The 54,799-nt window shown below is 68.3% G+C and carries 57 protein-coding genes and 1 tRNA gene (1 of these 58 running past the window's edge); 29 read left to right on the forward strand and 29 right to left on the reverse strand.

Going from position 1 to position 54,799, the window contains the following annotated elements; genetic code table 11:
- A partial coding sequence (gene pncB / locus SI859A1_RS16865) for a nicotinate phosphoribosyltransferase (RefSeq protein ID WP_009210902.1) occupies positions 1-1,294 on the reverse strand: 1,294 nt, incomplete at its 3' end.
- A gap of 256 nt (positions 1,295-1,550) precedes the next feature.
- Between pncB and SI859A1_RS16870 the strand changes: the two genes are divergently transcribed.
- The 3 genes from SI859A1_RS16870 to SI859A1_RS16880 all read left to right on the forward strand — a co-directional run bounded on the left by SI859A1_RS16870 (position 1,551) and on the right by SI859A1_RS16880 (position 3,854).
- Complete coding sequence (locus SI859A1_RS16870) at positions 1,551-2,228, forward strand: glutathione S-transferase family protein (RefSeq protein WP_009210903.1); 678 nt, start codon at positions 1,551-1,553, stop codon at positions 2,226-2,228.
- Between the two features lie 111 nt (positions 2,229-2,339).
- Positions 2,340-3,065, forward strand: coding sequence for a class I SAM-dependent methyltransferase (locus SI859A1_RS16875; protein ID WP_009210904.1), 726 nt, complete (start codon positions 2,340-2,342; stop codon positions 3,063-3,065).
- Positions 3,066-3,413: 348 nt separating this feature from the next.
- Complete coding sequence (locus SI859A1_RS16880) at positions 3,414-3,854, forward strand: MarR family winged helix-turn-helix transcriptional regulator (protein ID WP_050767568.1); 441 nt, start codon at positions 3,414-3,416, stop codon at positions 3,852-3,854.
- A gap of 10 nt (positions 3,855-3,864) precedes the next feature.
- Here SI859A1_RS16880 and SI859A1_RS16885 read toward each other — a convergent pair whose 3' ends face one another.
- The 3 genes from SI859A1_RS16885 to SI859A1_RS16895 form a co-directional block, all read right to left on the reverse strand.
- On the reverse strand, positions 3,865-4,611 hold the full coding sequence (locus SI859A1_RS16885) for an endonuclease/exonuclease/phosphatase family protein (RefSeq protein ID WP_009210905.1): 747 nt from the start codon (positions 4,609-4,611) through the stop codon (positions 3,865-3,867).
- Positions 4,592-5,908: an NAD(P)H-dependent oxidoreductase gene (locus SI859A1_RS16890; protein WP_009210906.1), complete on the reverse strand. Its 1,317-nt coding sequence runs from the start codon at positions 5,906-5,908 to the stop codon at positions 4,592-4,594. The genes SI859A1_RS16885 and SI859A1_RS16890 overlap by 20 nt, the downstream gene beginning before the upstream one ends.
- 114 nt (positions 5,909-6,022) lie before the next feature.
- Positions 6,023-6,577 (reverse strand): sugar transferase, encoded by a 555-nt coding sequence (locus SI859A1_RS16895; protein ID WP_009210907.1) that lies wholly within the window; start codon positions 6,575-6,577, stop codon positions 6,023-6,025.
- A gap of 118 nt (positions 6,578-6,695) precedes the next feature.
- On the opposite strand from SI859A1_RS16895, the gene SI859A1_RS16900 reads away from it, so the two are divergent.
- From SI859A1_RS16900 to SI859A1_RS16910, 4 genes are all read left to right on the forward strand, one after another.
- Positions 6,696-7,622 carry an NAD-dependent epimerase/dehydratase family protein gene (locus SI859A1_RS16900; protein ID WP_009210908.1) on the forward strand — a complete coding sequence of 309 codons (927 nt, stop codon included), beginning with the start codon at positions 6,696-6,698 and terminating at the stop codon, positions 7,620-7,622.
- Between the two features lie 86 nt (positions 7,623-7,708).
- Complete coding sequence (locus SI859A1_RS21890) at positions 7,709-7,885, forward strand: hypothetical protein (RefSeq protein ID WP_192847172.1); 177 nt, start codon at positions 7,709-7,711, stop codon at positions 7,883-7,885.
- Positions 7,886-8,155: 270 nt separating this feature from the next.
- The gene (gene hemA / locus SI859A1_RS16905) at positions 8,156-9,433 is read left to right on the forward strand and encodes a 5-aminolevulinate synthase (protein ID WP_040326694.1); all 1,278 of its coding nucleotides are present in this window, start codon (positions 8,156-8,158) and stop codon (positions 9,431-9,433) included.
- Positions 9,434-9,496: 63 nt separating this feature from the next.
- On the forward strand, positions 9,497-9,874 hold the full coding sequence (locus SI859A1_RS16910) for a cupin domain-containing protein (RefSeq protein WP_050767570.1): 378 nt from the start codon (positions 9,497-9,499) through the stop codon (positions 9,872-9,874).
- Here the strand turns inward: SI859A1_RS16910 and SI859A1_RS16915 are convergent.
- The 3 genes from SI859A1_RS16915 to mscL form a co-directional block, all read right to left on the reverse strand.
- On the reverse strand, positions 9,842-10,942 hold the full coding sequence (locus SI859A1_RS16915; RefSeq protein WP_009210910.1) for an AbrB family protein: 1,101 nt from the start codon (positions 10,940-10,942) through the stop codon (positions 9,842-9,844). The two genes, SI859A1_RS16910 and SI859A1_RS16915, sit on opposite strands and share 33 nt — an antisense overlap.
- On the reverse strand, positions 10,939-12,108 hold the full coding sequence (locus tag SI859A1_RS16920) for a pyridoxal phosphate-dependent aminotransferase (protein ID WP_040325943.1): 1,170 nt from the start codon (positions 12,106-12,108) through the stop codon (positions 10,939-10,941). Before SI859A1_RS16920 ends, SI859A1_RS16915 begins: the two co-directional genes overlap by 4 nt.
- 131 nt (positions 12,109-12,239) lie before the next feature.
- Positions 12,240-12,677 carry a large conductance mechanosensitive channel protein MscL gene (mscL, locus tag SI859A1_RS16925; RefSeq protein WP_009210912.1) on the reverse strand — a complete coding sequence of 146 codons (438 nt, stop codon included), beginning with the start codon at positions 12,675-12,677 and terminating at the stop codon, positions 12,240-12,242.
- 228 nt (positions 12,678-12,905) lie between these two features.
- Here mscL and SI859A1_RS16930 point away from each other — a divergent pair, with 228 nt between their 5' ends.
- The gene (locus SI859A1_RS16930) at positions 12,906-16,379 is read left to right on the forward strand and encodes a hybrid sensor histidine kinase/response regulator (RefSeq protein WP_009210913.1); all 3,474 of its coding nucleotides are present in this window, start codon (positions 12,906-12,908) and stop codon (positions 16,377-16,379) included.
- Positions 16,380-16,443: 64 nt separating this feature from the next.
- Here the strand turns inward: SI859A1_RS16930 and SI859A1_RS16935 are convergent, their stop codons facing one another.
- Both SI859A1_RS16935 and SI859A1_RS16940 read right to left on the reverse strand, forming a co-directional pair.
- Positions 16,444-17,100 (reverse strand): response regulator, encoded by a 657-nt coding sequence (locus SI859A1_RS16935; protein ID WP_040325944.1) that lies wholly within the window; start codon positions 17,098-17,100, stop codon positions 16,444-16,446.
- Between the two features lie 115 nt (positions 17,101-17,215).
- Complete coding sequence (locus SI859A1_RS16940; RefSeq protein WP_009210915.1) at positions 17,216-17,638, reverse strand: secondary thiamine-phosphate synthase enzyme YjbQ; 423 nt, start codon at positions 17,636-17,638, stop codon at positions 17,216-17,218.
- 109 nt (positions 17,639-17,747) lie between these two features.
- Here SI859A1_RS16940 and SI859A1_RS16945 point away from each other — a divergent pair, with 109 nt between their 5' ends.
- Positions 17,748-18,728 (forward strand): alpha/beta hydrolase, encoded by a 981-nt coding sequence (locus SI859A1_RS16945; RefSeq protein WP_009210916.1) that lies wholly within the window; start codon positions 17,748-17,750, stop codon positions 18,726-18,728.
- A 28-nt stretch (positions 18,729-18,756) separates the two neighbouring features.
- On the opposite strand, the gene SI859A1_RS16950 is transcribed toward SI859A1_RS16945, so the two are convergent.
- Positions 18,757-19,212 (reverse strand): hypothetical protein, encoded by a 456-nt coding sequence (locus SI859A1_RS16950; protein ID WP_040325945.1) that lies wholly within the window; start codon positions 19,210-19,212, stop codon positions 18,757-18,759.
- Between the two features lie 142 nt (positions 19,213-19,354).
- Here SI859A1_RS16950 and SI859A1_RS16955 point away from each other — a divergent pair, with 142 nt between their 5' ends.
- Both SI859A1_RS16955 and SI859A1_RS16960 read left to right on the forward strand, forming a co-directional pair.
- Positions 19,355-19,702 (forward strand): DUF952 domain-containing protein, encoded by a 348-nt coding sequence (locus SI859A1_RS16955; RefSeq protein ID WP_009210918.1) that lies wholly within the window; start codon positions 19,355-19,357, stop codon positions 19,700-19,702.
- Positions 19,699-20,796 carry a quinone-dependent dihydroorotate dehydrogenase gene (locus SI859A1_RS16960; protein WP_009210919.1) on the forward strand — a complete coding sequence of 366 codons (1,098 nt, stop codon included), beginning with the start codon at positions 19,699-19,701 and terminating at the stop codon, positions 20,794-20,796. Before SI859A1_RS16955 ends, SI859A1_RS16960 begins: the two co-directional genes overlap by 4 nt.
- Before the next feature lie 41 nt (positions 20,797-20,837).
- On the opposite strand, the gene SI859A1_RS16965 is transcribed toward SI859A1_RS16960, so the two are convergent.
- The 3 genes from SI859A1_RS16965 to SI859A1_RS16975 all read right to left on the reverse strand — a co-directional run bounded on the left by SI859A1_RS16965 (position 20,838) and on the right by SI859A1_RS16975 (position 23,945).
- Entirely contained in the window at positions 20,838-21,281 is a 444-nt protein-coding gene (locus tag SI859A1_RS16965; RefSeq protein WP_040325946.1) for a response regulator, read from the reverse strand.
- Positions 21,278-22,399 (reverse strand): PAS domain-containing protein, encoded by a 1,122-nt coding sequence (locus SI859A1_RS16970; RefSeq protein WP_040325947.1) that lies wholly within the window; start codon positions 22,397-22,399, stop codon positions 21,278-21,280. Before SI859A1_RS16970 ends, SI859A1_RS16965 begins: the two co-directional genes overlap by 4 nt.
- Before the next feature lie 130 nt (positions 22,400-22,529).
- Positions 22,530-23,945, reverse strand: a complete 1,416-nt coding sequence (locus SI859A1_RS16975; protein WP_050767732.1) for an MATE family efflux transporter — start codon at positions 23,943-23,945, stop codon at positions 22,530-22,532.
- Positions 23,946-24,041: 96 nt separating this feature from the next.
- Between SI859A1_RS16975 and SI859A1_RS16980 the strand changes: the two genes are divergently transcribed.
- Entirely contained in the window at positions 24,042-24,944 is a 903-nt protein-coding gene (locus tag SI859A1_RS16980; RefSeq protein ID WP_009210922.1) for a histone deacetylase family protein, read from the forward strand.
- 20 nt (positions 24,945-24,964) lie between these two features.
- Here SI859A1_RS16980 and SI859A1_RS16985 read toward each other — a convergent pair whose 3' ends face one another.
- The 3 genes from SI859A1_RS16985 to SI859A1_RS16995 form a co-directional block, all read right to left on the reverse strand.
- Positions 24,965-25,234 (reverse strand): DUF6460 domain-containing protein, encoded by a 270-nt coding sequence (locus SI859A1_RS16985; RefSeq protein ID WP_040325948.1) that lies wholly within the window; start codon positions 25,232-25,234, stop codon positions 24,965-24,967.
- Between the two features lie 114 nt (positions 25,235-25,348).
- A complete protein-coding gene (locus SI859A1_RS16990) occupies positions 25,349-27,025 on the reverse strand; it encodes a cisplatin damage response ATP-dependent DNA ligase (protein WP_009210923.1) in 1,677 nt (558 codons plus the stop codon).
- 100 nt (positions 27,026-27,125) lie between these two features.
- Entirely contained in the window at positions 27,126-27,929 is an 804-nt protein-coding gene (locus SI859A1_RS16995; protein ID WP_040325949.1) for an exonuclease domain-containing protein, read from the reverse strand.
- A gap of 195 nt (positions 27,930-28,124) precedes the next feature.
- Here SI859A1_RS16995 and SI859A1_RS17000 point away from each other — a divergent pair, with 195 nt between their 5' ends.
- From SI859A1_RS17000 to SI859A1_RS20475, 3 genes are all read left to right on the forward strand, one after another.
- The gene (locus tag SI859A1_RS17000) at positions 28,125-29,081 is read left to right on the forward strand and encodes an NAD(P)H-dependent flavin oxidoreductase (protein ID WP_040326697.1); all 957 of its coding nucleotides are present in this window, start codon (positions 28,125-28,127) and stop codon (positions 29,079-29,081) included.
- 141 nt (positions 29,082-29,222) lie between these two features.
- A tRNA-Thr gene (locus SI859A1_RS17005) sits at positions 29,223-29,298 on the forward strand.
- Entirely contained in the window at positions 29,273-30,697 is a 1,425-nt protein-coding gene (locus SI859A1_RS20475) for a GGDEF domain-containing protein (RefSeq protein WP_148233882.1), read from the forward strand. The genes SI859A1_RS17005 and SI859A1_RS20475 overlap by 26 nt, the downstream gene beginning before the upstream one ends.
- A gap of 139 nt (positions 30,698-30,836) precedes the next feature.
- Here SI859A1_RS20475 and SI859A1_RS17015 read toward each other — a convergent pair whose 3' ends face one another.
- The 8 genes from SI859A1_RS17015 to SI859A1_RS17050 form a co-directional block, all read right to left on the reverse strand.
- Positions 30,837-31,196 (reverse strand): DUF2934 domain-containing protein, encoded by a 360-nt coding sequence (locus SI859A1_RS17015; RefSeq protein WP_040325950.1) that lies wholly within the window; start codon positions 31,194-31,196, stop codon positions 30,837-30,839.
- Positions 31,197-31,476: 280 nt separating this feature from the next.
- Positions 31,477-32,163, reverse strand: coding sequence for a phosphoglycolate phosphatase (gph, locus tag SI859A1_RS17020; RefSeq protein WP_009210928.1), 687 nt, complete (start codon positions 32,161-32,163; stop codon positions 31,477-31,479).
- Entirely contained in the window at positions 32,163-32,720 is a 558-nt protein-coding gene (locus SI859A1_RS17025; RefSeq protein WP_009210929.1) for a thioredoxin family protein, read from the reverse strand. Before SI859A1_RS17025 ends, gph begins: the two co-directional genes overlap by 1 nt.
- Before the next feature lie 83 nt (positions 32,721-32,803).
- A complete protein-coding gene (locus tag SI859A1_RS17030; RefSeq protein WP_009210930.1) occupies positions 32,804-33,589 on the reverse strand; it encodes an SDR family NAD(P)-dependent oxidoreductase in 786 nt (261 codons plus the stop codon).
- Positions 33,589-34,635, reverse strand: coding sequence for a phosphotransferase (locus tag SI859A1_RS17035; RefSeq protein WP_009210931.1), 1,047 nt, complete (start codon positions 34,633-34,635; stop codon positions 33,589-33,591). The genes SI859A1_RS17030 and SI859A1_RS17035 overlap by 1 nt, the downstream gene beginning before the upstream one ends.
- Before the next feature lie 10 nt (positions 34,636-34,645).
- A complete protein-coding gene (locus SI859A1_RS17040; protein ID WP_009210932.1) occupies positions 34,646-35,848 on the reverse strand; it encodes an acetyl-CoA C-acyltransferase in 1,203 nt (400 codons plus the stop codon).
- Positions 35,849-35,898: 50 nt separating this feature from the next.
- On the reverse strand, positions 35,899-36,354 hold the full coding sequence (locus SI859A1_RS17045; RefSeq protein ID WP_040326699.1) for a MaoC family dehydratase: 456 nt from the start codon (positions 36,352-36,354) through the stop codon (positions 35,899-35,901).
- Positions 36,355-36,410: 56 nt separating this feature from the next.
- The gene (locus SI859A1_RS17050) at positions 36,411-37,229 is read right to left on the reverse strand and encodes an SDR family oxidoreductase (protein WP_009210934.1); all 819 of its coding nucleotides are present in this window, start codon (positions 37,227-37,229) and stop codon (positions 36,411-36,413) included.
- Between the two features lie 117 nt (positions 37,230-37,346).
- Between SI859A1_RS17050 and SI859A1_RS17055 the strand changes: the two genes are divergently transcribed.
- The 10 genes from SI859A1_RS17055 (at position 37,347) to SI859A1_RS17100 (ending at position 47,525) form a co-directional block, all read left to right on the forward strand.
- Positions 37,347-38,102, forward strand: coding sequence for a TetR/AcrR family transcriptional regulator (locus tag SI859A1_RS17055; RefSeq protein WP_050767572.1), 756 nt, complete (start codon positions 37,347-37,349; stop codon positions 38,100-38,102).
- 17 nt (positions 38,103-38,119) lie between these two features.
- Positions 38,120-39,349 carry an acyl-CoA dehydrogenase family protein gene (locus SI859A1_RS17060; protein WP_009210935.1) on the forward strand — a complete coding sequence of 410 codons (1,230 nt, stop codon included), beginning with the start codon at positions 38,120-38,122 and terminating at the stop codon, positions 39,347-39,349.
- Between the two features lie 92 nt (positions 39,350-39,441).
- Positions 39,442-39,705: a BrnT family toxin gene (locus SI859A1_RS17065; protein WP_040325952.1), complete on the forward strand. Its 264-nt coding sequence runs from the start codon at positions 39,442-39,444 to the stop codon at positions 39,703-39,705.
- Positions 39,692-39,907, forward strand: coding sequence for a type II toxin-antitoxin system BrnA family antitoxin (brnA, locus tag SI859A1_RS17070; RefSeq protein WP_024349613.1), 216 nt, complete (start codon positions 39,692-39,694; stop codon positions 39,905-39,907). The genes SI859A1_RS17065 and brnA overlap by 14 nt, the downstream gene beginning before the upstream one ends.
- A gap of 82 nt (positions 39,908-39,989) precedes the next feature.
- Complete coding sequence (locus SI859A1_RS17075; protein ID WP_009210936.1) at positions 39,990-40,958, forward strand: NADPH:quinone oxidoreductase family protein; 969 nt, start codon at positions 39,990-39,992, stop codon at positions 40,956-40,958.
- Positions 40,959-41,037: 79 nt separating this feature from the next.
- The gene (locus tag SI859A1_RS17080; RefSeq protein ID WP_009210937.1) at positions 41,038-42,084 is read left to right on the forward strand and encodes an alcohol dehydrogenase catalytic domain-containing protein; all 1,047 of its coding nucleotides are present in this window, start codon (positions 41,038-41,040) and stop codon (positions 42,082-42,084) included.
- 155 nt (positions 42,085-42,239) lie between these two features.
- Positions 42,240-44,015, forward strand: a complete 1,776-nt coding sequence (locus SI859A1_RS17085; RefSeq protein ID WP_009210938.1) for an N-acetylglutaminylglutamine amidotransferase — start codon at positions 42,240-42,242, stop codon at positions 44,013-44,015.
- Between the two features lie 7 nt (positions 44,016-44,022).
- The gene (gene ngg / locus SI859A1_RS17090) at positions 44,023-45,834 is read left to right on the forward strand and encodes an N-acetylglutaminylglutamine synthetase (protein WP_009210939.1); all 1,812 of its coding nucleotides are present in this window, start codon (positions 44,023-44,025) and stop codon (positions 45,832-45,834) included.
- A complete protein-coding gene (locus SI859A1_RS17095) occupies positions 45,834-46,988 on the forward strand; it encodes an osmoprotectant NAGGN system M42 family peptidase (protein WP_009210940.1) in 1,155 nt (384 codons plus the stop codon). Before ngg ends, SI859A1_RS17095 begins: the two co-directional genes overlap by 1 nt.
- A gap of 102 nt (positions 46,989-47,090) precedes the next feature.
- A complete protein-coding gene (locus SI859A1_RS17100; RefSeq protein ID WP_009210941.1) occupies positions 47,091-47,525 on the forward strand; it encodes a hypothetical protein in 435 nt (144 codons plus the stop codon).
- Positions 47,526-47,546: 21 nt separating this feature from the next.
- Here the strand turns inward: SI859A1_RS17100 and SI859A1_RS17105 are convergent, their stop codons facing one another.
- The 3 genes from SI859A1_RS17105 to SI859A1_RS17115 all read right to left on the reverse strand — a co-directional run bounded on the left by SI859A1_RS17105 (position 47,547) and on the right by SI859A1_RS17115 (position 50,354).
- On the reverse strand, positions 47,547-48,407 hold the full coding sequence (locus SI859A1_RS17105; RefSeq protein ID WP_040325954.1) for a polysaccharide deacetylase family protein: 861 nt from the start codon (positions 48,405-48,407) through the stop codon (positions 47,547-47,549).
- A 95-nt stretch (positions 48,408-48,502) separates the two neighbouring features.
- Complete coding sequence (fdhD, locus tag SI859A1_RS17110; RefSeq protein ID WP_040325955.1) at positions 48,503-49,363, reverse strand: formate dehydrogenase accessory sulfurtransferase FdhD; 861 nt, start codon at positions 49,361-49,363, stop codon at positions 48,503-48,505.
- Positions 49,364-49,469: 106 nt separating this feature from the next.
- Complete coding sequence (locus tag SI859A1_RS17115; RefSeq protein WP_009210944.1) at positions 49,470-50,354, reverse strand: LysR family transcriptional regulator; 885 nt, start codon at positions 50,352-50,354, stop codon at positions 49,470-49,472.
- A gap of 108 nt (positions 50,355-50,462) precedes the next feature.
- Between SI859A1_RS17115 and queF the strand changes: the two genes are divergently transcribed.
- The 4 genes from queF to SI859A1_RS17135 all read left to right on the forward strand — a co-directional run bounded on the left by queF (position 50,463) and on the right by SI859A1_RS17135 (position 53,314).
- A complete protein-coding gene (gene queF, locus SI859A1_RS17120; protein ID WP_009210945.1) occupies positions 50,463-50,924 on the forward strand; it encodes a preQ(1) synthase in 462 nt (153 codons plus the stop codon).
- Between the two features lie 165 nt (positions 50,925-51,089).
- Complete coding sequence (gene ribB / locus SI859A1_RS17125) at positions 51,090-52,217, forward strand: 3,4-dihydroxy-2-butanone-4-phosphate synthase (protein WP_009210946.1); 1,128 nt, start codon at positions 51,090-51,092, stop codon at positions 52,215-52,217.
- Between the two features lie 299 nt (positions 52,218-52,516).
- Positions 52,517-52,822 (forward strand): hypothetical protein, encoded by a 306-nt coding sequence (locus tag SI859A1_RS17130; protein ID WP_040325956.1) that lies wholly within the window; start codon positions 52,517-52,519, stop codon positions 52,820-52,822.
- A gap of 72 nt (positions 52,823-52,894) precedes the next feature.
- Entirely contained in the window at positions 52,895-53,314 is a 420-nt protein-coding gene (locus SI859A1_RS17135) for a hypothetical protein (RefSeq protein ID WP_040325957.1), read from the forward strand.
- Here the strand turns inward: SI859A1_RS17135 and SI859A1_RS17140 are convergent.
- Complete coding sequence (locus SI859A1_RS17140) at positions 53,295-53,885, reverse strand: hypothetical protein (protein ID WP_040325958.1); 591 nt, start codon at positions 53,883-53,885, stop codon at positions 53,295-53,297. The genes SI859A1_RS17135 and SI859A1_RS17140 overlap by 20 nt on opposite strands.
- 115 nt (positions 53,886-54,000) lie before the next feature.
- Positions 54,001-54,799, reverse strand: partial view of a pca operon transcription factor PcaQ gene (pcaQ, locus tag SI859A1_RS17145; protein WP_009210948.1) — the 3' portion only. It continues 125 nt past the right edge of the window; the window shows 799 of its 924 coding nt (coding positions 126-924); its start codon lies off the right edge, out of view; its stop codon occupies positions 54,001-54,003.

Below are 54,799 nucleotides of genomic sequence, written 5' to 3' on the forward strand. Positions count from 1 at the left end.
GCGCGCGCTCGGCATAGGCGGCTTCGCCGAAGACCCGGTGGTAGCGCGCCACCGCCTCGGGATCGCCGCTGGTCTTGGCCGGATTGTCGGAGAGCTTCACCGCCGGCCGGCCATTGGCCGAGGTCACCTTGCAGACCAGCGAGATCGGGTCGAGGCCGGTGCTCGGCTCGGGCGAGGCGCCGCGGAAATCGTTGGTCAGGTTGGTGCCCCAGCCGAAGCTCATGCGCACCCGACCCTCGAAATGCCGGTAGGTCCGCTCGATCGTGTCGGAATCCATGCCGTCCGAGAACACCAGCAGCTTGTCCTTGGGGTCCTGCCCCATGCGCTTCCACCAGGCGATGATCTCCTCGCCGCCCTCGATGGGGGGCGCGGAATCCGGCCTGAAGCCGGTCCAGGACGCCAGCCATTCCGGCGCATTCTTCAGGAAGGCGGAGGTGCCGAAGGTATCGGGCAGGACGATCAGCAGGTTGCCGCCATAGTAGCTCTGCCACTCGCGCAGCACCTCGTAGGGCGCCTGGCGCAGTTCGGCGTCGCTGCCGGCGAGCGCCCCCATCACCATGGGCAGTTCGTGGGCGTTGGTGCCGATGGCCTCCAGATCGGTTTCCATGGCCAGAAGCACGTTGGAGGAGCCGAGGAAACGGTGGCCGAGCCCTTCCTTCAGGGCCTCAACGCACCAGCGCTGCCACAGGAAGGAGTGCCGCCGGCGCGTGCCGAAATCGGAGATGCGCAGATTCGGCAGGGCCTGCAGCCGCTCGACCTTGCCCCACATCTTGGCCTTGGCGCGGGCATAAAGCACGTCGAGCTCGAAGCGCCCGAGATCCTTCATCGCGGCGCGCGAGCGCAGCTCGTTGATGATTGCCAGCGCCGGGATCTCCCACATCATGGTGTGGGTCCAGGGACCGTGGAAATCCAGCTCGAACTGGCCGTCGACCCGGCGCAACTCGTATTCGGGCAGGCGGAAATCCTCCAGCCATTCGAGGAAGTCCGGCCGGAAGATCTGCCGCGTGCCGTAGAAGGTGTTGCCGGCGAGCCAGATCATCTCCCGCTTGGTGAAGGAGAGCGTGCGGACATAGTCGAGATTCTCGCGCAGTTCCTGCTCGTCGACGATCTCGGCGAGTCTCACATGCTTCGACCGGTTGTTCAGCGAGAAGGTCGCCTGCACGTCCGGGTGCTGCCCGCGGATCATCTGCAGCATCAGCAGCTTGTAGAAATCCGTGTCGAGCAGGCTGCGCACGATCGGGTCGAGCTTGAACGTGTGGCTCCAGACCCGGGTCGCGATATCCGTGGCCACCATTCCGGCCTCCTCAAAGTTCCCGGATGCCGCCGCCCATGCCTGCGGCACCCCCTCCGTGCGGGTCCATCGCCAAGCCGTTACATGACTTGCCCATCGGGATAAAGCGTGCGGATAAAGCGCGTGCCGTCCGGCCGATCGCCGGCAACAGGCTGGCATCGCGTCGGCAGCTATCGATGAACGCAGCGTCCTCCTTGCCTTCGGCCCCCTCTGTCACAGCATATGCGGTCGACAATCTGCCAATGGGGATCTCGCACAGATGCTGAAATTCTACTTCCACCCGACGCCGAACCCGATGAAGGTCGCGCTCTTCCTCAAGGAAGCCGGCCTCGATTTCGAGCTTGCGCCGGTCGACACGCTGAAGGGCGAGCAGCACGAGGCCGCGTTCCGGAAGATCAATCCCAACGGCAAGCTGCCGGCGATCGAGGACGACGGCAAGCGCGTCTTCGATTCCAACGCCATCCTGCTCTATCTCGCCGACAAGCACGGCAAGTTCGCCGGCAAGGTCGAGGATCGCGGCGAACTCCTGTCCTGGCTGATGTTCATCGCCACCGGTGTCGGCCCCTACTCCGGCCAGTCGGTGCATTTCCGCACGGTCGGCAAGGACAAGTCCGACTACGCCGCCAACCGCTATCTGCGCGAGGCCCAGCGGCACTACCAGGTGCTGGACGACCATCTGGCCGGCCGCGAATTCTTCGTCGGCGACGACTACAGCATCGTCGACATGGCGGCCTGGGGATGGATCGACCGCGCGAAGATGGTGCTGGGCGAAGGCGAACTCGCCAACTACCCGAACCTGTCGCGATGGTTCGCGGCCATCGACGCCCGCCCAGCCGTGGCCGAAGCCCGCAAGGTCGGCAGCGATGTCGGCTTCAAGTCGGAGCGCGACGAAGCCGCCCTGCGGGCGCTGTTCCCGCAGAACTACCCGGCCGGCTGATCCGGTCCGCCGGAGCGCCCCGGCGCTCCGGCCCTTGCTCACAGGCTTCCGGCCGCTATCGTCGCGGCGGGGTGGGAATCGTCCTGTCCCCGCACGCTGCAGGAACCGGCCATGAGCGATCCGAAGACCATCCAGAGCGCCCTGAACACCGCCTTTGCGGCCGGCGACACCGCCGCCGTCATCGGCGAGGTACTGGCCGGGGAAGCCGCCGGCTCGGTGCTCGACATCGGCTGCGGACGCGGCGCCCTCGCCCGCAGCCTCGTCAAGCGCGGCTTCGCCGTCACCGGGATCGACCCCAGCGAGGCGGCCATCGCCGCAGCCCGCGACAGCGTCCCGGAGGCCCGTTTCGAAGTAGCAGCGGCCGAAGCGCTTCCCTTCGACGATGCCGACTTCGATGCTGCCGTGATCCTCAACGCCCTGCACCACGTGCCGGTCGCCGCCATGGCGACGGCGCTTGCGGAGGCTGCGCGCGTGACGAAGCCGGCCGGCACGGTGCTGATCGTCGAGCCCCTGGCCGAAGGCCCGTATTTCGAGGCGATGCGCCCGGTCGAGGACGAGAGCGAGATCCGCGAGGCGGCCGGCGTCGCTGTGGCGGATGCCGTGCGCAACGGCAGCTTCGTCCTGCGCGGCAACGTCGTCTATCAGCGCAGCGAACATTTCCGCGATGTCGCCCAGTTCATCGAGCGGCTGGAAGCCGTCGATCCGCTGCGCGCAGCTGCCGTTGCGGACAATCGCAGCGCAGTGGAAGCCCGCTTCGAAGCTGAAGCCGAGAGCGAGGACGGCATGCGCGTCCTCGCTCAGCCGCTCCGCGTCTATTGGCTGCGCACGCCCGACTGACCACAGTTCGCCGATCCCGTCAGGCGCTCCGGCAGCCCCGTGTCGTCCTCAATCTCGCCGGATTGAGCAGGCACATCTGTGAGCAGTCGGGCCGCAGCCGTCATCGATGCAGGCAGCCCATCGGGCCATCAAGTTCAGGACGAAACGCACGGCGCGTGTCCAGCGACAAGCCCTGCCAAGATCGAACGCATGATATACTTATAGTTTTAAACACTGTCTGCACCTCTCTTTAGGAATGCAGGCAGCCTTGATTGGATATCCTTCGTTGATCCTCATATATGCACGCCCAGCAAGGTTCGATGCAGGCGCGCATGCGGACGGGGTTCTCAGGAAGACAGCGGAATTTCGATGATACCCACGACGGATCTGGCCAGCCAGCTGGAGCAGATTGCCCGGCGTCTTCACTCGCAGGGATACGCGTCCAAGCTGTTCCCGGCGCAATGGGCGGCCCTGCGCTACATCCATTCCGCGCCCGTGCCCCTGCGGACTGCCATCGATCTCGCCCGCTTCCAGGGTCTTGCCTCGGGCGCCGTGGCCCGCACCGTGCGCACGCTGATCACCAAGGGCTACGTCACCAAGCTGGGCAGCGTCGGACGCGGCCGCGCCGAGGAACTCGGCCTGACCGACCGCGGTCGCGCGCTGCTGAAGAAGGACCCGCTTCAGCGCATCTGCGAGGCCCTCGAGCCGCTCGACGAAGACAGCCGCAAGTGCCTTGCCGAAGGTCTCGACATCGTCATCCGCTCGACGCGCCCCGATCAGGCGGCGGACAAGACCGAGCCGTCCAGCTAGCTACGCGCCTTTAGACAATCTCCGGCCAGGCCAGATCGGCCATGACGGCCAGATGATCGGAGGCGGGCCGCGAGGCATGGCCCGGTCCATGCGTGACCAGCGAAAACCCTTCCGAGGCGTAGATCCGGTCCAGCCGGAGCATCGGCCAGCGCGCCGGAAACGAGCGCGGCGCGGTGTGCACCGGCAGCCGCGGCGCCAGCGCGCCATGCAGCGCGCCCCCCAGCCTCAGATCGTTGCCGTCCCCCATCGCCAGCGTCGGCACGTCCCGCGCGTCGACACGCTCGGCGAGGAACTGCGCCTGCGCCCGACGCTGGCGCCGCAGCAGACCGAGATGGAAAGCCAGCACCCGCAGATGCCCCGACGGCGCGGCGACCACGGCCTCGATGGCCGCGCGCGGCTCGACCCCGGGTTCCGGCAGGGTATGGATTGTCGCACTGACGATCGGCCAGCGCGACCACAGCAGATGGCCGTAGTCGCGATCCTCGCGCGGCACGGTGCGCGCCTCGACGATCTGCGATCCCGCCGTTTTCAGAAGCTCCTGCCCCAGCGTCTCGAAAGCGCGCTGCCGGCGGCCGAGATGCGAGCGGCCGTCGACCTCCTGCAGCGCCAGAATATCCGGGCCGAGCCGCGCGATGGTCGCAAGGGTGCGGTCCGGGTCGCAGCGGCGATCAGCGCCGATCGAGCCGTGGCAGTTCCAGGTGACCGCCCGGATGACGCCGCGTTCGGCGGTTCCCGGCTCAGGCTGCGAAGCGGCCATCGGCGGCGTCAAGTTCGGCCCGCATCCGGGTGACGAGCAGGGTCTCGTCGGGAGCGCAATTGTCGTGGGTCAGAAGCGCGCCGGCCCTGATCGGCTGCACCACCTTCGCCTTTTCCACGAGTCCGATCGGCAGCGCCCGGCGCTGGCGCCCGTCCTGCCAGGTCATCGCGTAGCCGCGATAGTCGGCCTCGCCGATCCGGCCGAGCGTCTCGCCGGGCGTCAGGTCGCGCTTGGCCAGCGCGCCGCACTCGCCAACGGGCCGGTCGATCGGCACCATGTCGGGCCGCTGGTGGATCACCGCGCGCACCGCCGAGAGCGGGGTCTCCAGGCTGGTCAGGTGGAACGGCCGGATCAGGCCGAAACAGGGACCGGGGCCGACCTTCAGATCGGCCATCCGCTCGATGGCGCGGGGATGGCGCGGCTTGACCACGCAGAAGACGCCGGGCGCAACGCCCTTGCCGATCGTGTAGTCGACGCAGCCCGACCGCGACAGGATTCCGCCATCCTCGGTGGTGCAGAGCACCTGCCCGAGATTGTCGCTGGTGGCTTCGGGGCCGTGCATGCCCGCGACATCCGGCGTCAGGCCGGTACAATTGGCGATGGCGGTCATCTCGACCATGGTCTTGGAGCCGTCGATGAACTCGACCAGCATGCGGGCATTCATGTTTCGCGCGCGGGCCTCCTCCTCGTATTCCTCGGGAATGGCGGAATGGCGCAGCGGGTTGTTCTTGCCCTTGCCCGCCGCGACGATCTCCATGCCGAGGCTCTGGGCGAAGGCGATGAGCTCCAGCGTGGAGGCCGGCTCGTCGCCGGCCGAGCCCGTATAGACGAGGCCGGCTTCCTTCGCCTTGCGGGCCAGCAGGCGGCCGACGGTGATGTCCGCCTCGACATTCAGCATGACGATATGCTTGCCGTTGCGGATCGCCTCCAGCGCCAGGAAGGTGCCCACTTCGGGGCTCCCTGTCGCGTCGACGACGACGTCGATGCGCCCGGCGGCACAGAGCGCGCCGAGATCGTCGGTAACGGCGATGCGGCCCGCTTCGATGGTCCGGTCGATGTCGGAGGCGCTCGCGGCAATGCTGCCATGGTCGGCGGAATGGCCCGCCATGGCGATGGCCTCCGTCGGCCGGCGCGGGCTGTTGGCGGCGATCGCCCCGATCCGCACGCCGGTCATCAGCGCCACCTGCACGACGATGTCCGTGCCCATCTGGCCGGCACCGGCGAGACCGATGGTCACCGGGCCATGCCGGTCGGTATAGGCGGCGAGTTCGGCGGCGAAGCCGACGCGTTCGATCATGGAGCTGGCATCCTCGGATTGCTGGTGACGCGCATGCGGCGGGACAGATTGGAGCCCTCCCCGCTCCGCGCCGGACACCTAGCGGATTTCAGCGTCGTTGTAAGCCGCCCGGCCTCAGCCGCGCACCCGGTCGCCGCGGCCGCCGCCGGCCACCGTCTGCAGGATCAGCGTCAGATCGCCGAGGAAGCTGCGGTTCTTCACATAATGCGCGTCGATCTCGGCGAGGCGGACCGGGTCGGACATATCGACACCCTGCACCTGCGCCTCGCCGGTGATGCCGGGGCGCACCGCGAGGACGCCGCGCCGGCCGCGTTCCTCGATCAGCACGGTCTGCGACGGCAGGCAGGGCCGCGGGCCGACAAAGCTCATCTCGCCCTTCAGGACGTTCCACAGCTGCGGCAACTCGTCGAGCTTCAGGGCGCGCAGCCGGCGGCCCAGCGCGGTCACCGCCGAGGCCGGCGTCTCGTGCGAGGCGGCCGACACGGTGGTCCGGTGCATGGTGCGCAGCTTGTAGCAAGTGAAGACCGCGCCATCGCGGCCGACCCGCGGCTGGGCATAGATGCCGGGGCCGTCGCTGTCCCGCTTCACCAGGATCGCGAGAAGACCGATCAGCCAGCCCAGACAGACGAGGCCGACGAGGCTGGCTGTGAAATCGAAGAGGCGCTTCATGGCCCTTCCGCTACAGCATCGCCCGCGATTGGCAAATCGCTTTTCGCCCCGCCGGCGTTGCGCATGGGCCGCGGCTTCGCCAGAACCGGTTCGAACGGTTCCACGGAGTGCCCTCGCCTTGCGCATCCTTCTGACAGGCAGCAGCGGTTTCGTCGGGCGCCACCTCAAGGCGGCGCTCGCGGCGGACGGCCACGACATCGTCGTCCTGCGCCGCGGCGGGCCGGGCGGCGATGGCGTCTTCGCCGCCCCGGCCAACCTTGCCGACATCGAGACGACGCCGGACTGGCCCCGGGGCATCGACGCCGTCGCGCATCTGGCCGCCGCCAATCCCGGACGCGGCACCGCCGACGCCGCCGATCTCGCGGCCCTTGCGGCGGTCAATCGCGACGGCACCGCCGCGCTGGCGCGCCGGGCGGCGCAAGAGGGCGTCCGGCGGATGGTCTTCGTCAGCACGGCGAATGTCCACGCCGCCTTCCCCGACCCGGTCGACGAGGCATCCCCGATCGCGCCGCAGAGCGCCTATGCGCGCTCAAAGCACGAGGGCGAACGCGCCTTCTGGCAGGGGCTGTCCGGCAGTGCGACGACGGGCTGCGTTCTGCGACCGGTGCCGGTGTTCGGCCCCGGTGGGCGCGGCGGCATCGCCGCGCTGGCAAAACTGGCCCGCATGCCGGCGCCGTTGCCGCTGGGCGGGCTTGCGGCGCCCCGCAGCCTCGTGGCCGTCGACGATCTCGTGCAGGCGATCGTGCTGGCCCTCACCGCGGAACAGGCCGCCGGCGAGATCTTCCTCGTCGCCGGCGATCCGCCGCTGTCGACCGCCGCGATCGTGACGGCCCTGCGCCACGGGCTCGGCCGCCCCCCTCGCCTGATCCAGGTGCCGCCCGCCTTGCTGCGTAAGCTCGCCGGCCTGGCCGGGCGCGAGGCGATGGTAGCGACCCTCGACACACCCTTCGTCGTGGATGCCGGGCATCTGCGACACACGCTCGGCTGGGCGCCGGCCCGGCCGACGCCGGACGCGCTTGCCGCCATGACGGCCGAGGCGCGCTGAGGCCGCCGACGGAACCGTCACGCCGCGGATCGATTGACCAAGCCAGCCTGCCGATCGCCGCACGATCGCGAACAAGGTGCAGACAGATGAGCCAGGACGACACCGGAAGCACTCCGCCCAAACTCAGCCGGCAGGAACGGCTGGAGGCGCAATTGCGGGAGAATTTGCGCAAGCGCAAGGAACAGGCCCGCGCCCGCCGGCAGAGTGCGCAGGCATCGCAGACGGACGACAACGCGGACCCGGCAGGAGCGGGCGACGACTGACCGGGCCCGCCGATCCGGTCACCATACAAGCGCGACGGCACGGCCGGCAGACGCGGCGCTATCGGCGCGCCTGCGACATTTCCGCTGGGCCACAAGACCGCCGGGCATCGCGCCGCTGCGATCCCCATCTGCGCAGCGGCGGCGAAGTCCCTGTTCGCGCTTCGCTTCCTGGCAAAACGACAATTGAACGCATGGTGCCCGAATGCCCGGCCGAAGATGGACTTTGACTGGAACGGCTCTTAGAAAGGTTCTGACAAGGAGTATGGGATGATCGATTATCAGGGCCAGTTCGAGTCTGCGATCGAGGCTTTGCATGCCGAGAAACGCTACCGGGTCTTTGCCGATCTCGAGCGCATTGCCGGCCGGTTTCCGACGGCCATCTGGCGCCATGACGGCGAAGCCACCGAGATCACCGTGTGGTGCTCCAACGACTATCTCGGCATGGGCCAGCACGCGGACGTCATCTCGGCGATGACCTCGACCGCCTCGGCCATGGGCTCGGGTGCCGGCGGCACCCGCAACATTTCCGGCACCAACCATCCGCTGGTGGAACTGGAGAAGGAACTGGCGGATCTGCACGGCAAGGAAGCCGCGCTGGTCTTCACCTCCGGCTTCGTCTCCAACGAGGCGTCGATCTCGACCATCGCCAAGCTGCTGCCCGACTGCCTGATCCTCTCCGACGAGTTGAACCATGCCTCGATGATCGAGGGCGTGCGCAAGTCCGGCGTCAAGAAGCAGGTGTTCCGCCACAACGACCTCGCCCATCTGGAAGAGCTGCTGAAGGCGGCCGAGCCGAACCGGCCGAAGCTGATCGTCTTCGAGAGCGTCTATTCCATGGATGGCGACATCGCGCCGATCGCCGAGATCGCCGATCTGGCCGAGCGCTACAATGCGATGACCTATATCGACGAGGTCCATGCGGTCGGCATGTACGGCGCGCGCGGAGGTGGCATCTGCGAGCGCGACGACGTCGCGCACCGGATCGACGTGATCGAGGGCACGCTGGCCAAGGCCTTCGGCGTGCTCGGCGGCTACATCACCGGCACCCGGGCGCTGATCGACGCGGTCCGCTCTTATGCGCCGGGCTTCATCTTCACCACCGCCCTGCCGCCGGCGCTCGCGGCCGCGGCCGTCGCCTCCATCCGCCACCTGAAGACCAGCCAGGCCGAGCGCGACGCCCAGCAGCGCCAGGCGGCCCAGGCGAAGCTGGTGTTCGGCGAGGCCGACCTGCCGGTGATGCCGTCCGAGACCCACATCGTGCCGGTGCTCGTCGGCGATCCGGACCTGTGCAAGAAGGCCAGCGACCACCTCCTTCATGCCCACGGCATCTACATCCAGCCGATCAACTACCCGACCGTGCCGCGTGGCACCGAGCGCCTGCGCATCACGCCGACGCCGCTGCACGACGACGCGTTGATCGACACGCTGAAGGACGCCCTGGTCGAGACCTGGAACGCCATCGGCATTCCCTTCGCCAGCCAGCAGCCGGCCCAGGCCGAGCGGTCCACCAAGGTGACCCCGCTGGTCGTGTCGCAGGCCGGCGGCTGACACGTCCCACACTGGCCGCGCTTGCCGCGGCCGGGTGACGACCCGCGTCGAAAGGAGCGCTCCATGAAGATTTCGCTGGCGCAGCTTCTGGACAGATTGCCCCTGCCCGCGACCGGGCAATGGCCGGACGGCGTCTTCGCCGCCGAGGCCATCTCCCACGGCACCATGTCGCTGGAAGTGTTCGCGCCGCGCGGCACCGACCACCAGCGCCCGCATCTGCAGGACGAGCTCTACATCGTCGTCTCGGGGCGGGCGGCGTTCTGGCGCGAGGGTCAGACCGACGACGTGGCGGCGGGCGACGCGCTGTTCGTGCGCGCCGGACAGGACCACCGCTTCACCGACATGTCGGACGATTTCGTCACCTGGGTGATCTTCTGGGGACCGGAGGGCGGCGAGGCGCCCGCCCCGTCACCGTCCGTCTTCGCCGCCATCGACGCCTGATTCCTCCGGCGGCACCGCCACGGTGTCGCCCGGCCGAGCAATGTGCTTGGCCAGAAGCGGCACCATCAAAGCGATGCAGATGAAGCGCACGACGTGGTGGGCCGCGACATAGGCCGGATCGACGTCGAACTGGAACGCCAGAACCGTCAACGCTTCCAGCGCGCCCGGCGCATAGGCCAGCGCCACCTTGCCGACCGAAATCTCCAGCACCAGCACCGCCACGGCGACCGAGATCGCCGAGATCACGATGCCGATGGCAAACGAGCCGATCGCCGCCGGCAGCAGCGCGAAGACCCCCTTGCGGTCCAGCCCCTGCAGCCGCGACCCGATCAGCGCGCCCAGAAGGATCAGGCTCGGCACGGCGAGAGCCGGCGGAATGGCGACGGTGGCGAATTCGCCGACATGCATGAAGGCGCTGCCGATCAAGGCGCCCAGCATCATGCCGCCCGGCAGCCGCACCAGATGGCCGAGCGCGGCCGCCGCGACGCAGACGAACAGCAGCAGCAGATATTCCGTCAGCGGCCCGTCGGTGCCACGCGACGCGGCGACAACATCCTCGCCGCCCTCGAACCAGCCGAGCACCGGCGTCAGTGCGCCGATCAGGATCAGCAGCCGCACGCTCTGGACGATGGTCACCCGCGGCAGGTCGGCCCGGGTTTCCGAGGCCGCCGCCAATACGAAGGACAGCGCCCCCGGCAGCGAGGCGAACAAAGCGGTGTCTCGATCCCAGCCGAGGCCGTAACGCAGGAATGCGCGAGTCACGATGATGACGACCAGGATGCCGAGCATCTGGACGGTGAAGGACAGCGGCCAGATCGCCATCTGGTCGAGGACGGCGGGAGTCACGCCGGAACCTGCCTGCACGCCGAGGATGAAGAAGGCCAGCGTCCGCAACCCTTGCGGCAGCCGCGTATCGAGACCGGCAATGCTGGCGGCCGAGACGACGAGGACCGGGCCGAGCAGCCAGGCCACCGGCAGGCCGAGCGCCGCGGCGCCAGCTCCGCCAAGGGCGGCCAGCGCCAGCGTGGCGACGAGATTGCCGATCCGGCGCCGGTCCCAGCCGGTCACGCCGAACGGCCGATCCAGTCGGCCAGCCGATCCGCCGCCATCTCCACCTCGTCGAGCCGGCGATGGAAGCAGGCCCGGAACGAGCCCGGCGATACCGGGCCGAAGGCGGTGCCAGGCGCAAGGCCCACCTTCGCCTCGTCGACGATGCGGAAGGCCGTCTCGCGGGTCTCGGTGATGCCGTCGATGGCGAAGAAGGAATAGAACGCACCCGCCGGCTGGACGATGGCGACCCGGTTGGTTGCCGCCAGCCGCTCGGTGAAGATGTCGCGCGCCTTGTGGGCCCGCTCCACCTGCATCGCCACGAAGGGCTCGCCCTCGGTGATCGCGGCGATGGCGCCGCGCTGCATGAAGGGGGCGACCCCCGAGGTCGAGTACTGGGTGAGATTGGCGATGACGGTGCCGATGGCCGGGGTGGTCTCGATCCAGCCGACCCGCCAGCCGGTCATCGCCCAGTTCTTGGAGAAGGAATTGACGAACAGGATCGCGTCGTCCGGCTCCATGATGTCGTGGAAGGACGGCGCCCGGTCGGCGGCGTAGTAGAAGCGGCTGTAGATCTCGTCGGCGATGATCGTCAGGCCGTGCTGGCGGGCAAGCGCCAGCAGCGCCTTCAGCGTCGCGTGGTCGGCGGTCCAGCCGGTCGGGTTCGCCGGCGTGTTGACGAAGATCGTGCGGGTCTTCGGGCCAATGGCGGCGACGACCTTGTCGAGATCGAGCTGCCAGCCGGCATCGGTCCAGTCGAGCGCGACTTCGCTGGGTACGGCGCCGCGCACGCCGCAGGCGGCGGCGAAGTTCGGCCACGCCGGGCCGAAATAGATCAGCTCGTCGCCGGGCGACGCGCTCGCCGCGATCGAGATCTGGATCGCCTGCATGCCCGAACCGGTGACGAAGAAGCGTTCCGGCGAGGATTCGATGCCGTAGAGCCGGGCGGTGTAGTCGCTCAGCGCCTGGCGCAGTTCCGGCAGGCCGCGCTGATAGGTGTAGAAGGTCTCGCCCGCCGACAGGCTCGCGGTTACCGCCTCGGCGATGAAGCCCGGCGTCGGCAGGTCGCCCTCGCCGGCCCAGAGCGGGATCACCCCCTCATGGCCGCGGGCATAGTCGATGACGGCGACAATGCCGCTCGCCGGCGCTTCCACAGCCTCGCGGCTGAGCCGAATTCTGTCGCTCATCAAGGTGCCTTCCGGGGGAGACTCGAACGAAAACGGCGTCGCCTGACGCCGTGCCCGGCATCGCGCTTCGTCCCGGAAAATGCAAGCCCGCCGCTCTCGGCGGCGGGCATCGTCTTCGGTCCAGTGAAGCGTCAGACCCGGGTTTCGCGGTTCGCGGCGCTGGCCAGCAGGTCGCGGATTTCCTCCAGCAGCTTCTCGTTGCGCGGCACCTCGGCCACCTCCGGCGGCTTGGCCTCTTCCTTGCGCTTCAGCCGGTTCATCGCCTTGACCACCATGAACAGGATGAACGCGACGATCAGGAAGTTGATCGACAGGGTGACGAACTGGCCATAGGCGAGCACCGGCCCCTGCTCGCGCGCTGCATCCAGGCTGGTGGCGGTGACGCCATCGTCGAGACCGACGAACTTGTTGGTGAAGTCGACCCCGCCCGAGATCGCGGCGATGACCGGCATGAACAGGTCCTTCACCACCGAATTGACGAGGCCGGAAAACGCCGCGCCGATGATGATGCCGATCGCCAGATCGACCATGTTGCCCTTCAGGGCAAATTCCTTGAATTCCTTGAGCATCTCATGATTCCTCTGAGGATGGGGCGTCCACTCTACAGTTGCGCGGCAGCGGCACAATCTCGCGACGGCCGGAAAACCGGCGATCGCCGGCGCCCGCCGGGTCGCAAACTGGACTTGCGCGGGCACCAATGGTTGTGTCGAACACGCTGCGGCCTGAAGCGGCATCCCGGCTCACCTGACCCGCAGGGGCGCCGCTCCGCTCCCGTCGGGCCGCCGGGAGGATGAGAATTGCATAGCGGGATCATCGTCTTCACGGCGATCGTCTATCTGTTGCTGCTATTCGCCGTGGCCTGGTGGGGAGACCGCCGGGCGGCGGCCGGCCGGGCGCGGATCAGCAGGCCGGGCGTCTATGCGCTCAGCCTCGCCGTCTATTGCACCTCCTGGACGTTCTTCGGCTCGGTCGGCGTGGCGGCGCGCGATGGCCTGTCCTTCCTGGCGATCTATCTCGGCCCGATCCTCGTCTTCGTCTTCGCGCCCGGCTTCATCGAACGGCTGATCCGCCACGCCAAGGCGGAGCGCATCACCACCGTCGCCGACTTCATCGGCTCGCGCTACGGCAAGAACCCGTCGGTCGCCGCGCTCGCCACCGTCATCGCCATTGTCGGCACGGTGCCCTACATCGCCTTGCAGTTGAAGGCGATTTCCACCAGCGTCGCCAGCCTCGTCGCCCATTACAGCGCGACGCTGGAAATGCCGCCGCTGTTCAGCGACCTGGCGCTGCTCGTCGCCACCGTCCTCGGCATCTTCGCGGTGCTGTTCGGCACCCGACACGCCGACGCCACCGAGCATCAGGACGGCCTCGTCCTCGCCGTCGCCATGGAATCGCTGGTCAAGCTCACCGCCTTCCTGGCGGTCGGCCTGTGGGCGACCTTCGTCCTGTTCGAGCCGGGCGAATTGTGGACTGCGGCGCTCGCCAGCCCGCGCGTCCTCGCCTCCTTCCAGGGCGGCATTGGCGGTCACTTCATCGCCTCGCTGGGCCTCAGCGCGCTGGTAATCCTGCTCCTGCCACGGCAGTTCCACATGACCGTGGTGGAAAACCGTACCCGCCACGAGATCCGCCGCGCCCGCTGGCTGTTCCCGCTCTATCTCGTCGTCATCAACCTCTTCGTCGTGCCGATCGCCGTGGCCGGGCTGATCACCCTCGGCCCGAGCGTCGATGCCGATCTCTACGTCCTGTCGCTGCCGCTGTCGCAGGGCCAGGACGCACTGTCGCTGGTCGCCTTCATCGGCGGCCTGTCGGCCGCCACAGCCATGGTGATCGTCGCCAGCGTCGCCCTGTCGATCATGATCTCCAACGACCTCGTGTTGCCGTGGCTCCTGAAGCGCCGCGACCATGCGGTCGACCCCACCCGCGACGAGACCCGGCTGATCCTCAATGTCCGGCGCTCGGCTATCTTCGTCGTCGTGTTTCTCGGCTACGGCTATTATCGCTACGCGGGGGCCGGCAGCGGCCTCGCCTCGATCGGGCTCCTGTCCTTCGCCGCCATCGCCCAGCTCGCGCCGCCCTTCCTCGCCGGGCTGTACTGGAAGGGCGCCAATGCCCGCGGCGCCACGGCGGGCCTCATCGCCGGCATCATCGGCTGGGCCTGGACGCTGCTCATGCCGGCTCTCTTACGCGGCCAGGCGATCGACGCGACGGCGGTCACCGCCGGTGCCGATCCCGCGACCGCGCCGCTGCTCGATCCCCTGCTCTTTGGCTGCCTCGTCAGCCTGTCGGCCAATATCTTCTTCCTCGTCGTCGGCTCGCTCAGCCGCAAGGCGACCCCGCTGGAGCGCATCCAGGCGGCGGTCTTCGCCTCCAGCGACGTCGGTCCCGCGGCCGGCGTGCGGCGCACGCGCGCCGGGGTCAGCATCCGCGAGCTCAAGGCGACCATCGCCCGCTATCTCGGCTCGGACCGCACCGAACGCTCGTTCCGCAGCTTCGCCGAGGCCGAGCACCGAACCATCGACGACGACGACACGGCCGATTCCGCCACGATCCGCTTTTCCGAGCAGCTTCTGGCCGCGGCCATCGGCTCGGCCTCGTCGCGGCTCGTCCTGTCGCTCTTGTTCCAGCGCCATGCCGATTCCAGCCGCTCGGCGCTGCAGCTCCTCGACGACGCCTCCGAGGCGCTGCAATACAATCGCGATCTCCTGAGGATCGCGCTCGAACAGGTCGACCAGGGCCTCGCCATCTTCGACGCCGACTACCGCCTGACCTTCTGGAACCGGCAGTTCCGCGATCTCGTCGGCCTGTCGTCGGAGTTCGGCCAGATCGGCACGCCGATGACCGTCGTCCTCGACGAGCTGATCGAGGCCGGCGAGATCGACCGACCCGAATACGACACCAGCTTCGAGGTGCTGACCCGGCCGCCGGCACTGCGTCAGATCAGCCTGCGGCGCTCCGGCCGCGTGCTCGAATTCCGCTCCAACCGCATGCCGGAAGGCGGGCTCGTCGCCACCGTCTCGGACATGACCGAGCGGGTGCGCCGCGCCGCCGCCCTGCGCGAGATGAACGAGAGTCTCGAAGAGCGGGTGCGCATGCGCACCGGCGAACTGACGACGGCCAACGAAGAGCTCGGCAAGGCGCGGCTGGCGGCCGACGCGGCCAATCTCGGCAAGACGCGCTTCCTGGCCGCCGCCGGCCACGACATCCTGCAGCCGCTCAACGCCGCCCGGCTCTACGCCGCGGCGCTGGAAGAGCGCAGCCTCGGCGGGCAGGAGACCGAGATCGCCGCCAATATCGGCTCGTCGCTGGAGGCCGTCGAGGCGATCATCGGCGCGGTGCTCGACATCTCGCGGCTGGAAGCCGGCGGCATGCAGGCCAAGATCGAGGATTTCCCGCTCGACCGGCTGCTGCGCCAGATCGAGACCGACATGAAGCCCCTGGCCGACGAAAAGGCAATCGCGCTGCGCTTCGTGCGCACCGGCGTGTCGGTCCGCTCGGACCGCAACCTGCTGCGCCGGCTGATCCAGAACCTCGTCTCCAACGCCATCAAGTATACCCGCGCCGGCAAGGTCGTGGTCGGCGTGCGCCACCGCACCGGCGGCCGGATCGACGTGGAGATCGCCGACAGCGGCATCGGCATTCCGGCCGACAAGCTGGAGGCGATCTACCACGAATTCGTCCGCCTCGACGAAGGCAGCCGGACCGCCCGCGGGCTGGGGCTCGGCCTGTCCATCGTCGATCGCATCGCCCGGGTGCTCGACCATCCGATCGAGGCGACGTCGGAGCATGGCCGCGGCACCCGCTTCCGGGTGACGCTGCCGGTGGCCGACGTGACGCCCGTCACCGCGCCCCAGACCGCGCTGCTGCCCGCGCGGGCCGGGCTGGCGCTGGCCGGAACCCGGGTCCTGTGCATCGATAACGAGGTGGCCATCCGCGAAGGCATGCGGGTGCTCCTGGCCGGCTGGGGCTGCGAGGTCGAGGCCTATGGGTCCGCGTCGGAGGCGATCCCCGATCTCGGGCGGCGCGGCATCGCGCCCGACATCGCCCTTGTCGACTATCATCTCGACGAGGGGACAGGCCTCGACGCGGTGACGGCGCTGCGCCGGGTGTTCGGCCCCGAACTGCCGGTGATCCTCGTCACCGCCGATCGGTCGCCGGGCCTGCGCGAGCAGGCGGCGGGGATGGAGGTGGACATCCTGACCAAGCCGCTGAAGCCGGCGTCGCTGCGCGCCGCCATGGGCCGCAAGCACGGCCGCCGCGAAGCCGCGGAATAGGCGGCCGGCAGCAGCGACGGCCTCTGGCGCGTGGCTTGGATGGGATACGTCCGCAGCGCTCGGCTCAGCCGGCGAGGCCGCTTTCCAGATCGAGGCCGAGCCGCGACAGGCGGATCACCGCCTGGGTACGGCTGTCGACGCCGAGCTTCAGAAGCACCGCCGAGACATGCGCCTTGATGGTGGCTTCGGAGATGCCGAGCTCGTAGGCGATCTGCTTGTTGAGAAGCCCGCGCCCCAGCATGGTCAAGACCCGCGTCTGCTGCGGCGTCAGGGTGCGGATGCGCTGGATCAGCTCGGTGACCTCCGGGTCGCGTTCCGATTCCAGCGAGATGTCCGGCGGCAGGAAAACCTCGCCGGCCAGAAGCGCCAGGATCGCCTCGCGGATCTCGGCAAAGCCGGAAGATTTCGGGATGAAACCGGAGGCCCCGAGATCGAGGGCCCGCGCCACGATCGGCGCGTCCTCGCTGCCCGAGACGATGGCGATGGGCACCGAGGGGTGATCGGCGCGCAGGAGCGCCATGCCCGACAGGCCGCTGGTTCCCGGCATATTCAGGTCGAGCAGCATCAGATCCGCCTCGGGATTGGCGGCCAGCGCCGCGGCGGCCTGGTCGAAATCCGCCGCCTCGACAATCTCGGCCGTGTCCGGCAGCGACGTCAGGATCTCCCGCAGCGCGCCGCGAAACAGCGGATGATCGTCGGCCACGATGAAGACGTAGCGCATGCCCCTGTTCTCCCCCTGCCTTTTCAACCGGATACCGGCTGCGACGCGCTCCCACTTCGTCGCGGCCCTTCTTGGCCCGGCTGCCCGGCGGGATCAACCCGCGGTGGTTCCGGCCTCAGCCCAGCGTACCGGAAAAGTGCAGCACGATCTCGCGCGAATGCGGGCGCGCCCGATGCTCGACGACGTAGATGCCCTGCCAAGTGCCGAGCATCATGCGGCCGCCCGACACCGGCACTGCGACGCTGGTTCCCGTCAGCACGGTCTTGATGTGGGCCGGCATGTCGTCCGGGCCCTCCATGGTGTGGACATAAGGCGCATCGGCGGGTGCCAGCCGGTCGAGGGCGTTCAGGAGGTCGTGCTGGACGTCGGGATCGGCGTTCTCCTGGATGGTCAGCGACGCCGAGGTATGGCGGATGAACACCGTCAGCAACCCCTCGAGGGCGCCCGCGGAGGTCAGCCGTTCGGCGATCGCGGCGCTGATGTCGGTCATCGAGCGCCCCCGCGTGGCGACGCTGAGGGTTTCGATATGCTGGTCCATCGGCTTGCCCCGTTGTCATCGCGTGCGGCCCTGCGCCTTTGCCACGCGCCGCGCCCTACACCTGTGGAGGCCATGTCCTAGCTTCTCCGGCGCAAACAGGGAAACGACAATGACCAAGACGCGACTGACCATCGACCCGGCAGCATTCGACCCGGCGCAGGCGGACCCCGAACTGGTCGCCCTGAACGAGAAGATCATCAGGGACCAAAAGGCGCTGCCCGATCCCTGGTCGCTGCCGGTGGAAACGGTCCGCAAGGCGCGGCGCGACGGCCGCGGCATCCTGCCGATCGGCCCGCGCGAGAAGAACGCCGAGGAGATCATCCATATCGGCGGCGCCGGCCGCGAGATCCCGGTGCGGGTGTTCCGGCCGCGTGACGGCCAGACCCGCGGCACCTTCCTGCATATCCATGGCGGCGGCTGGGTGTTCGGCGCCGCCGACGAGGCCGATCCGCGCCTGCGCCGAATGGCTGACAATACCGGGCTGACCGTCGCCTCGGTCGAATACCGGCTGGCGCCCGAATTTCCGCATCCGGCGGCCCTGCACGACTGCACCGACATCGCGGTGGCGCTGGCCAATGGCCATCTCGACCTGCCGCGCGGCTTCCTGGCGATCGGCGGGGAATCGGCCGGGGCGCATCTCGCCGTCCTGACGATGCTGCGGCTGCGCGACGAATACGGCCTGACACCGTTCCGCGCCGCCAATCTGGTCGCCGGCTGCTACGACCTGTCGCTGACCCCGAGCGTGCGCAACGGGGGTAAGGAGCGGCTCGTCCTCAACACCGACGACGTCATGGAATTCGTCATGCGCCTGGTGCCGGAGAGCGTCTCGCTCAAGGACCCGGCGGTCTCGCCGCTCCATGCCGACCTGACCGGCCTGCCGCCGGCCCTGTTCAGCTGCGGCACGCGCGACCTGTTGATCGACGACACGCTGTTCATGGCGATGCGCTGGATGGGCAGCGGGATCGAGACGGAGCTGTCGCTGACCAATGGCGGCTGCCACGTCTTCGAAGTGTTTCCGACGGCCGCCGGGCAGCGCTCCCTCGACACGATGGAAGCCTATCTGAGGCGCCGGGTCAGCTTCCCGGTCTGACGCCCCGGCCCGTCCGTTTCACTACGCGTCAGGTCCGGCCGGGCATGTCCGCATCGGCGTCCGCGTCATCCGGCGGGGTCTCGCCGCGAATGTCCTCGTCGAGCTCCCGGACGATGTCGGCGAAGCCGCGGAACAGCTTCTGCATCTGGTCGACGGCCCGATCGGCGTCGTCGCTGTCGATCAGCGCCCGGCGGCCCTCTTCCAGCTCCTCCACCCGGGCCTCGAGATCGTCGAGGCGGGCGGCAAGATCGCCGTTGCCGCTTGCGTCGCTGCCCCCGCCGAGTGTGGCATCGGTGCAGACGATCGCATCGCCCGAAACCCGGCAGAACTCGACGTCGCCGGTCACCGTGTCGAGCCGCGCGACGCCGCCATCGACGGGCTGCATTTCGTAGCGCCCGCCGGCCGTGTCGAGCAGCGACTGGGCGGCCGCCGGCGTCGCCAGCAGTGCGGTTGCGGTCAGGATCGTCAGCACATATCCGGCCATGGCGGCCTCCCGTTGCCTAGGTGGATGGCCGGCACGCTCCGGCCCTGCCCGTGACGCTAGACCGGAGACGTGACCACCTCGTGGCGGCGGATGGCATGCGGCGCGATTGCTTTTTGCCGGTGCCTCTGGCAACCGATGAAGCATGGTTGAGCCGATATACAAGATCGCGCCGCGGGCGCTGTGGGAGGCCGCGAAGGCCAGGGGCCGCTTCGACGGCGCACCGGTGGACGAGGCGGATGGCTACATCCATTTCTCGACCGGCCAGCAGGCGCGCGAGACGGCGGCCCGGCACTTCGCCCGCCAGGACGATCTCCTGCTGATCGCGGTGGATCCGGCCCGCCTCGGCGAGGCCCTGCGCTTCGAGCCGTCGCGCGGTGGCGCGCTGTTCCCGCATCTCTACGGTCCGCTGCCGCTGGACGCGGTGCTGTGGGTCGAGGACCTGCCGCTCGGCGCCGACGGCAATCACCAGTTCCCCGGCTCTGTCAGGTGAGACGCCTCTACCGGCTGGCACGCCCGGCCATCTTCCGCCTCGATCCCGAGCGCAGCCACGGCCTGTCGATCGCCGCTCTGAAGAGCGGCCTCGTGCCGCGCGCCGACACCCCGGTGGACAATCGTCTGCGCGTTGCGGTCGCGGGCATCGGCTTTCCCAACCCGCTCGGCCTTGCCGCCGGCTACGACAAGAATGCCGAGGTGCCCGACGCCGCGCTGCGGCTCGGCTTCGGCTTTGCCGAGGTCGGCACGATCACGCCGAAGCCGCAGGAGGGCAATCCCAAGCCCCGGGTGTTCCGCATCACGGCGAAAGAGGCGATCATCAACCGCCTTGGCTTCAACAATCAGGGCCATGCCGAAGCCTTCGCGCGGCTGTCGGCCCGCGCCCGCAAGCCGGGCATCGTCGGCGTCAATGTCGGGGCCAACAAGGACGCGATCGACCGGGTCGCCGACTATGTCGAGGGCATCAACGTCTTCGCCCCGGTCGCCAGCTATCTGACGATCAACATTTCCTCGCCCAACACGCCGGGCCTGCGCGCGCTGCAGAGCGGCTCGGAACTCGACCGGCTGCTCCGCTCGGCCGTGGCGGCGCGGGACGGCTACGCCGCCCTGTCGGGCACGGCGAAGACGCCGCTGTTCCTGAAGGTGGCGCCGGACCTGACCGAGGAGCAGATCGAGGAGATCGCCGGCCAGGTCACGCGGCGCGGCATCGACGGCATGATCGTCTCCAACACGACCCTGTCGCGCGCGGGGGTCACCGGCCTGCCGGACGCCACCGAGGCCGGGGGCCTGTCGGGAGCACCACTGGCGGCGCGCGCGACCTATGTGCTGGCGCGGTTTCGCAAGGCGCTCGGCCCCGACATGCCGCTGATCGGCGTCGGCGGGATCGACAGTGCCGCCGAGGCGATCCGGCGGATCGAGGCGGGCGCCGACCTGCTGCAGCTCTACACGGCACTGGTTTATCATGGCCCCGAACTGCCGGGCGCGATTCTCAGAGGAATTCTGCGCTATCTCGACCGCGCCGGGATCGACAGCCTGCGCGAGCTGCGCGACCGCAACGTCGATGCCGTTCTGGCAAATCCGCCCGTGATCTGAGCGGCGAGCGCCTCACACGGCGTGCGGAGACCGTCGCCGGCTCAGGCCCAGGCGAAGGCCAGCCCCGGCGAGGCATGGAAGCTTGCCGGCGGCTTGCAGTGCGGCGGCGGGTTGGCCATCCCCTCCTGCAGATACTGCATGATCCGGAACACGTCATGGCGCACGAAGGGCTTGGGCAGGACGCCATGCCCGCCGGCAAAGTCCTCCGGCAGCTTGCGCGGATTGCCGGTCACGAAGACCACCATCGTGTCGGGCCAGATGCTGCGGATATGGGTGCAGACATCGATGCCGCTCGAATGCTCGGCCAGATGCAGGTCGACGAAGGCGACGTCCGGCGCCAGATCGCGGGGCAGCGCCTGCACCTCGCGCAGCGACGCGCATTCGCCGGCGACCTCGTGGCCCGCATCCTCGATCATGGCTTCCATGTCCATGGCGAGCAGCGCTTCGTCTTCGACGATCAGGAACTTGAGCGCGGGCATATTCATGCAGCTCCTGCTTCGTCCGGCTGGTGCAGCGGGAAGCGGATGGACACGTGGGTGCCGGACGCGGCGCCGTTCCACTCGGTTTCGGCGCCGATCTGGCGCGACAGGCGCGCGATCAGCGAGCGTCCCACCGAACCCGTGGTGATCCGGGCTGCGTCGAAACCCGGACCATCGTCGCGGAGATCGATCATGGCATGGCCGTCGGCCTGCCTCACGTCGAGGCGCAATTCGCCGCTCCGTCCGTCGGCATAGGCATGCTTGACCGCGTTGGTGATCAGCTCGTTGAGGATCAGGCCGACCGGCGCCGCCTTGTCCGCCGGAATCGGGACGGGCTCGCAGCTGCTGCGCAGCCTGATGTCCTCGCGACCACTGGCGCCCAGAACGTCGGAGGCGAGGCTGTCGGCGAAGGCGCCAACGTCGAACCGGGTCACGTCATCGGCCTGGTAGAGCCGGCGATGGACGGCGGCCAGGGCGTCGATGCGCTCCAGCATGGTTTCCAGCGTCTCGCGGAACTTCGGATCGGGGATCGAGCGCATCTGGAGCCGCAGCAGCGAGCCGATCATGGTCAGGTTGTTCTTGACCCGGTGATCGACCTCGTTGAGCAGCAGCGTCTTGGCCTCCAGCGCCGCCTGCAGATCCCGGGTGCGGGCATCCACCTGCGCCTCGACATCCTCTTTCTGACGGGCCAGCGCCTGCTCGGCCTCGACCCGCTCGGTCATGTCGAGCTGCGAGGCGAAGAAAAACTGGACGTCGCCGTCCTCGCCGCGCACCGGGCTGACATAGAGCGAATTCCAGAAGGCGCTGCCGTCCTTGCGGTAGTTGCGCAACTGGACGTTCACCGGCTCCTTGCGCGCGATCGCCTGCCGCAGACGATCCACCTCGGTGGGATCGGTGTCCGGCCCCTGCAAGAACCGGCAGTTGCGACCGATGATCTCGTCGCGGTCGTAGCCGATGAGGTCCTGGAAGGCCTTGTTGGCGAAGATGATCGGATTGTCGGGCTGCCGGGGATCGGTGATGATCATCGGCATGCGGGTTCCGCGAATGGCAGCCGCGAAAGGATCGCCCCGGCCCTGCTCGTGGCCGATGATCTCGGTGAGATGCCAGTCGTCGCGCTGTCTCATGTGCTGCTGCCGTCGGTTCCCGTGAGTCCGGTCGGCGGCGAGGCGCAACCTGAAGATGGGTAAAGATGGTCAGCTAACGGCAAGTCGCGGTTTCCGTTCCGTCGGACTTTCGTCTTGTCTGTGGACAATGCTACCGCACAGCAACGTTTTCGCGTCGGCCGCGCCATGATCGCGCGGCGAAGGTCTCGGCCCGCCGCCGCGGCACCAGGGCGAGCAGGCTGAAGCCGCGAAAGCCGAGAAAGGCGAGGAGCGCCAGCCACAGGCCCGTATTGCCGTAGATCGGCGTCAGCGCGTAGGCGGCGGCCGCGAAGGCGAGGAAGGCGGCGATCATCATGTTGCGCATAGTCTGCGACCAGGTGGCGCCGATGAACACACCGTCCATGATGAAGGCCAGCGCGCCGGCAACCGGCGTCAGCGCCGCGAACGGCAGATAGTCCGTGGCCATCTGCCGCACCGCCGGGTCCGTCGTCAGGGCGGCGATCAACGCCTCGCCGGCGAAGAGGAACACCGCCGAGACCACCAGCGACACGGCCATGCCCCACAAGATGGTGAGGCGGACGGCGCGGTCGAAGGCCGGCCTGTAGCGCGCCCCGACCGAGCGTCCGACCAGTTGCTCGGTGGCCGTCGCCATGCCGTCGAGAAAATAGCTGCCGACCGCGAAGAAGTTCATCAGGATGCCATTGGCCGCCAGCACCAGCGTGCCGAACTGGGCCCCGAGCCGCGCGAACAGCATGAAGGCGCCGAGCAGACAGAAGGAGCGGATCATGATGTCGCGATTGACCGCGATCATCCGCACGAAGCCGGCCCGCTCGAAGACCCGCGAACGAGATGGCCGGTCGGCGGCGTCGAAACGCTGCAAGACGACGAGGAAACCGACAAGGGCGCCGATCGCCTCGCCGCAGACCGTGCCGACGGCGACGCCGGCAATGCCGTATTCCATCACCAGGCCGAACAGGATCGACAGGGCGATGTTGCTGCCGTTGACGACGAATTGCAGCGCGAGCCCCAGGCCGCCCCGGCCGCAGCCCAGCACATGGCCGAGAATGGCGTAGTTGAGAAAGGCGAAGGGCGCCGAGAACATCCGCACGAAGACGTAGAGCCCGGTCGCGGCAACGACCCCCCGCCCCGGCGCGATGGCCAGACGGCCGAGCCCGGTGATCAGCGGCTCGGCGGCGATCAGCCCGGCACCGATCAGCAGCGACAGCACGACCGAGCGCCAGAACACCGCCTGCACCTCGCGGCCGTTCTCCTCGCCCGCCGCCTGCGCCGTCAGCCCGGTCGTGCCGGAGCGCAGGAAATTGAACGTTGCGAAGGCGAAATCGAAGATCAGCGCACCGACCGCAAGGCCTCCGAGCGCCGTTGCATCGCCGATCCGCCCGACCACCGCCGTATCGGTCAGCCCGATCAGCGGGGTCGTCAGGAAGGCCAGCGTCATCGGCAGGGTGATCTTCCAGACATCGCGATGGGTGACCGCGAAGGGGCGCGAGCGCAGCGTCTGCCCACCCGGCTCCGTACCGCCGCCGCGCCTGTCGTCCTGATCGATCATCTCGTGCATAGGCGGCAGGTTGCACCGGCATCGCAGGCACGCAAGCGAAACCTTGCCGCGGTGAATCCCGGCGAGGCCGCCCTAGCTTGTCGCCGAATGCCTCTTCCGATCATCCACCATCCCGCCTTCGACGCGGATTTCGATGCCGCGCACCGGTTTCCGATGTCGAAATTCTCGCGGCTCGCCGAAATCCTCGTCGAGGACGGGCTCGTCGCGCCCGGCGGCTACCACGAACCGGCCCCGGCTCCGCAGAACTGGCTGCGGCTGGCCCATGACCCGCTCTATGTCGACCAGGTGCTGTTTTCGGCAGTGCCGCCGCAGATGGAGAAGGCGATCGGCTTCCGGGTGGACGAGAAGGTGGCGCTGCGCTCGCGCTGTGCCACCGGCGGCACGGTGCTGACCGCCCATCTGGCGCTCGTCGAGGGGCTCGCCTGCAACACGGCCGGCGGCAGCCATCATGCGGCGCGGGACTGCGGCGCCGGCTTCTCGGTGTTCAACGACGTGGCGGTGGCCGCGTCGCTCCTCCTGGCCGACGGCGATGCCGGCCGCGTCCTGATCGTCGATTGCGACGTCCACCAGGGTGACGGCACGGCCCGCATCTTCGAGAACGAGCGGCGGGTCTTCACCCTGTCGCTGCACGGCGCCAGGAACTATCCGGTGCGCAAGGCGCAGTCCGATCTCGACGTGCCGCTGGCGGACGGCACCGGCGACGCCGACTATCTCGACGCCCTCGTGCCGGCGCTGGCCGAAGGTCTCCGCCGCTCGCTCCCCGACATCGTCTTCTACAATGCCGGGGTCGACCCGCACGAAGACGACCGGCTCGGCCGTCTGGCGCTGAGCGATGCCGGCCTTGCCGAGCGCGACCGCACGGTGATCGGGACCTGCCGCGACGTCGGCATCCCCGTCGCCTGCGTCATCGGCGGCGGCTATTCCCGCGACATCGACGCCCTCGCCCACCGCCATTCGATCCTGCACCGGGTGGCCTGGGAGTTCGCCTGAGCCTGCCCTGCGTGGCGCCCCTAGCGGCGGCCCATCGTCAGCAGCCGCGAGATGATGAAGATCGGGATGACGATGGCCGCGCCGAGCAGGAAGTAGTCCAGCGCCCGGTCGAGCGAGCCAAAGATGTTGTACCAGAGCCAGTCGAACAGGCCGACGAACCAGTCGATCACGTCGGCGGGGCTCCAGGACAGCCAGGACAGGATCACGCCGACGACGATCGACAGCAGGATCAGCCGCATGATCACGCCGAGCGGCGAGCCACCGAGAAACCTGTTCACCCGTTCCGACATGTTGCACCGCTCCGCTGCGTCCCTGCCCGGCAGGTAGGCGGTCGCGCCCCCCCGCACAAGCCCGCAGAACCGGTCAGCCGGCGTGCAGCCCGGTCCCGGCGACCCCGCTGCGCCCTATTCCGGCATCGGCTCGGGCAGCATCGCCTGCAGGGTTTCCAGCCGGTCCGCCTCGAAGGCCGGCTTGTCCCATCGCAGCCGCGAGACGCGCGGAAAGCGCATGGCGACGCCGCTCTTGTGGCGGCTCGAGCGGGCCAGCCCCTCGAAGGCGACTTCCAGGACGAGGCCGTGATCGGGCTCGGCCCGCACCGAACGCACCGGGCCGAAGCGCTCGATCGTGTTGTCGCGGACATATTTGTCGAGCTGCTTCAGCTCCTCGTCGGTGAAGCCGAAATAGGCCTTGCCCACCGGCACCAGTTCGGGATCGTCCATTGGCCCGGTCCAGACGCCGAACGTGTAGTCGGAATAGAAGCTCGACCGTTTGCCGTGGCCGCGCTGGGCATACATCAGCACCGCGTCGACCAGATGCGGGTCCTGCTTCCACTTGAACCATGGCCCCTTCGGCCGCCCCGGCACATAGGTCGAGTCCCAGCGCTTCAGCATCACGCCCTCGATCACCGGATGGGGCGGACCGGCACGCAGGCGAGCGAGTTCGTCGAAATCGGAAAAGTCGAGGAAGGGCGAGACGTCGAAGCGGGTCGGCTCAAGGCCGGCGACGAAGCGGTCCAGCCGCTTGCGGCGCTCGGCGAAGGGCAGCGCCCGCAGATCCTCGTCGCCGTCCTGCAACAGATCGTAGGTCCGCAGGAACACCGGATAGCGCTTCAGGACGGCGGCCGAGACCGTCTTGCGGTTCAGGCGCTGCTGCAGGTCGGAGAAGGTGCCGACGACGATGTCGTCGCGCGGCGCCCCCTCATGCGCCTCCACCTTCGGCTTGCCGCCACTCTGGGATTGCGGCGTGGCGACCAGCAACTCGCCGTCGAGCGCGCCCTCATAGGTCATGAAGTCGAGAAGGTCGGGAAAGGCGTTGGAGATGTCGTCGCCGGTGCGCGAATACAGCCGCCGCGTGCCGTTCTCCGCCGTCGCCTGGACGCGGATGCCGTCCCATTTCCACTCCGCTGCATAGGTCTCGGGATCGATGCGGCCGTAATCCGGCTCCTCCAGCGCCTGCGACAGCATCACCGGGCGGAACGGCGAGGCCGCCGCCGAGACCGGCTTGTCGTCGCGCCCTTCCAGCCAGGCGAACAGGCTCTCATAGGGCAGTTCCAGCCCGTGCCAGAGCTCCTCGATCTCGGCCACCGGCCGGTCGCCGAACTCGGCCAGCGCCTGCTTGGCGAGGCGCGAGGAGACGCCGATGCGCATGGCGCCGGTGACGAGCTTCAACAGCGCGTAGCGGCCCGAGGAATCCAGCCGGTCGAGCCAGGCCTCGACGAGCGCCGGGCCGTCCTTGCGGGTCGCGGCGTCCAGCGTCTCCACCACTTCCGCCAGCGTCGGCGGATCGGCCGGACGGGCAGCGCCATCCAGCGGCGACGGCCAGACCAGGGCGATGGTTTCGGCCAGATCGCCGACATAATCGTAGGAATAGCCGAACAGCACCGCGTCCATGCGGCTCGCCATCAATTCGCGCAGCATGGCCGGCTTGACGCTGCGCACGTCGAGATCGCCGGTGATCGCCGCCAGCGCATAGCCGCGCTCGGGATCGGGCACCTGGCGGAAGAAATCCACCATCAGGCGCAGCTTGCCGTTGCGCGACGGGGTCAGGACCAGGCGGTCGAGGAGTTCGGCAAAGCGCTTCATGGAGTCCCGGAACGGCTGCGGATCGGCGATGGCGGGGCACATAGGGCGCGGCCGCCGGGTCGCATCGTCCCCAAGGCAGCGCACGCCACCTCCAACTGGCTCAAACGGCGGTCGCCGGCATCTTGCGGGCACCGCGCACGCTGCGCAGCCGCAGATGGTGGCGGGCGGTGAAGACGGCGTCGGCCTCCATGCCCGGCTCGCGCAGCAGCCATTCCAGATAGGCGTCCGGCACCTCGGCCAAAGCGACGCCCTTGTGGCGGCCGAAGCGCAGCCGCGCCAGCAGCGCCGGTTCGTGCGAGACCCGCTCGGCCCGCTCCAGAAAATCGTCGACATCGTGGCAGCGCGGCATCAGCGTCGCCGCGATGGTCCGCAAAAGCACCGCCGTGCAGACCGCGTCGTAGAGCGCGCGGTGCGGATGCAGCCCCTCCAGCATCGGCCGCACCTCGGACAAGTCGAGCGGCACATATTTGACCAGGCTCTGCAGGCCATGCGCCCGCACCTGCGGAAACGCCCGCAGCGCCAGCTTGTAGGTGCACAGCCAGCGTCCGGTCAGCCGCAGGCGCGAGCGATCGAAGCTGGCACGCTGGGCGGCATAGAGCCCGGCCGACGCGAAGGGCCGGACCGCCTCGGCGAATGGCGGCGCGCCGTCCAGCATGGCGTCGCTGATCTGGTGGACCCTGCGGGCATGCGGATTGATCGCGACGCCGGCGGGATCGCACAAGGTCTGCAGCGGGTTGCCGATCACCCCGGTCGCCAGATCCACGTCGATCGAGCCGATCTCGATGACCGCGTCATCTTCCAGCCGGTGGCCCGCCGTCTCCACGTCGATGACGCGGACAATCGTCGGCCCGGGCTCAGCGAAAAGCGAGGGCGTGGTCGGCACGGGCGGGAACAGGTCGGACATCGCCGCCAAGATCGGTCGTCGCGGGCCGGCGCGCAAGGTGGTGCGACCGCCTGTCCGTCTAAGCGGTGCCCTGCCCGGAGGATGGCGTAGCCGAACACGCGCCGGGCCATGGCGAACCGCCCGATCTTTGCAGGCCGCGAGCGATCTGCTACGACCTCTCGCTCTTACGTTTACGTCAAAATCATAGGTGTGATCCTGGCCCTCCCCACGCTTCTCGAAGGTCGCCTGCGGCTGCCGGTCATCGCCGCGCCGCTGTTCATCATCTCGCATCCGGCGCTGGTCATCGCCCAGGCCAAAGCCGGCATCGTCGGCGCCTTTCCGGCGCTGAACGCCCGGCCGGCGGCCCAGCTCGACGAATGGCTCTGCGAGATCGAGGAGGCGCTGGCCGCCCACGACCGCGCGCATCCCGAGCGGCCGGCCGCGCCCTTCGCCGTCAACCAGATCGTCCACCGCTCCAACACGCGGCTGGAGGAGGATCTCGCCGTCTGCGTCGAGCACAAGGTGCCGATCGTCATCACCTCGCTGGGCGCGCGGCCCGAGGTGAACGAGGCGGTGCATTCCTATGGCGGCATTGTGCTGCACGACGTCATCGACGACCGCTTCGCCCGCAAGGCGATCGAGAAGGGCGCCGACGGCCTGATCGCGGTGGCGGCCGGTGCCGGCGGCCATGCCGGCACCCTGTCGCCCTTCGCGCTGATCCAGGAAATCCGCCAATGGTTCGACGGCCCGGTGTTCCTGTCTGGCGCGATCGCCACCGGCGACGCGGTGCTGGCCGCGCAAGCCATGGGCGCCGATGGTGGCTATATCGGCTCGGCCTTCATCGCCACCGACGAGGCGCGGGCGGCCGAGGACTACAAGCAGGGTATCGCCCGTGGCCGGGCGAGCGACATCGTCTATACCGACCTCTTCACGGGCATCCACGGCAACTACCTGCGCGAATCCATCGTGGCCGCCGGCCTCGACCCGGACGCCCTGCCCGGAAGCGATCCCAGCCAGATGGATTTCGGCGGCAGCGCCAAGCCCAAGGCCTGGAAGGAGATCTGGGGCTCGGGCCAGGGCATCGGCGCGGTGCGCTCGGTCGGTCCGGCCAGCGACCTGGTCGATCGCCTCGCCACCGAATACGAGGCCGCCAGGCGCCGCATCTGCGGCTGAAACGCTGTCCAAAACCCACCGGCGGGTGGCGCATCGCACAATCGTGCCGCGCCGCCGTCCCATGTCGCTTTCCCGCTTGAACCCGACCGCGTTTCCCGCTATCAGGGCGCCGTCCGCGGATTTCGATCCGATCCGGACCGTGCCGCTTTAGCTCAGTTGGTAGAGCACGTCATTCGTAATGACGGGGTCGCGTGTTCGAGTCACGCAAGCGGCACCATTTCTTCCCTTCAAATCTACGATGCCTGATATGCTGCCGATGCTTGTCGCGGGGCAGCAAGCGGCTGTCCGGCATCAGCGCCTCGGCGCTACCACGCGGCACGCCGCGCCGCGACACCGCGCATGTCGTTGATGTCGCTGTCCCGCGACAGCAATCCGCGTCCACGCCGCAACATCCCGTAAACGACTGTTGTGATATCGAACTGTCATCGTCACAACGATCAGAATGGCTGATGCTGCGTCACACCGAGCCCGTCGAGGTCTATAAAGCTCTGGTCGCGGCGCTGGCCGACAATCTTCTGCCCATCGCCGCGATCGGCGCGACATTCTTCAGCATCGGCTTCTACGCCTATCTCGAAACTGGCGCCGTCGGGGCGCTCGCCATCACGGTCTTCGGGGTCGTGGCCTCGATCGGCAAGGCGCTGTTCATCCTGTTCCATCGACGGATCATCGCCCGGCGTGAGCCCACGCTCTGTGACATCCGAAAATTCGAAGCCGGACACGCGATCACGACGTGGTGCATGGCCGCGCCGATGGGCGCGCTGGGCGCGTTGCTGTTCTCCCTGCCCGACCTGTCGCTGCATGTCGTTGCGACGGCGCTGGTGTTCGGCTACTGCGCCGGCGTCGCAACCCGGATCTCGGTGCGTCCGAAGATCGCAACGGGGGCGGTGCTCCTGACGGCGGCCCCGGCGATCGCCTCGGCGGCGTTCCACATCGAGGATGCCCGGCTTCTCACCGGCGCCGTGTTCCTGATGTTCCTGATCAGCGCGCTTGAAACCATCGCGCATCTCCACCGCAGTGCCTGCCGCCTGATCACCATGCGCCTGCAGATGGCAACGCTGGCACGGCGCGATCCGCTGACCGAACTCTCCAACCGTCTCGGGCTGCGCGAAGCGTACGACGCCCTGCCCCGGGAGGATCGCAGCCGGGTCGCCGTTCACGTCTTCGATCTCGATGGCTTCAAGGCGGTGAACGACGCCTTCGGGCATGCCACCGGGGACCGGCTCCTGCAGGAGGTGGCCGGCCGCCTGCGTCGGATCGTCGGACAGGGGGACATCGTCGCCCGCATCGGCGGCGACGAGTTCGTGGTCGTCCAGCCCGGCCTCAAGGATCCGGCAGCCCCGGACGCGCTCGCCCAGCGCATTCACGCCGGCCTGAGCGAAGCTTATCGGATCGACGGCGGGCAGACGATCCGGGTGGGCCTCAGCCTCGGCTACAGTATCGCATCGTCTGACACCGCCTCCCTCGACGCGCTGCTTCGCGACGCCGATGCGACCTCCTACGCGGTCAAGCGGGACGGCGGCGGTTTTCGCGCGCATCGCGAGGGCTCGCGCAGCATGCCGCAGAGCTTGCCGACCGATGCGATCGTGGCCGGACCGCAGGCGGTCGCGACGGCCTGACGGGCCCCCGCTCACGCAGACCCGCGTTCGAGAGAGCGGGCGGTCGTGCAATCGCGGGCCGCGCCCATCTCATGGCCTGCCGGAAAGACCGCCACAGGCCTTTCCAAGCGCAACGCAGGCTATCGCCCACGCGGCGCGATCATCCCCGCGCACCGCCGCCGGCCGGCCGACCCTCGACCACCGGCACCGGGGACGGCTGGGCGCGGCGCGACCAGCTGCGGGGCTTGGGACTGGCCATCCGCTGACCGAACAATTCGGTGGAGAAGGGTTCCGGCGTCCACAGCGCGCGGCGCAGGGCGTCGGCTTCGGCGCGCTCGGCCTCGATGCGGTTCCAGCGGGGTTCGTCCACCGGCTCCGCCGCTGTCACCGGGTTGCGCGCGGCCATGATCAGGTTGGCCTCGGCCCAGTGTTCATGCTCGCGCCCGGTCGGCCGGCCCTCGCGTTCCCAGATTTCATAGGCCAGCCTGCGCACGGCCTCCGCGTCGTCGATCCTGACCATGTCTCGTCTCCAAACATTTTGAAACGGAACTAGGATTCGCATTCAGCGAAGCAGGAGACTGCGACAGGGAAATGACGTTAGCCGCACATTCATCCGACCTGCGACGCGGAACCTGCAACATCTGTCGAGACGTCCCGGCCGCCGGACCCGCAAAGGGTTCGACGCGCGGCCACCGACATGACCGACATAGGGCCGCACATGTCGCCGGGAAGCCTGGCCGCCCAGAAACCTTGCGCGGCCAGGCGTGCATCGTCCACCCCGTTTCCAGGGGAGAGCGGCGTCAGGCCGAGGCTGGCCGCAGGGTCGAAACGACGTCGCCGAGCGCGTCGAGGCGATCCACGACCGCATCCGCGCCGAGAGCGTCGGCGGCGATGCTCGTATAACCGCCCCGCAGGACCACGACCGCCATGCCGGCGGCCTTCGCGGCGGCCACGTCGTTCTCGCTGTCGCCGACAAAGACGACCTGGCCGACGGCGAGGCCCAGGCGCTCGCAGGCCAAAAGCAACAGGCCCGGCTCCGGCTTCTTCGCCGGGCCGGCATCGCCGCCGACCACCACCTGCATCAGTTCCGACAGGCCGAAATGGCTGAGGATCTCGCGCGTCGCGGCTTCGGGCTTGTTCGTGACGACACCGATCGGGGTGCCGGCGTCGACCAGGGCGCGGGTCGCCTCGCTGGCGCCGGCGGTCAGCGTCGTCAACTCGGTGGCACGCGGCTCGTAGATCGCCAGGAAGCGCGCGACCACGCGTTCGCGCTCGGCCGGGTCGATGCTCTTGCCGAGTCCCTCCCAGGCGCGCTCGATGAGCACCGGCACGCCGCGGCCGACCATGCGGGTCACCGCCTCCAGCGTGAAGGGCGGCTCGCCATAGCTTGCCAGCGTCTCGTTCAGCGCGGCGTGGATGTCGGGGGCAGAATCGACGAGGGTGCCGTCGAGATCGAAGAGGACCGCCTGCGGCCAGCGTCCGGCCATCAGACGGTTTCCTTCCATTTGATCGAACAGCCGATGGAGGGGATCTGCTCGGCCGGGCCCTTGCCGGTCTCGGCGACCTGGCGCATGGCGTCGAAGAGATCGCGCGCCGTGCCCTCGGGCGCGACGACCTTGCGCGAGGCATCGATGCGGCCGCGATATTGCAAGCCGAGATCGCCGTTGAAGCCGAAGAAATCCGGCGTGCAGACCGCGCCATAGGCCCGGGCGACGCTCTGGTCCTCGTCGTAGAGATACGGGAACGGGAAATCGTGCTGGCGGGCGAAATCCTGCATCCGCTCGAAGGAATCGTCGGGGAAGCGCTCGGCATCGTTGGAGGAGATCGCCACCGTGCCGATGCCCAGCTCCGCCAGTTCGGCCGCGTCGCGCACCAGCCGCTCGATCATCGCCTTCACATAGGGGCAGTGATTGCAGATGAAGGCGACCAGCAGGCCGTTCTCGCGCTTGTGGTCGAAGATGCGATGCTGCTTGCCGTCGACGCCGATGAGTTCGGCGTCGATCGCCTTCCAGCCGAAGTCGCAGATCGATGGCTGTGCGGCCATGGTTCGTCCTTCTCGCTTCGGGCGCCCGCCCGAGACCTAGGGGAAACGCGCCGGAAAATCGAGTCGGACCACCGGCCGGCGGTTCAGATCGCCGTCAGGCCGCCATCGACGGGAATGGCCGCGCCGGTCATGAAGCCATTGGCCGGGTCGGCCGCAAACAGCACCGCCGTCACCACCTCGTCGATCTCGGCGAGCCGGCGCATCGGAATGCCGCGGACGATCTTCTGCTCGGCCTCGCTCGGCTCCGTCGCACCGGCCAGCGATCCCGGCGCACCCAGCACCATGGCAGTGCGGGCAAAGGACGGGCAGACGGCGTTGATGCGCAGGCCGCGGCTGGCGTTTTCGGCGGCGGCGGATTTCGTCAGGCCGATCACGCCGTGCTTTGCGGCGGCATAGACCGACAGAAGCGGCGCCCCGCCGAGCCCCGCCACCGAGGCGACGTTGACGATCGCAGCCTTGGTGCCGTCGCGGGCAAAGCGCGCATTCATCGCCGCGATCTGGTGCTTCATGGCGAAGAACACCCCCATCAAATCGACGGCGATCACCCGCTCGGCCTCTTCGGCGCTGATCTCCTGCAGCCGCCTGTATTCATGGGCGATGCCGGCATTGTTGATGGCGATGTCGAGGCCGCAGAAACGCTCGGTCGCCAGATCCACGAGCGCCGATGCCGTCGCCTCGCGCGAGACGTCGCCGGCCAGCGTCGCGATGTCCGTGCCGGTGAGTTCGGCGGCGAGGGCTTCGAGCGAGCCTTCGTCCCGATCGGTGAGGACCAGCCGCGCCCCTTCGGCGGCGAGCGCCGTGGCGATCGAGCGGCCGAAACCGCCGGCCGCTCCCGAAACGAGAACCGCCCTGCCCGCAAAGCGCGCCATCAGGCTTCCTTCTCGATCAGGTCGATTGCGAGCTGCGCCAGGACCGGCACGTTGCGGCCATAGACCTTGGCCTTCTCCGGATTGGAGGCATTGCCCTGGGTGTAGCGCTTGAAGACGCCCTGCAGGATCGCCGCGAGCCGGAAGAAGGAGAAGGCGACATAGAACGGCCAGTGGTCGATGCCGTCGATGCCGCGCCGCTCGCAATAGCGCGCCACATACTGCTCCTCGGTCGGAATGCCGAGGGCGGTCCGGTCGAGGTCGCCCAGCCCCTTGAAGGAGCCGGCATTGGGCAGGCGCCACTGCATGCACTGGTAGGACAGATCGGCCAGCGGGTGGCCGAGGGTCGACAATTCCCAGTCGAGAACCGCCAGGATCGTCGGCTCATTCTTGGCGAAGATCATGTTGTCGAGACGGAAATCGCCATGGACGAGGCCGGACGCGCCGTCATCGGGCGGCAGGTTCTTCTCCAGCCAGGCGATCAGCTCGTCCATCGCCGGGATCGGGTCGATTTTCGACTGCCGGTACTGCTCGGTCCAGCGCGAGAGCTGGCGCTCGAAATAGCTTCCCGGCCGGCCGAAATCGGCGAGACCCACCGAATCCACATCCACCGAATGCAGCGCCGCCAGCGCGGCATTCATGGCGTCGTAGATCGCCCCGCGTTCCTCGGGGGTGGCGATTTCCGGCAGGGCCGGGTCCCAGAAGATGCGGCCGTCGCAATGCTCCATGACGAAGAAGGTCCGGCCGAGCGGCGACTGGCTCTGCGTCGCCAGATGCAGCATGCGCGGCACCGGCACGTTGCTGCCGGCGAGCGCCTGCATGACGCGGAACTCGCGGTCCACCTGATGGGCGGATTTCAGCAATTCGCCCGGCGGCTTGGCGCGCAGGACATAGGTGCCGCTCTCGGCGTCGAGCCTCCAGGTGGGGTTCGACTGCCCCGCCTGGAACTTGACCATCCGTTCGAGCCCGTGGAAGCCCTCCACATGCTCTTCCAGATACTGGCCGAGCGCCGCTTCGTCGATCGTCCGGTCGTCGCCGTCAGTCGTCATCGTGCGCCTTTCACAGGACCTCGAAGAGGCCGGCCGCGCCCATGCCGCCGCCGACACACATGGTCACGACGACCCAGCGCACGCCGCGCCGCCGGCCCTCGATGAGCGCGTGGCCGGCCATGCGGGCGCCGGACATGCCGTAGGGATGGCCGATCGAGATCGCGCCGCCGTCGACGTTGAGGATTTCGCCGGAAATGCCGAGCTTGTCGCGGCAATAGATCGCCTGGGAGGCGAAGGCCTCGTTCAGCTCCCACAGGCCGATGTCGCCGATCTTCAGGCCGTTCTTCTCCAGAAGCTTGGGCACCGCGAAAACCGGGCCGATACCCATCTCGTCCGGGTCGCAGCCGGCGACCGCGATGCCGGCATAGCGGCCGAGCGGCTGCAGGCCGCGGCGCTCAGCGTCGCGGGCTTCCATCAGCACCGCGGCGGAGGCGCCATCGGAGAGCTGCGAGGCGTTGCCGGCGGTGATGAAGCGCCCTTCGGCGACCTCCTGGCCGTCCTTGAAGACCGGATTCAGCTTCTCGAGATCGGCGAGCGTCGTCTGCGGCCGGTTGCCCTCGTCGCGATCAATGGTGACCTCGCGATCGGAGATCTCGCCGGTCTCGCGATCCTTGACCTTCATGGTCACGGTCATCGGCACGATCTCGTTGTCGTAGCGGCCGGCCTGTTGGGCTGCGGCCGTGCGCTGCTGCGACTGCAGCGCGAAGGCGTCCTGGTCCTCGCGCGAGATACCATAGCGGTCGGCGACGATCTCGGCGGTCTCCAGCATCGACATGTAGAGGTCGGGCCGGTGCTCGCGCAGCCAGGGATCGGCGGCGCGGAGCATGTTCATCTTGTCGTTCTGGACCAGCGACACCGATTCCAGCCCGCCGCCGACCGCCACGGTCATGTTGTCCTGGACGATCTGCTTGGCGGCGATGGCGATGCCCATCAGGCCGGAGGCGCATTGCCGGTCCACCGACATGCCGGCGACCTGCGTCGGCAGGCCGGCGCGCAGCGCGCACTGGCGGGCGATATTGGTGCCGGTCGAGCCCTGCTGCAGGGCCGCGCCCATCACCACGTCCTCGATCTCGGCCGGATCGACGCCGGCGCGCTCGACCGCGTGGCGGATGGCGTGCCCGCCCAGCGCCTGGGCCTGGGTGTCGTTGAAGGCGCCGCGATAGGCCTTGCCGATCGGCGTGCGGGCCGTCGAGACGATGACCGCTTCTCTCATGGGTTTGGTGTTCCCTCGGTTGGTGCGCGCGTATGGTGGTGTGCGTCGGCTCAGTCGGTCGGCGGTTCCAGCACCGCCAGCGTGATCCACTGCGCGGTCAGGGCCGGCTTGGTGGCGCCCTCGATCTCGATCGAAGCGTCCCAGGTGGTCTGCAGGCTGACCGCGCGCTCGGCAAGTGCGACCATCCTGAAGACGCCGCGCACCCGCGCCCCGGCCTTGACCGGATTGAGAAAGCGCACGCGATCGAAGCCGTAATTGATGCCCATCCGGGTGGTCTTCACGCCGGGGAGCGCGTCATAGGCGAGCGGCGACAGCAGCGAGATGGTCAGGAAGCCATGGGCGATCGTGCCGCCGAAGGGCGTTTCGGCCTTCGCCCGCTCCGGGTCCACATGGATGAACTGATAATCGCGCGTCGCCGCCGCAAAGCCGTCGATCATCGTCTGGTCGACGGTCATCCAGTCGGAGGTGAGCGGCGCGCCATCGAGGTGAGCGCGATAGGCCTCCATCGAGACCAGGCGGGCCTTCAGGGCCGCCTCGGTCGCGGCGACCGAATCCAGTTCCATCAGTGCTCCTCGAACAGTTCGTGACCGGTCTCGACCCCGATGCCGCCGTCCAGCGGCAGGATCGCGCCCGTGGTATATGCGCCGCCGCGACCGCAAAGGAACAGGGCCGCCCCGGCAATGTCGTCCGGAGCGCCGATCCGGCCCATGGGAACGCCGCGCCCGACCGCCGCGGCCTTCTCGTCCGTGCCCGTCGCGAAGGCCGTCATCTTCGACTGGAAGGGGCCCGGTGCAAAGGCGTTGACGGTGATGTGGCGCGCGGCGAATTCCTTGGCGAGGCAGCGCGTCAGATGATGCACCGCCGCCTTGGAGGCCGCGTAGGAATAGACGTTCTCGGCCAGCGGCGCCGCGCCCATCACCGAGCCGAGATTGACGATCCGGGCCGGGTCCTCGGCGCTGGCGGCCTTTTCCAGCAGTGGCAGCAGCCGCTGGGTCACGGTGAAGAGGCCGGCGACATTGACCCCCATGACCTTCGCCCAGGCGCTGTAGGGAAACTCTTCCAGCGGCGCGCCCCAGGACACGCCCGCATTGTTGAACAGGATATCGAGCCGGTCGGTGCGGGCCTGCACCGCTTCGGCCAGCGCCGCGACACCGGCCTCGCTGGACACGTCGCCGGCAAAGCCCTCGACCGTGCCCGGATGACCCTCGGCATTGATCTCGGCGGCCGTCGCCTCGCAGGCCTCGGACTTGCGGGACGCGATGAGGACCCGCGCGCCGCCGCCGGCCAGTGCCGTCGCGATCATCCGGCCGATGCCCGTCGCACCGCCGGTCACGAGGGCGGTCTTGCCCTCGACGGAAAACAGGCGTTCCAACATCGGCATGGTCATCGGCGGTCCCTCCCGGTCGCTTGCGTCGGCGCCCGTCCGGCGACGGCGCGACGCGAAATCCTTCGTGCCGCAATTGACATCATACTCGTGAGTATGTCCAGTGGCGACAGGATGACGAGCGCGAGAACCACAGGCGACACTCAGGAGACCGGCGCCCGGCCACGCCGGGCGGCGCCGTCGCGCTCGCGGCGCGACCGGGACTTCGTGGCGGCGCGCGGCGGCGATGGCGATCCGGACGGCGTGCGGGCGGCGATCCTGGCCGCCGCGGCCCGGGCGTTCGGCGAGAGCGGCTATGCGGCCGCTTCGATCGACGACGTCGCCCGCCGCATGGGCGCGACCAAGGGCATCGTCTATCATTACTACCGCTCGAAGAACGATCTGTTCTTCGACGTCTGCCAGCACGGCATGGCGCTGGATTTCGCCGCCGTCACCCTGCATGCCCAGTCCCGCGACCGGGCAGTGACGCGGCTGCGGGCCATGGCCGAGGCGCACATCATGACGATGATGCAGGAGGTACACTTCCAGCTGGTGATCCTGCAGGGCGTCTCGCGGCATCTCAACAACCCGACGACGCCGGAAGACAAGGCGTCGCTGGACACGCTGATCGCCGAGCGGGACCGCTACGAGGCACTGTTCCGCGGGGTGATCGCCGAAGCGCGGACCCAGGGCGACCTGCCGGCGACGAGTGACATCTCCCTGGCGGGCAAGACATTCCTGGCGGTGATCAACTCGCCGGTCTTCTGGTATCGGGAGCGGGACGGCGAGACGGCGGACGATCGCCGGACCATCGCCCACGACCTGGCATTCTTTGCATTGCGCGGCGCCGGTGCCGACGACAGCATTCTTGAGGAGGAATTCGACCGATGAACGAACAGAACGGCGCGATGGCGCTGGGCATGACCGAGCGGCTGAAGCCGATCCACGCGGCGGTGCGCGACATGGTGCGCCACGAGATCACGCCGGCCGGCGAAGAGTTTCTGGCCGAGGTGCCGAAGGAAGGCCGCTGGGTCTACACGGCCCGCCAGAAGGAAATTCTCGAGGGGCTGAAGGCGACGGCCAAAAGCCGCAAGCTGTGGAATTTCTGGCTGACGGATTCCGAGCGCGGCTACGGCCTCTCCACCGTCGAATACGCCTATCTCGCCGAGGAGATGGGCAAGACGCATCTGGGCGCCGAGACCTTCAACTGCTCGGCCCCCGACACCGGCAACATGGAAGTCTTCGAGCGCTATTGCACGCCAGAGCAGCAGGCGCCCTGGCTGCCCCGCCTGCTCGATGGCGAAATCCGTTCGGCCTATCTGATGACCGAGCCGGACGTCGCCTCCTCCGACGCCACCAACGTGTCGATGCCGTGCGTCGCCGACGGCGACGACTACGTGCTGAACGGCGAGAAATGGTGGTCGTCCGGGGCCGGCGATCCGCGCTGCGAGATCTACATCGTCATGGTGAAGACCGGCGGCGACGAGCTGCCCAAGCACAAGCGCCATTCGATGATCCTGGTGCCGGCCGACACGCCGGGCATCGAGATCCTGCGCGCCATGACCGTCTATGGCGATGACGACGCGCCGCATGGCCACATGCATATCCGCTTCACCGACGTGCGGGTGCCGAAATCGGCGATGATCCTCGAGGAAGGCCGCGGCTTCGAAGTGGCCCAGGGCCGGCTCGGACCCGGCCGCATCCACCATTGCATGCGCGCCATCGGCCATGCCGAGGCGGCGCTGGAGATGATGTGCGCCCGGTCGCTGCGCCGCGAGGCCTTCGGCAAGCCGCTGGCCCAGCTCGGCGCCAATTACGACATCATCGCCAAGTGCCGCATGGACATCGAGATGGCACGGCTCCTGTGCCTGAAGGCGGCCTGGATGATGGACCAGGGCGACCAGCGGGCCGCCGCGCCCTGGATCAGCCAGATCAAGGTCGTCGCGCCGAACGTCGCCCTGTCGGTCATCGACGAGGCGGTGCAGATGTTCGGCGGCGAAGGCATTTCCCAGGACACGCCGCTGGCCCGCATGTGGACCCATGTCCGCACCCTGCGGCTTGCCGACGGCCCCGACGCGGTGCACCGCCGTCAGGTGGCGCGTTGGGAACTGGCCAAGCACACCCAGCAGAAGGTCTGACGCCGGACCTGCGAGACCGGGGCGGTCAGGCCGCCTCGGTCAGCATGGTGGAAAGGTATGGAAACTACGCTGTTTCCGTACCAATATGACCCATGCAGTTCGAGTACGACCCGAACAAGAGCACGGCGAACAAGGCCAAGCACGGTATCGACTTCGAGGACGCCCAGCGCATCTGGGATGATCCTTGGATGATCGAGACGCCGGCCCGCACCGACGACGAACCCCGCTTCCTGGCGGTCGGCCGGATCGGCGAGAAACACTGGGCGGCCATCTATGCCGTTCGCGCCGGCAGGATCCGGTTAATTTCCGTGCGGCGAGCCAGACAACAGGAGGTCGCATTCTATGAAAGCGCATGATCTCGATGCGGCATTCGATGCCGGCGAGGATGTGAGCGACCAGATCGACTGGTCGAAGGCCCGGCGGCCCAATGTCGAAACACGGCGTGTCAACGTCGATTTCCCCGCCTGGGTCGTGACGGGTCTGGACCAGCAGGCACGGCGCCTCGGGGTGACCCGTCAGGCGCTGATCAAGCTGTGGATCGCCGAACGCCTGTCCTGAAATTATGCCGGCTACGTCTGCGCAGCCTTGGCGCAACCGCGATGCCGTGACGGCGCCGGCCGCAAGCCTTTAGGGAAATTTCATGAAAGCCATCGTCTGCGAAGACTACGGTCCGATCGAGAACCTCGCCTACAAGGATGTCGACGAACCGTCGCCCGCGGGCCGCGAGGTCGTCATCAAGGCCGAGGCGGTCGGCGTGAACTATCCGGACGGCCTGCTCGTCCAGGGGCTGTATCAGGCCAGGCCCGATCTGCCCTTCGTTCCGGGCATGGAAAGCGCCGGCACCGTCGTCGCGGTCGGCCCCGACGTGACGCGGCTCAAGGTCGGCGACCGGGTCGTCGCCTCGATGCAGCTCGGCGCCTTTGCCGAAAGGGTCGCGGTTCACGAGGCCGCGGCCATGCCCCTGCCCGACGGTTTCGATGCCGGCGTCGCCTGCGCCCTCGTCTGCGGCTATGGCACCGCCCATCACGCGCTGAAGCAGCGGGCGGCGCTGAAGCCGGGCGAGACGCTGCTCGTCCTCGGCGCGGCCGGCGCCACGGGCCTTGCCGCCATCCAGATCGGCAAGACCATGGGCGCACGGGTGATCGCCGTCGCCTCGTCGGCCGAAAAGCAGGCGCTGGCCAGGGCCGAGGGCGCCGACGAGGCGATCGGCTACGAGGATCTGCGCGGCGACATCAAGCGGCTGACCGACGGCGCCGGCGTCGATGTCGCCTTCGACCCTGTGGGCGGCGAGGCGTTCGACGCGCTGGCCCGGTCGATGGCCTGGAACGGCCGCCTGCTGGTCATCGGCTTTGCCTCGGCCACCATCCCGAAGCTGCCGGTCAATCTTGCGCTGGTGAAGGGCTACAGCCTCGTCGGCGTGTTCTGGGGCGCCTTCACCCGCAAGGAGCCCGCGGTCTTCGCCGACAACATGCGCGAGTTGATGGGCTGGGCGGTCGACGGCAGCGTCCGGCCGCATGTCTCGGAGCGCGCGAAGCTCACTGACGCCGCCGATGTCCTGCGCCGCATGCACGACCGCCAGACCACCGGCAAGATCGTCCTCGTTCCGTAGGATGCAGCGTCGGCCGGGCCGAAACCGACGGCCCGGTCATGCGTTCGCCCAAGAGACATCCCAGTTTCAGGAGACATCCATGTCCGCCATTCCCGATACGATGCAGGCGCTCGTCCTCAGATATGACGGCTATTCCGGCACCGCCGAAGGCCCGACCATCGAGGACCTGAAGGACTGGGTCTCGCTGGAGGAGATCGCCGTGCCGAAGCCGGAAGGCCGGCAGGTGCTGGTCCGCATCGGCCTTGCCAACATCAACCCGTCCGATCTCCACTACATCAAGGGCGAATACGGCCAGCCGCGGCGCAAGGGCGTTGCCGCCGGCTTCGAGGCGATGGGCGAGGTCGTGGCCGCCGGTGAGGACCCGGCGGCGGCCAAGCTGGTCGGCCAGCGCGTCGCGGTGTCGGTGGCGCGCACCGGGACCGGCGCCTGGGCGCAATATGCCCTCACCGATGCCGGCGCGGTCGTTCCGCTGGCCCCGCAGATGCGCGACGAGGATGCGGCGGCGCTGATCGTCAACCCGCTCAGCGCCTGGGCCATGGTGCATCTCGCAAAGGAGCGCGGGGCGAATTCCTTCGTGATGACCGCCGGCGCCAGCCAGCTCTGCAAGCTGATGGCCTCGCTTGCCCGCGACATGGGCATGCACGCCATCGCCGTCGTGCGCCGCGAGGAGCATCGCAGCACGCTAGAGGGCCTCGGCGCGGGCACGGTGCTGAACACAGCCCGGGAGGATTTCGAGGACATGCTCCTGCAGGCGATGAAGCAGAACCAGCCGAGGATGCTGCTCGACGCCGTGGCGGACAATCATTCGGCGACGATCTTCTCGGCCATGCCGGCCGGGGCGCACTGGGTGATCTACGGCAAGCTCTCGCAGGAGGCGCCCCGCCTGCCGGCACTCGGCCAGATGGTGTTCATGAAGAAGGTCATCGAGGGCTTCTGGCTGACCGAATGGCTCGGCCGCGCGACGCCCGAGCAGCGCGTCGAAGCCTTCACCGAAGTGCAGAAACGCTTCATCAGCGGTGCCTGGAAGACCGATGTCGCCGAGACCATCCCGCTCGCCGAGGCGCCGGACCGACTCGCTGGAGCTCTCGAAGGCATGAACCGCGGCAAGGTCTTCCTGCGGCCCTGAGGGCGGCCTGCCGCGGCGTGATTTCGCTGCACCGCGGCAAAATCTCGGCCGCTTGGTTCATGTCGGGCCGGCGCGGCCTATATGCCCGTTTCACCCGAGCGTCCGGCCGCATCGCAGGCGGGCGCCACGACGACGAGACAGGCTCTGGAGGCGACATGTGCGGAATTTGCGGTGAGATCCGGTTTGACGGAAATTCGGCGTCGCCGGAACGCATTTCCAGAATGTCCGCCTGCCTCGAGCGCCGCGGCCCCGACGGCTCCGGCCAGGTGGTGCGCGGCCGGGTCGGCCTCGGCCATCGCCGGCTGAAGATCATCGATTTGAGCGAGAAGGCCGAGCAGCCGATGGTCGACCCCGATCTCGGCCTCACCATCGCCTTCAACGGCTGCATCTACAATTACCCGGAACTGCGCCAGGAACTGGAGGGCAAGGGTTACCGCTTCTTCTCCCATGGCGACACCGAGGTGATCCTGAAGGCGTATCACGCCTGGGGCCGCGATTGCGTCAAGCGCTTCCACGGCATGTTCGCCTTCGTCCTGCACGAGCGCGAGACCGGCCGGGTGCTGCTCGCCCGCGACCGCTTCGGCATCAAGCCGCTCTATCTGTCGCAGAACGACAAGCGCCTCTATGTCGGCTCGTCGCTGCAGGCGATCCTGCGCACCCGCGACGTCGACACCTCGATTGATCGTGAGGCGCTGCACCACTACATGACGTTCCACGCGGTGGTGCCGCCGCCGCTGACCATCGTCAAGGGCGTGCGCAAGCTGCCGCCGGCGACGACGCGGCTGATCGAGGCCGACGGCAGCTACAGCGACGAGATGTTCTGGGCGCCGAACTTCGCACCGCTGCCGGGCGACGAGAAGCTGTCCTCCAACGACTGGCGCGACCTCGTCATGGAATCGCTGAAGACCGCCGTCGCGCGCCGCATGGTCGCCGACGTGCCGGTCGGCGTACTGCTGTCGGGCGGCGTCGATTCCTCGCTGATCGTCGGGCTCCTCGCCGAGGCCGGCCAGAAGGACCTCAACACCTTCTCGATCGGCTTCGAGGATGCCAATGGCGAGGTCGGCAACGAGTTCGAGTTCTCCGACCTGATCGCCAATCACTACGGCACCGAGCACCACAAGATCTTCGTGCCGGGCTCGGAACTGATGGAGCATCTGCCGGGCACCATCGCCGCCATGTCGGAGCCGATGGTTTCCTACGACAATGTCGGCTTCTACCTCCTGTCGCGCGAGGTCTCCAAGCACATCAAGGTGGTCCAGTCGGGCCAGGGCGCCGACGAGATCTTCGGCGGCTATCACTGGTACCCGCCGATGGTCGGCGCCAACGATCCGCTGGCCGCCTACAGCCGCGCCTTCTTCGACCGCTCCGACGAAACGCTGCGCCGGCAGATTTCGCCGGAATGGCACGCGGGCAGCGACGTCAGCCGCGAATTCGTCGAGCGCCATTTCGCGATGGCCGGCGCCACCAACCCGGTCGACAAGGCCCTGCGGGTCGACGCCCACATCATGCTGGTGGACGATCCGGTCAAGCGCGTCGACAACATGACCATGGCCTGGGGCCTGGAGGCGCGGGTGCCGTTCCTCGACCACGAACTGGTCGAGCTGGCCGCGCGCGTGCCGGCCGAGGAAAAGCTCAAGCAGGAGGGCAAGGGTGTCCTCAAGGAGGTTGCGCGGCAGGTCGTCCCGTCCGAGGTGATCGACCGGAAGAAGGGTTATTTCCCGGTCCCGCAGCTCAAATACATCTCCGGCCCCTATCTCGACATGGTGCAGGACACGCTGCGCTCCGACAGCGCCCGCTCCCGCGGCCTGTTCCGCGACGACTATCTCGACACGCTGTTCGCCAATCCGGCGGACCACATCACGCCGCTGCGCGGCTCGGAACTGTGGCAGGTCGCGCTTCTGGAAATGTGGCTTCAGCAGCAGGAGCTGTGATCGCGCCATGGCCGACATGAGAGACAAGCAGCAGCACGGGGTCGACAAGCACCGCCTGCGGCGGATGCATCGCGACGGCATGAAGCCGCCGATCAACCAGCCCGGCGGTGCCGCCTACCAGGCGCAGGAAAACGCCATTCTCGATTGCGGCTGGGGCCGGCTGGTCTTCGGCCAGACCTTCGACGACCCCAAGGAGCTGGTCAGCAGCCTGCGCGAGGAAGGCACGGCGCGGCGCGACATCGCCTTCTATGTGCGCGATCCGCATGTCCTGCTCAGCCATGCGCCGCAGGAGATCTTTCTCGACCCGTCGCACACCTACCGGCTGGACCTCGCCACCTATCGCAGCGATCCGCGCCGTCCGCGCGGCTATTTCATCCGCCGCATGTCGTCGGAACAGGATGCCAACGAGGTCAACCGCATCTACCAGAGCCGCGGCATGGTGCAGGTGCATCCCGGCTTCTTCTGGTCGAACCGCGACAACCGGGCGCTGACCTATTTCGTCGCCGAGGATGAGACCACCGGCGCGATCATCGGTACCGTCACCGGCGTCCACAATCGCCGCGCCTTCAACGACCCGGAGAACGGCTCCTCGCTCTGGTGCCTGGCGGTCGACCCGCAGGCCACCCAGCCCGGCATCGGCGAAGCGCTGGTGCGACGCCTTGCCGAGCATTTCCAGGCGCGCGAATGCGCCTTCATGGATCTGTCGGTGATGCACGACAACGACAAGGCGATCGCCCTCTACGACAAGCTCGGCTTCTACCGGGTCCCCTATTTCGCCGTGAAGCGCAAGAACGAGATCAACGAGAAGCTGTTCACCGGCACCGACGACGATTACGACCATCTCAATCCCTACGCGCGGATCATTGTTGACGAGGCCCGGCGGCGCGGCATCCATGCCGAGGTCACCGACGCGCCGGGCGGCTTCTTCCGCCTGACCCAGGGCGGTCGCACGATCCATTGCCGCGAGAGCCTGTCGGAGCTCACCTCCGCCATCGCCATGTCGATCTGCGACGACAAGTCGGTCACCCGGCGCACCGTCGAGGCGGCCGGCGTCAAGGTGCCCGAACAGATGGACGCCGATGTCGGCGACGAGGCGATCGCCGCCTTCATCGAGACCCATGGCAGCATCGTGGTGAAGCCGGCGCGCGGCGAACAGGGCCGTGGCATCGCCGTCGGCATCGACAATCTGGAGGACGCGAAGACCGCCATCGCGGCGGCCCGCCAGCAATCCGACCGGGTGCTGCTGGAGGCCTGCTTCAACGGCGAGGATCTGCGGCTCATCGTCATCGACTACCGGCTGGTGGCCGCCGCGCTGCGCCGCCCGCCGCACATCACCGGCGACGGCCGCTCCAGCGTGCGCGAGTTGATCGAGCATCTGTCGCGCCGCCGCGCCGCCGCGACCGGCGGCGAAAGCCGCATCCCCGACGACGCAGAGACCACGCGCTGCGTGAAGAATGCCGGCTACGACATGGATGCGGTTTTGCCCAAGGGCGAATGGATCGCGGTGCGCAAGACGGCGAATCTGCACACCGGCGGGACCATCCACGACGTCACCGGCGAGGTCCATCCGACGCTGGTCCAGGCGGCCATCGCCGCGGCCCGGGCGATCGAGATTCCGGTGACCGGCATCGACCTGATGGTCAAGGATCCGCGCCAGCCTGACTATGTCTTCATCGAGGCCAATGAGCGGCCGGGTCTGGCCAATCACGAGCCGCAGCCGACAGCCGAGCGTTTCATCGACCTCTTGTTTCCCCTGTCGATACCGTTTTCAGTGCGCGCAGCCAGGAATCAGCAGCAGAAATCACGGAAGGACGAATAGTGCCGCGGCTTGCCATCGATGCCGAGTATCTGACGGACCAGCTCAAGGCGCTGCTCACCATCCCCAGTCCGACCGGTTACACGGACACCATCGTGCGCCATGTCGCCAAGGAGCTGGAGCGCCTCGGCCTGACTGCCGAACTGACCCGCCGCGGCGCCATCTCGGCCGTCCGCCAGGGCTCGCGCCGGGCCTCGGCCCGCGCCATCGTCAGCCATCTCGACACGCTCGGCGCCCAGGTGAAGCAGCTCAAGGACAATGGCCGGCTGGAACTGGTGCCGATCGGCATGTGGTCGGCGCGCTTTGCCGAAGGCGCCCGCGCGACGCTGTTCACCGAGGCCGGCACCTATCGCGGCACCATCCTGCCGCTGAAGGCCTCGGGGCATACCTACAACATGGAAATCGACACCATGCCGGTGGGCTGGGACTATGTCGAAATGCGCGTCGACGCCCTGTCGCGCAATCGCGAGGAGCTCGACAAGCTGAAGATCGAGATCGGCGACACGGTCGCCATCGATCCGCAGCCCGAATTCATGGAGAACGGCTTCATCGTCTCGCGCCATCTCGACAACAAGGCCGGCGTCGCGGTGATGCTGGCGGCGATCGAGGCGATGGAGCGCGAGGGCGTGTCGACGCCGGTGGACATCCACTGGCTGTTCACCATCGCCGAGGAGGTGGGCGTCGGCGCCGCCTCGATCCTGACCCCCGACGTCGCCTCGATGATCGCCGTCGACAACGGCACCTCGGCGCCGGGCCAGAACTCGTCGGAATTCGGCGTGACCATCGGCATGTCCGACCAGTCCGGCCCGTTCGACTTCCATCTGACCAAGAAGCTGGTGCGGCTCTGCATCGACGAGGACATCAGCTACCAGAAGGACATCTTCAAGTTCTACCGCTCGGACTCGGCCTCGGCGATCGAGGCCGGCCACGACGTGCGCACCGCCCTCATCACCTTCGGCGTCGATGCCTCGCACGGCTACGAGCGCATCCACATGCATGCCCTGCGCTCGCTGTCGGAGCTGATCACCGCCTATGCCACCTCGCCGGTCGAGATCGAGCGCGACCGCAACCAGCATGCCGGCATCAAGGGCTTCACCCGCCAACCGGCGATCGAGGCGGAACAGGAACTGGCCGAGGATTCCGAACCGGCGGAATGACCCCGGCGGAACAGTCCCGGCGGCGCTCAACCACTCTCCCCTTGCCCGTCGAACGGGCTAGGATGATCATGTCGGCACAGAGGCGGCACGGCGGGGGACAGCGTGACGGCGCAGGCATGGATGGCGATCGCCATGGAATGGTGGAATGCGTGGATCGCGATCGCGACACGCCAGCCGGTCATCGCCGCCATGGGACTGGCGTTGGCGCTGCTGTCGCTGATCCTGACGCGCAGCGTGGTCATCTTTCTGGCGGCGGTGTTTCTCGCCGTGATCGCCGTCCGCGCCACCGCGCCGGTGGACGATCCGCTGCAGCGTCAGGTCCTGGCCTATGGAAGCCTCGCCGTGATCGTCGCGGTCTCGCTGGTCGCCATGGCCCTGCGCTTGCGGCTGCGCGACACGCGGGACCGCTTGAGCCAGTCGCAGGCCCGCGAGGCGGAACTCCAGGGGCTCTATGATAGCGAAGTGCGGTGGCGCCAGGCCGCCGGCGATCGGCGCGAGACGCTGCCTCCGGCGCCGAGCGAGACATCCGAGGCCTGAGCCCCGGCGCCTCGCCGCCCGTCAGAAGCTCGCGTCGGACAGGAGCATAGGTCCCGACGGCCGGCCAGCCGGCACAAGCCGCACCACCTTGAAGCCGCGCTCCTGCAGCGCCTGCAGGAAGTCCGGCAGCATCGCCGCCGTGCGCGACTGGATGTCGTGGAACAGCACGATGCCGCGGCCGTGCTTTTCCAGCGACAGCAGCGTGCGGTCGCGAACGATCGACGGCGCGTCGCGGAAATAGTCCTTGGAGTCGATGTCGACGTCGATCGCCACGACGCCCTCGCCCGACAGACGCTCGCGCAGCGACCGCGTGTCGGCGAGATAGGGAAAGCGGAAGAACGGCGCCGGACGCCGGCCGATCGGCGCCAGTGCCGCCGAGACGCTGCGCTGGCCGCGGTGGATCTCGGCGATGGCCGCGTCGGCGCTGAGCGTGCGCAGATTGGCGTGGCCGTCGGTGTGGGTGCCGATGGTGTGGCCGTGCAGCGCCACGTCCTGGGCGATCTTCGGATAGGCGCGGGCCATCTGGCCGACCATCAGGAAGGTCGCGCCGACGCCGTATTCGTCGAGTGCGCGCAGGATCTTGTGGGTCTTGCCCGGAATCGGACCGTCATCGAAGGTGAGCACCACCTCCCTGGGTTGCAGAACGATGTCGGAGATGTGGCTGACTTCCAGCGTGCGACCGTTCAGCGGCGAAGACGAGACCGGCGCGAAGGACTGGAACAGCGGGAAGGCGCCGTCTGAAGCATCGGGCGCGAAACCGAGCGCGGAGACCGACGTCGTGGCGGTCGGGCCCTTCATCGCAAGGCTTCTCGCCTCGTTATGGCCGCAGCCGGCGATGAGGGCGAGCGCCAGGATGGCGGCCCCGGCACGAAACAGTTTCATGACAGCGATCCGGAGAGTTTCGACGCTCCGGTTGTATCGCGCCATGGTTAACGCCCGGTTGCGTGCCTCCCCCCGTTTCGATCCGCCGGCCGGGGTCAGGCGCTCCGGGGCCGGACCTCTCCCCTTGGGCGACGCCCAGCCGACGCCGCGTCGGCGCCTGCAATGCGCGCGGGATGGGTGAAGATCTCGAAACCCTCATCGCGCACCACTGCCACCAGCGTGATGCCGGCGGCCTGCGCCTCCGCGATGGCGAGCTCGGTGGGCGCGGAGATCGCGGCGATCAGGCCGCAGCCCATCACCGCCGCCTTCTGGATCAGCTCCACCGAGACCCGGCTGGTGATGGTCAGGAAGCCGGTCGCGGGATCGATGCCGGCCCCGGCCAGATGCCCGGCCACCTTGTCCAGTGCATTGTGCCGGCCGACATCCTCGCGCAGCACCACCATGTTACCGCTCGGCCGGTGAAATGCCGCCGCGTGGACGGCGCGCGTCAGCCGCGTCAGCTCCTGCTGCCGCGCCATGTTGGCCACCGCATCGGTCAGTTCGGCCGGCGCGACGGAGACGTCCGCCGCATCAACGGCCGGCAGGTCGCGGCCTGCGAGCTCCAGCGATTCCACGCCGCAGAGGCCACAGCCCACCGGCCCCGTCATCTGGCGTCGGCGGGCGGTGTAGGTCGCGGCGCGGGCCTCGCTCAGCCACAGCCGGCAGTCGATGCCGAGGTCGCTGTCGACGATCTCCATCCGCTCGATCTCGTCGGGACGGGTGACGATGCGCTCGTTCAGGGCAAGGCCGATACCGAGATCCCGGATATGGGAGGGCGTCGCCATCATCACCGCATGGGTCGAGCCGTCGACCGAGATGGCGATGGCGGTTTCCGCCGGCACCTGGCGCGTCGCCGATGCGAAGGCGCCGTCCCGAAAGACGATGCTCTGCGTGCCCGTCGACGGGTTGCGGGTCATGCCTGATCCTTCTTGCGGCGAGCGGGGCGGATCGTCGTCCACGCCGGTCCCCGGCCAAGTGGAGCAGAGCGGCGTTGCCGCAAGCGCTATCGTCGCGCCGACGTGTTCAGGGCCCGTCCGGCAGCGCGCTTTCATCCCAGAAGGCGGTGAGGATCGGCGGGCGCGGATCGCGCCGGGCCGTGACCAGACCGATGCGGTAGCTGACGTCGCCATCGGTGATGGGGATCGCCACCATCGGGTCGGCCAGGCCCAGCGTGTCGGCGAAGGGACAGGGCATGATCGTCGCCAGATCGGCGGCCCGCACCTGCGCCAGCAGCGCGATCATCGAGTTCGATTCCATCACCGCCCGGAATGCCCTCCCCTCGGCCCCCAGATGCCGGTTGAGGATCTGCCGGTTCTGCATGTCGCCAAACAGGAGGCAGAGCGGGATCGAGGCCGCCTCCTCCCAGGTCACGCTCGCCCTGTCGGCCAGGCGGCTGCCGCGCGTCGTCACCAGGCAGTAGCGCTCGGCATAGAGCGGCCGTGTATCCAGCCGGCGCAGACGCTCGTCGTCGAGATAGGTCAGGGCGACGTCGATCTCGAAATTCTCGACGCCCTGCACGAGCTCGGTCGAGGTGTGCGACATGACCTCGAAGGAGACATCGGCGTGCCGCGCCAGGAACGGCGTCGTCAGCCGCGCCACCACCGGCAGCGCCGTCGGCACCGCGCCGATCCGCAGATGACCGGAAAGGCCGGACCGGACGGTGCGGATCTCCTCGCGCATGGTGCGCAGATCGTCGGTGATGCGCCGCGCCCAGACCAGCACGCGCTCGCCTTCGTCGGTCATGCCCTGGAACCGCGAACCGCGATTGACCAGCGTCACCCCGAGCCGCTCCTCCAGCTGGCGCAGACCCGCCGACAGGGTCGGCTGGGTGATGCCCAGCCGTTCGGCGGCGCGGCCGAAATGCTTCTCGCCGGCCAGCATGATGAGATATTCGAGCTTGTCGATCATCGCGGCACCCTATCAATCGCCGGGCCACGCTCCTACATGCAACGGCTTGGCGCCGCCGCTGTCCCCAGGAAGCGGCGCAGTCCTTCCGACGGCTTCACGGACGCTTCCATGGTTTCTCCCGACGATCTCTCCCAACTCGGCCGCGACGCCCGTCCCGCCGCCTCGCCCGAAGAGGCGGTGCTGGAAACGGTGCCCTACACGCGCGGCGACGGCGCGCCGGCCATCGTGCGCTTCACCTGCCCGGAATTCACCTCGCTCTGCCCGGTGACCGGCCAGCCGGACTTCGCCCATCTGGTCATCGACTACGCGCCGGACGAGCGGCTGGTGGAATCGAAGTCGCTGAAGCTGTTCTTGACCAGCTTCCGCAATCACGGCGCCTTCCACGAGGATTGCACCGTCTCGGTCGGCCGGCGCATCGTCGCCGCGACCCAGCCTTTGTGGCTGCGCATCGGCGGCTACTGGTATCCGCGCGGCGGCATTCCGATCGACGTGTTCTGGCAGACCGGCCCGGCCCCAGAGGGCGCCTGGGTCCCGGAGACCGGCGTGCCGCCCTATCGCGGCCGTGGCTGACCACTGCGTTCGGGGCGTTCGCATTGATCGCCGGCCGCCCCGCGCCTAAAGCATCGAGGAAGCAAGCGCGACGGCGCGGCGCCGGCCCTTCCGGGTCGGCCGGCCGGGGTCGCGGAGACGAGGCGGCATGCCGGGGCGCATGACCTGCAATCGGAGCGGACGGACATGACAGACCAGGACACGCAGCTCGACAGCATCGAATCGGCCATCGCGGCGATCGCCGAGGGCGAGCTCGTCGTCGTGGTCGACGACACCGACCGCGAGAACGAGGGCGACCTGATCATGGCCGCCTCGAAGGCGACGCCCGAAAAGATGGCCTTCATGATCCGCCACACCAGCGGCATCATCTGCGTGCCGATGACCGCCGACCGCGCCGACCGGCTGAACCTGCCGCCGATGGTCGCCAACAATCTCGACCCGATGCGCACCGCCTTCACCGTGTCCGTCGACTACAAGGTCGGCATGACCACCGGCATCTCCGCCGAGGAACGCACCAACACGGTGCGGGCGCTGGCCAACGACAATTGCTCGGGCACCGACTTCCTGAAGCCGGGGCATATCTTCCCGCTGATCGCCCGGGACGGCGGCGTCCTCACCCGCTCCGGCCACACCGAAGCGGGCACCGATCTCGCCAGGCTGGCCGGGCTGGAGCCGGCCGGCGTCCTGGCCGAGATCGTCAATGACGACGGCACGGTGAAGCGGCTGCCGGAGCTGCTGGTCTTCGCCCGCGAGCACGGCCTGAAGATCATCTCCATCGAGGACCTGATCTCCCACCGCATCCGGCGCGAGTCCTTCGTCACCTGCGTGCGCGAGGAGCCGATGAAGGTCGGCGGCGTGGATGCCATGCTGCGCATCTACGAGACGCCCTTCGACCAGATGCAGCACGTGGTGGCGGTGTTCGGCGACGTGCGCGACGGCGAGAAGGTGCCGACCCGCATCCACCGCGAGCAGCCGGTGCTCGACCTGTTCGGCCGCACGCGGGAGACCAAGACCTGGGTGGAGATCGCCGTCGACCGGCTGAAGAGCCACGGCTCCGGCGTCCTGATGCTGCTGCGCACGCCCAATGTCGACGATTTCGAGACCGGCGACACGGTCGCCGACCATGCCGACGGCGAACGCCACGGCAGCGCTCTGAAGCGCCAGCAGCGCTGGCGCGAGATCGGCGTCGGGGCGCAGATCCTGCGTGATCTCGGCGTGCGCTCGATTTCGGTCGTGGCCACGCATGAGCGCGCCTATGTCGGCCTTACCGGCTTCGGCATCGAGGTTGCAGGGACCATCCTCGTCGAGGATTGAGACCCGGCGACGTCATCCGGGCAGCACGCCGCGCATCACGCGTGCCGCTAGGTCGCAACCCGGCTGCAACCGCCGAACACTCCGCAGAGGAACATGCGGGTATTTCCTCCGCCTTATGAACAACATGAGTCAGATGCGCCGTGCGTCGCGCCATAACAGCACAGATTTTGTCTCAACTTGGCACAACTCGCGTGGCGAAGCAAAAACTTCCGTTAAGTCAGCATAATCCTGTTGATATTCGTCAAATATGATTCAATCCTCTCCTTGCGCTACATCATAACAACGGAGGCGTTTTTTCCATGCGCAAGGTCCTGCTTAGCATTCCCGCTATCGCTGCGGTGCTCGCGTTTTCGGCGACCGCCGAAGCCAAAACCTACAAGCGACACATCGCCGAAAACAACGAGAAGGCATATTGCGTCGAGTACGTGCCTTCCACCTACATCTACAATACCCGTGGCAAGAAGGTCGTCGGCGAGAGCCGCTCCTGGGTCGGCGACTTCGTCGACGGCGCCACCATCGTCAAGCGCCGCAATCCGGCCGTGTACAAGACCACGCGGAAGCTCGTCGAGCAGGATCACTACACGCTCGTCGACGGCGCCTGCTGACATCGCACGAGGGGGGTGCGAGCAGATGTGCCCGCTCCCCCTTCATCCTTGCCCCAGAAGGAGCGGACGCCGATGACCGTCACCGCCAGCTTCACGGCAGCACTCGTCCTGGCCGCCGGCCTGACCATTCCTTTCGGGGAAAAATCTCCCCCCGCCACCGCGCCCGCTCCGCTGCCGGAATACGGGCTCGCCTTCGAATTCGTCGAAGAGGAGCGCGGCTACACGCTGAACGCCCTCGTCCAGGATCGCGCCACCCGCAAGGTGGAGAGCACCACCATCAACCGGTGCAATGCGATCGACATCGAGTCCTTTTCCGAAGGCCTGTTCGGGAGCCCCGTGCGTTGCGACGGGGTGAATTACGTTTTCGAGACCGAGGGCACGGCGATCGTCGTGGAATCCTCCGACACCAAGCCGTCGCGCCGGGTGAAGATCCTGCCCCCCGGCCACGCCATCCTGAACGGCATTCCGCTGCTCATGGAGACAGCGCGCTAGAGATCGGGAAGCTCATCCCGTGGAACGCGTCCGGTCGGCGATAGCGGATTTCACCGTCGATCGTATAGGCCTGCGGCAGCCGGTTCTCCGGCGCGCCGACGGGCGGCGCCGTGCGCGTCGGCGTCACCATCAATCCGGCATCCCAGAAGCGTTCGAGATCGTCCGCTGTCACGCCGTCCTCGTCGTCGGCAAAGGCGATGGCGAGGCCTTCCGTGCCGGTGACGGTCTGCCGCCAGGGTGTCTGGCCGGCGGCCGGCAGCGGCCAGGCGGGCGTCGCGGCGGCGTCCGGCCCTGCGGGCTCCCCGTCCGCATCCACATCCGTATCCGCGTCGACGGCCGGCTCCCGGGGCACCAGGAATCCTTCATAGGACAGGGCCGCGATGACATAGGGCGGGACATAATAGGCGGCGTTGGTCGGGGTGATCGGCCGCACGATGAGTTCCGGCCCGGTCTCGCAGGCCTCGGCGGTCGGGCCGCCGCCATTGTCGAGCGTCACATAGCAGCGCGAGGGGATGCTGGTGCATCCGCCGACAATGGCGAGCGTGAACAGGATCGGCAGAGCTGGTCGCATCGGGGGTCCCTCGCTGCGACCTTCCACATTTATGGTTAGCAGGCCGTTAATGGCAGCGCGCAGCGCCCGGGAAACCGCGCAGAGGCCGCCGGCAAGGCCCGACCCTGCCGCCGCCTCAGCGGGCCAGCCCGTGGGCGGCCACCGTGGCGCGGATCGCGGCGATGAACAGCCGGAGCGCCGGCGACGGATCGCCCTCCCCGCGCATGGTCAGGCCGACCGGCCCCAGCGTCTCGGCCATGTCGACGGGCAGTTCGGCCAGCATGCCGTCGGCCACGTCCAGCGCCACCACCCCCGACGAGATGAACCAGACCGCATCGGTCTTGCGGACATAGGCCCGACCGAAACTGTCGACGACGGTCTCGATCCGGTCGCGGCGGCGGGTCAGGCCATGGGCGATGAAGTAGCGCTCGGCGATCGTCCGGATGGCGGCATCCGCATCGGGAAAGATCAGCGGATAGGCCGCGATCAGCGCGGGATCGGCGGCGCTCAGCAGCGGATGGCCGGGGCGTACGACGAGGCTGACCCGCTCGGAATAGAGCTGGGCGAAGCTGAAGCCGGCCATCGCCTCGGGCTGGCCGAGCCGGCCGATCACCAGGTCGAGTGCGCCGGAGGCGAGCTGCGACAGGAGGTAGGCATTGGGCCCGGAGACGATGGTCAGCCCCGCCTCCGGGGCGGTCCGCGCCATCTCGATCGCCGCGTCGGGCACGATGCGCGCGGCGACGCTCGGCAGCGCCCCGATGGTCAGGCGCAGCTGCGATGCGGCCAGCGTCTCGGCGACGCCCTCGATACCCTGGCTGAGGGCGGCAAGGCTGGCCGAGGCATAGGAATGAAACATCCGCCCCACCGGCGTCAGTGTCGCCCCGCCCCGTCCGCGGGCAATGAGGCGCGCCCCCAGCATCTCCTCGAGTTCAGAC

The sequence above is a fragment of the Aurantimonas manganoxydans SI85-9A1 genome (genome assembly GCF_000153465.1).
Classification (GTDB): Bacteria; Pseudomonadota; Alphaproteobacteria; order Rhizobiales; family Rhizobiaceae; genus Aurantimonas; species Aurantimonas manganoxydans.

Excerpts from the sequence above, each read along its gene's own strand:
- SI859A1_RS17055 (WP_050767572.1), top strand. The coding sequence starts at position 37,347 with ATGACGAGCGCGAGAACCACAGGCGACACTCAGGAGACCGGCGCCCGG.
- SI859A1_RS17065 (WP_040325952.1), top strand. The coding sequence starts at position 39,442 with ATGCAGTTCGAGTACGACCCGAACAAGAGCACGGCGAACAAGGCCAAG.
- SI859A1_RS16990 (WP_009210923.1), bottom strand. The coding sequence starts at position 27,025 with ATGAAGCGCTTTGCCGAACTCCTCGACCGCCTGGTCCTGACCCCGTCG.
- SI859A1_RS17085 (WP_009210938.1), top strand. The coding sequence starts at position 42,240 with ATGTGCGGAATTTGCGGTGAGATCCGGTTTGACGGAAATTCGGCGTCG.
- SI859A1_RS17130 (WP_040325956.1), top strand. The coding sequence starts at position 52,517 with ATGCGCAAGGTCCTGCTTAGCATTCCCGCTATCGCTGCGGTGCTCGCG.
- SI859A1_RS16895 (WP_009210907.1), bottom strand. The coding sequence starts at position 6,577 with ATGAAGCGCCTCTTCGATTTCACAGCCAGCCTCGTCGGCCTCGTCTGT.
- SI859A1_RS17140 (WP_040325958.1), bottom strand. The coding sequence starts at position 53,885 with ATGCGACCAGCTCTGCCGATCCTGTTCACGCTCGCCATTGTCGGCGGA.
- SI859A1_RS16955 (WP_009210918.1), top strand. The coding sequence starts at position 19,355 with ATGGTTGAGCCGATATACAAGATCGCGCCGCGGGCGCTGTGGGAGGCC.
- SI859A1_RS16885 (WP_009210905.1), bottom strand. The coding sequence starts at position 4,611 with ATGGCCGCTTCGCAGCCTGAGCCGGGAACCGCCGAACGCGGCGTCATC.
- SI859A1_RS16870 (WP_009210903.1), top strand. The coding sequence starts at position 1,551 with ATGCTGAAATTCTACTTCCACCCGACGCCGAACCCGATGAAGGTCGCG.
- SI859A1_RS16980 (WP_009210922.1), top strand. The coding sequence starts at position 24,042 with ATGCCTCTTCCGATCATCCACCATCCCGCCTTCGACGCGGATTTCGAT.
- SI859A1_RS16910 (WP_050767570.1), top strand. The coding sequence starts at position 9,497 with ATGAAGATTTCGCTGGCGCAGCTTCTGGACAGATTGCCCCTGCCCGCG.
- SI859A1_RS16995 (WP_040325949.1), bottom strand. The coding sequence starts at position 27,929 with ATGTCCGACCTGTTCCCGCCCGTGCCGACCACGCCCTCGCTTTTCGCT.
- SI859A1_RS17075 (WP_009210936.1), top strand. The coding sequence starts at position 39,990 with ATGAAAGCCATCGTCTGCGAAGACTACGGTCCGATCGAGAACCTCGCC.
- SI859A1_RS16945 (WP_009210916.1), top strand. The coding sequence starts at position 17,748 with ATGACCAAGACGCGACTGACCATCGACCCGGCAGCATTCGACCCGGCG.
- SI859A1_RS16890 (WP_009210906.1), bottom strand. The coding sequence starts at position 5,908 with ATGATCGAACGCGTCGGCTTCGCCGCCGAACTCGCCGCCTATACCGAC.
- SI859A1_RS16940 (WP_009210915.1), bottom strand. The coding sequence starts at position 17,638 with ATGGACCAGCATATCGAAACCCTCAGCGTCGCCACGCGGGGGCGCTCG.
- SI859A1_RS17105 (WP_040325954.1), bottom strand. The coding sequence starts at position 48,407 with ATGAAACTGTTTCGTGCCGGGGCCGCCATCCTGGCGCTCGCCCTCATC.
- ngg (WP_009210939.1), top strand. The coding sequence starts at position 44,023 with ATGGCCGACATGAGAGACAAGCAGCAGCACGGGGTCGACAAGCACCGC.
- mscL (WP_009210912.1), bottom strand. The coding sequence starts at position 12,677 with ATGCTCAAGGAATTCAAGGAATTTGCCCTGAAGGGCAACATGGTCGAT.
- SI859A1_RS17035 (WP_009210931.1), bottom strand. The coding sequence starts at position 34,635 with ATGACGACTGACGGCGACGACCGGACGATCGACGAAGCGGCGCTCGGC.
- SI859A1_RS16935 (WP_040325944.1), bottom strand. The coding sequence starts at position 17,100 with ATGCGCTACGTCTTCATCGTGGCCGACGATCATCCGCTGTTTCGCGGC.
- ribB (WP_009210946.1), top strand. The coding sequence starts at position 51,090 with ATGACAGACCAGGACACGCAGCTCGACAGCATCGAATCGGCCATCGCG.
- brnA (WP_024349613.1), top strand. The coding sequence starts at position 39,692 with ATGAAAGCGCATGATCTCGATGCGGCATTCGATGCCGGCGAGGATGTG.
- SI859A1_RS17045 (WP_040326699.1), bottom strand. The coding sequence starts at position 36,354 with ATGGAGGCCTATCGCGCTCACCTCGATGGCGCGCCGCTCACCTCCGAC.
- SI859A1_RS16880 (WP_050767568.1), top strand. The coding sequence starts at position 3,414 with ATGATACCCACGACGGATCTGGCCAGCCAGCTGGAGCAGATTGCCCGG.
- SI859A1_RS16950 (WP_040325945.1), bottom strand. The coding sequence starts at position 19,212 with ATGGCCGGATATGTGCTGACGATCCTGACCGCAACCGCACTGCTGGCG.
- SI859A1_RS17060 (WP_009210935.1), top strand. The coding sequence starts at position 38,120 with ATGGCGCTGGGCATGACCGAGCGGCTGAAGCCGATCCACGCGGCGGTG.
- SI859A1_RS21890 (WP_192847172.1), top strand. The coding sequence starts at position 7,709 with ATGAGCCAGGACGACACCGGAAGCACTCCGCCCAAACTCAGCCGGCAG.
- fdhD (WP_040325955.1), bottom strand. The coding sequence starts at position 49,363 with ATGACCCGCAACCCGTCGACGGGCACGCAGAGCATCGTCTTTCGGGAC.
- SI859A1_RS17025 (WP_009210929.1), bottom strand. The coding sequence starts at position 32,720 with ATGGCCGCACAGCCATCGATCTGCGACTTCGGCTGGAAGGCGATCGAC.
- SI859A1_RS17080 (WP_009210937.1), top strand. The coding sequence starts at position 41,038 with ATGTCCGCCATTCCCGATACGATGCAGGCGCTCGTCCTCAGATATGAC.
- SI859A1_RS16975 (WP_050767732.1), bottom strand. The coding sequence starts at position 23,945 with ATGATCGATCAGGACGACAGGCGCGGCGGCGGTACGGAGCCGGGTGGG.
- SI859A1_RS17050 (WP_009210934.1), bottom strand. The coding sequence starts at position 37,229 with ATGCCGATGTTGGAACGCCTGTTTTCCGTCGAGGGCAAGACCGCCCTC.
- SI859A1_RS16920 (WP_040325943.1), bottom strand. The coding sequence starts at position 12,108 with ATGAGCGACAGAATTCGGCTCAGCCGCGAGGCTGTGGAAGCGCCGGCG.
- SI859A1_RS17040 (WP_009210932.1), bottom strand. The coding sequence starts at position 35,848 with ATGAGAGAAGCGGTCATCGTCTCGACGGCCCGCACGCCGATCGGCAAG.
- SI859A1_RS16875 (WP_009210904.1), top strand. The coding sequence starts at position 2,340 with ATGAGCGATCCGAAGACCATCCAGAGCGCCCTGAACACCGCCTTTGCG.
- SI859A1_RS17135 (WP_040325957.1), top strand. The coding sequence starts at position 52,895 with ATGACCGTCACCGCCAGCTTCACGGCAGCACTCGTCCTGGCCGCCGGC.
- queF (WP_009210945.1), top strand. The coding sequence starts at position 50,463 with ATGGTTTCTCCCGACGATCTCTCCCAACTCGGCCGCGACGCCCGTCCC.
- SI859A1_RS17015 (WP_040325950.1), bottom strand. The coding sequence starts at position 31,196 with ATGGTCAGGATCGACGACGCGGAGGCCGTGCGCAGGCTGGCCTATGAA.
- SI859A1_RS16965 (WP_040325946.1), bottom strand. The coding sequence starts at position 21,281 with ATGAATATGCCCGCGCTCAAGTTCCTGATCGTCGAAGACGAAGCGCTG.
- gph (WP_009210928.1), bottom strand. The coding sequence starts at position 32,163 with ATGGCCGGACGCTGGCCGCAGGCGGTCCTCTTCGATCTCGACGGCACC.
- SI859A1_RS17030 (WP_009210930.1), bottom strand. The coding sequence starts at position 33,589 with ATGGCGCGCTTTGCGGGCAGGGCGGTTCTCGTTTCGGGAGCGGCCGGC.
- SI859A1_RS17115 (WP_009210944.1), bottom strand. The coding sequence starts at position 50,354 with ATGATCGACAAGCTCGAATATCTCATCATGCTGGCCGGCGAGAAGCAT.
- SI859A1_RS16970 (WP_040325947.1), bottom strand. The coding sequence starts at position 22,399 with ATGAGACAGCGCGACGACTGGCATCTCACCGAGATCATCGGCCACGAG.
- SI859A1_RS16985 (WP_040325948.1), bottom strand. The coding sequence starts at position 25,234 with ATGTCGGAACGGGTGAACAGGTTTCTCGGTGGCTCGCCGCTCGGCGTG.